The organism is Streptococcus sp. 1621, assembly GCF_013276615.1.
Lineage (GTDB): Bacteria > Bacillota > Bacilli > Lactobacillales > Streptococcaceae > Streptococcus.
This window is the reverse complement of the sequence record NZ_VMLJ01000013.1, coordinates 91585-140986: the sequence shown is the minus strand read 5'-3', so window position 1 is coordinate 140986 and position 49402 is coordinate 91585. Positions and strand designations below refer to the sequence as shown.

Below are 49402 nucleotides of genomic sequence, written 5' to 3'. Positions count from 1 at the left end.
TAAGACTGACGAAGTCAGTTACATATATCTACGGCAAGGCGACGTTGACGCGGTTTGAAGAGATTTTCGAAGAGTATTAGCTTTTCTCCACCCCACTACAGTTGACAATGAGCCAAAAAAAGAAGATGACGAATCATCTTCTTAAAAACTATGAGTTTTTAGTCTTCTTTTTTCTTGAAGAATCCTAATCCTAGACCAGCTAACAAGGTCATGATACCAGCGCTAGCCAAGCTAGCATTAGCTTCTGTACCTGTGTTTGGCAACTCTGCTTTATCAGATGTTTTCGTAGATGTTGCACTATCTACTGTCTTTTCTGATGTAGCTGTAGCCACTGCTTCACCTCTTTGTTCTGAAACTTTAGATGGTGCTGGGCTTGCAGCTTGTTCTGGACTTGGAGTTTGGTCTTTTGGAGCAGGAGTTTGAGCTTGCTTAGTTCTAAACACATGAACTATCAAGTTATCTCCTTCACGGTGACTCTCAACAAATTCATAGCCTGGAACTTCACCTGCTTCTTGCTTATCAACTGATGGCACTTTCAAGTCTTTTCCGTTTTCATCGCGCCATACTGTACGAACCGCTGGAGTTTCAGCTTTGTTTGGTTTTTCTGGCGTTGAAGTTGATGGCGAACTTGATGGAGTCCTTGGATGACTAGTTGAGCTTTCTGGTGAACTTGAAGTTCCATTCGCTACTTTCTCAAATGTATGCGTTAAAATACCTTCTTCTAAGCGACTTGATAGCCACTTGTAGCCTGCAATCTCGCCAGCAGGTTGTTTGCCATCTACTGGTTCCCTAAGCTCCTTACCTGCTGTATCTACCCACAGCGTTACTGGATGCTCTGGATTTGCTGCTTCGATTGATAAAGCAGCGTATACAAACGGAGTATAAGCACTCGTTTTATGCTTGGCTTGAGCTTGGACTTTTTGTTTATTGACAACTGATTCTCGTGGAATGGTTACAGTACCTGTTTTCTTGTCTAATGTAACATTTTCAGGTTGTTTGTCTAAAGTCCATTCACCAGTAGGTTGCTTGGTAAGAGTTAGAACTTCATTACCAGAGCCATCACTCTTAGGATACGTAATTCTCACTGTATCCGCATCTTTCTTAGGTGCTTTGACTTCGATGCTTGCTTTATTCGCTTCTTCCACAATAGCGATAGTCGGCGGAGCTACCTTAAGATTTGGTTGGTCTTCAGGCTCAGATGGTTGACCTGGTTGAGCTGGTGCTTCCTCAGGAGCGGTTGGTTGTTCTGGTTGTGGAGTCTCTGGTGTTTCTACTACTTTCGGTTTTGTTCCAACTGTTATAATTTCTTCTTTTGGTTGTTCTGTAACCGTTGTTGGATTGTTTTCTGTAACTGTACCATTCGTTGTATCCAACGTATAAGTAGTTGTTTTTGTTTCCTTACCCTTAACACCTTGTTGGGTTGTTTCTCGATAATCCTTGTCTTTAGTATTATCTTCTACATAGCGTCTTGTAAATGGTAGTTCTTTTTCTTCTACTTTTGGTTTTGTTCCAACTGTTATAATTTCTTCTTTTGGTTGTTCTGTAACCGTTGTTGGATTGTTTTCTGTAACTGTACCATTCGTTGTATCCAACGTATAAGTAGTTGTTTTTGTTTCCTTACCCTTAACACCTTGTTGGGTTGTTTCTCGATAATCCTTGTCTTTGGTTTTATCTTCTACATAGCGTGTTGTAAATGGTAGTTCTTTTTCCTCTACTTTTGGTTTTGTTCCTACTGTAATAATTTCTTCTTTTGGTTGTTCTGTAACCGTTGTTGGATTGTTTTCTGTAACTGTACCATTCGTTGTATCCAACGTATAAGTAGTTGTTTTTGTTTCCTTACCCTTAACACCTTGTTGAGTTGTTTCTCGATAATCTTTGTCTTTGGTTTTATCTTCTACATAGCGTGTTGTAAATGGTAATTCTTTTTCTTCTACTTTCGGTTTTGTTCCGACTAAAACAACTTTATTAACAGGTTTTTCTGTTTCCTCTGTGGTAGATGGATTTGCGGTACGTACACCTGTCTCTGGATTGACTGTATAGGTAGTTGTCGTTGTAGAAGTACCTTTTTTACCAGCAGTTTTTATTGTTTGATTTCCTGCAACATCTTGATCATTTGGCTCATAAATCGTTTTAAAATCAATCTCATTTATTGTGACTGTTGGTTTTGTTCCGACTTCGTAAACATCGTCTTTTTTATCTATATGATCCCCTTTGTTTACATGGATTCTATATTCAGATGTTAATACTACTGAGCCGTCTTCCTTAACTACGTTTTCATCAGCATTCTCATCAACCTTAATAGGTTTACGAGCAACAACTATAGTGTCTTGCTCATCAATTCGCCCATCACTAGCTTCATATTTTCCATCTGGATTGTATTTCCACACACCTGGTTTGTTTAGACCATCACCAGTTAACCCTGAGTCAACCACATGAGGATATTTAGGATCTATTTCACTTCTATATGGGACAGTTTTGTCGTCAATTGTTTCCCCAGCATGGCTATTATCTACAGGTTCTGGATTTTTGTATTCATCATCAATATTACCATCTCCATCTTTATCGTACAATTTTGTAAACAACTCTGACATTGGTGGATCCATAAGTGAACCTGTCTCTCCCTCTTTAGGTAAAATAAAACTTCGCCCGTTATAACCTGGGTCTATGAGTTTTGGTGTCTGATTGTCACTTTCATCATTTCTAATGTATTTCTTACCTTTTGGAATAATAACTTCATACCCATCATCATTAGATGCGAAATCTTCAATTTTATTCTCTCCGGGGTCCGATTCAGTCTCTGAAGCATAAACTGTAACATTAGGTGCCATTATTGCAACACCACCTAGGGTAATGACAGTAGCCACTACACAGGAACCGAAAACTTTTCCGATTTTGCGTAGAGCATATTTTTTATTCTTAGTTGATTGTCTTGACATATTTCCCTCAATTTTACTTTTATTTTAGTTTCTAGGTTGTTGACTCCGAGCCAAAAGCCAGATAACTCATCCAACTTTTGGCAAGAAGCAACGTTTTCTATATTATTCGGATTCATCTTCTTTTTTCTTGAAGAATCCTAGTCCCAAGCCTGCTAACAAGGTCAACAATCCTGCCCCAGCTAAGCCAGCATTAGCCTCTGTACCTGTGTTTGGCAACTCCTCTCTCTTACCTGTCTCATAAGTCGGAACTTCTGGGTCTGGACTCACTGGAGTTTCAGGTTCAGGAGTTGGCTCTGGTATTGGAGTCTCTTGGTATGGAGTTCCGTTTGGTGTCTTAGGTGTGTATCCTGGTACATACGGAATTACTGGGACGTTTGGTGTATTTGGATCTGTTGGATCACCTGGTTTTGTTGGATCAGTTGGGTGGTTAGGATATGGTAGTGGCGTTGGTGTTTCTACACCTGGGACTTTCGGAATCCACGAACCTAATTTCGTATAGACTACCTTAAGTTCTTGATTTGCAGAGTCTGCTCTTAGATGTTCACTTGCTACTACACTTGCTCCGTTTGCCTCTACTAAACCACCTTGTGTATCTTGGTTGGCCTTTAAGACATAACCTTTAACCATCGGAGATAGTACCGCAGCAAATGTAGTGTCATTATCTACAGCCATCCATTCTCCATAAGTAATGGTTTTGGTCACGACATTGATGGACGCTGTTCTAGTAAAGGTTACTTTATCTGTCACTGCATCTGTCGTTTCTTGACCATTAGCTGTATAGGTGACCTTAGCTCCCTCTTCGTCCACATACGTAATTGTACGTGTCACTTCCTTCTTCGTATCCAACTGTTTCACTAAGTCCTCTGTCCATCGTGGGATGGTTGGATCATTTGGTTTGTCTGGATCAACTGGGGTCGTTGGATCAATTGGTGTTCCAGGTTCGATTGGCTTATCTGGCGTTGGCGGTGTTACTGGCACCACTTTTTCATGAACTTTCAGTGTAAAGACTTGCGTTGGGTCTCCATCATCTGGATCCTTAACATTATCAAATTTTTGATTATCTAATAAGTCTTTGTTTTCTACGACATAGCCACGTTTTTCCAAGTCTGTAATCTTCTTGTTAACGTCACCCTTCGGAATATCCGCATCTGTTGATCCATTACCAATAGCTACCGTATCGTTTGGTAATGGTATTTCTTTTCCTTCTTTAACGTTTACGACTTTAACGACAGCTCTTTGTGGATCAGCAAGATAGCTTATCTCCGTATTTGTATTAGGTTCTGTCGGTACTCTTGGTGGAATATAGCCTTTTGTTGGGTCTCCTGGTACTTTTGGTTCTAACGGTGTTTCCCCAATTTTTGGTGTATATCCTGGGATATACGGAATCACCGGAACATTTGGATCTGTTGGATTACCTGGTTTGGTTGGATCGGTTGGGTGGTTAGGGTAAGGTTTTGGATTCGTATCAGTTCCTTCTGGTGGCACTACACCTTTTGGTATTTTCGGAATCCACGCGCCTAATTTGGTATAAATAACTTTTTCTACTAAATTATTTGAAGTTTCAGAAACTGTTACACTAGCTACGGATAGCTTATCTGCTACATATCCATCTAGTTTTTCTGTTGTTACTTCTGCTAAGTTTTTATCCGTACTTGTCCAGTCTGTATACTCTACAACTTTTCTAGTTGCTACGTTTACTTTTACAGTACGTTTAAAGTGTGCTGTTTGAGTTACAGTTGGTTTAGCGTTTGGAATTTCTTCTCCATTTGGAGTGTCTTTCTTAACATAAGTAATGGTACGTGTAACATCTTTCTTAAGTGACAATTGGTTCACTAACTCTTCTGTCCATTTTGGTCCGTTTGGATTTTCTGGATCAATTGGTGTATTTGGAGTTGGTGGTTCTGTTACTTCTACCACTTTTTCATGAATTTTTAGCGTGAATACTTGGGAAGGGTCTTTCCCTTCTTCGTCTTTTTGCTTATCAAAGCTTGACTTGGTAATCTCAGCGATTACCTCATCCTTATTATCCACAACAAAGCCACGTTTTTCCAAGTCCGCAATCTTGGCAAGCACTTTCTCTGTTGAAATCTTTTCTGCAGTTTTACCTTCAAGATTGACATCTTCTGCTGGTAAGCGCACTTCCACTCCAGTTGTCGTATTGACGACTTTGACCAACGCTTTTTGCGAATCTGGTTCATAGATGACAGCTGTGTTAGACTTAGGATTGCTTGGTTTTGGCGGTGTATAGCCTTGATTTGGATCTCCTGGTACTTTTGGTTCCAACGGTGTTTCCCCAATTTTTGGTGTATATCCTGGCACATATGGAATCACTCCTGGTGTCGGATCATCCGGTTTGGTTGGATCTGTTGGATGGTTTGGATAAGGGATTGGGTCAATTGGAGTTTCTCCTGATGGGAAATTTGGTACCCAAGTCCCAATCTTAGTATAAACCACTTCTTCTTGAATATCTTCAGTTGTAGCTGTTAATTCACGTTCTCCAACTTCCGCTCTATCTGCTATATAGCCTGATAGGACTGGCGATGCGACTTTGTTTAAGGTTTGTGCTTCACTCCATTTACCATAGGTTGTTTCCCCTGTAACAAGGTTGAACTTGACTTCACGGTTAAATGTTGCTGTATCTATAACTGTTGCATGTGCTTCAGATGGAACTTCTACACCATCTACAAGGTCTTTTTTCACGTATGTAATCGTACGTGTTACAGTTTTACTGTCAATGTCTATGCTGATCGGTTCTTTAACAACTATTTTATAAGTCTGAGATGGTTCTCCCGTAGTGGCATCATCTACTCTATCGTACTTGGTAGTTGTCGTGATAGGATTGGTGCTCTCCACAGTATAACCACGTTGTCTCAAGGCTTTTATCTTGTCATCAACTTTAGTTTTATTCTCATCCCCAACTAATTGGTCGGATACACCACTGAATTCCAGCTTTTCTTTTGGCATTTCCACTTCTTTCCCTGTCGTGATATTGACAACTTTTATCAGGATTTTTTGTGGATTTGGCACATACTCTATCTCTTTATTCTTCTTAGGATCACTAGGTATTTCTGGCACCTTGTATCCCTTTTTAGGATCATTTGGATCCAATGGTTCTAATGGTTTTAAAGGATTGGTATCTGGATTTTCTGGTTGTGTTGGATCCGTCGGTACTTTTGGTGTGTAGCCTGGTACATATGGAATGACTGGTGGTGTTGCTGGAGTTTCAGGTGTCCCTGGATCTCCCGGCTGAGGATTTGGTGTCTCTCCTGGAGTCTCAGGTGTTTTTGGATAATCTGGATATTTAGGTTTTGTTGGATCATCTGGGTCATTCGGATATGGAATCGGTGTCGGTACCTCTTTATCCGGAACTTTTGGAACCCAAGACCCGATTTTAGTATATACAACTGTTCTTGTAATATCCGTGACTGCCCCTGCCTCAGTAGGTTTTGTTGCTGTTTCCTCTGTCACCACTTTCGTATCTGCTAGGTAGCCTTTTAATAATGGCGTCTTGACTTCTGGGAAATTCGTTAACGTGTGGCTAGTATCTTTCGTTTCTTTCCAGTCGCTATAGGTAACTTCTTTTGTAACTAGGTTATAGGTAGCAGTCCGTTTGAATAGAACCTTATCTATCTTACTTGCTATTCCACTTGGCTCCTCAGCTCCATCTGGACTTTCTTTCTTAAGGTACGTAATGGTACGTGTTACTTCTTTTGTAAGATCTGACTCTTTTAGTCCTTCTTCTGGCCATTTTGGCCCATCTGGAATATCAGGGTCAATCGGTGTGTCTGGAGTTGGCGGTTCTGTTACTTCTTTTGTTCGCTCTTGTACTGTAATCGTATAAGACTGCGTTGGCTCTTGTCCGTCTACGTCTTCTTGATCATCACCTTTTCTTGATTCAGGTGTTCCGTCTGTAAAGGTATTGCTGACAATCTCATAACCTGCTTTTTTCAAGGCAGAAACTTTATCATTAACCTCTGTTGATGGGAATTCTTCACCTACTTCTGTTTCGAGGTTGATCTTATGTTCTGGTAATTCTGTCACGCTATTATCAGCAGATTGTTTCATCACATAAACAACTGCTTTTGCTTTGGCTGGCTCCCCTTCTTCATAGACAAATTTTACAACCTTATCAGCTGAAGTTACTTCACCTTTGACAGCTGCTGAATTTGTATATAAGCCATCAGTATTATCAAGAGAGCGTTTTAGGCGGTATTTTTTCTCACCTGCGTTAATCCCTCGTAATTTCTTACTTGTTACATCGTAGCTTGACCCAATAAGGGCTTCTTTTTCTACAAGGTAGGTACCATTATCAGATTTTTCTCCAACTTTTTTAGCGTCTTCTTCAGATAGTGGTATATCTTGTCCCTGTTCATCGACATACTTGACCTTTACATTACCAGAGATAGCTTTTCTAACTTCCGATGTTTTCTTACTTTCATCGATTTTTCCTTTGAGTTTTTCCCCTTCTTCTTTCGGGATTTTATTTTCTTTTATCTGTTTATCAATAATCCGTTTGGCTACTTCTTTTGACGGTTCTACCGTATCTTGAATAACTGAGAAATCGGCTAGGATAGGTAAGTTATATTGAAGTCTTGGACTTTGCTTATTAACACCAACACGTTTTTCGTTTTCAGCAAACACCTGTATCTTGTAGGCTACAACATCTTTGTCCAATGGAATATCTCCCGTTGAGAAATAACCCCCTTTACCTAGTTTATTCTCATCTCCACCAATTTCCTCAGTAATTTTTTTGGATAATTCAGCATCAGTTAGTACGTTTGAACGCTTAACTTTGTATTTTTCGACAAAGTAGGCAGTGAATTTTGAAAGACCGTCTTCTTCCTTCGCAGCAAGTTCATTCGTCTTTATTCTATTGTACTTATCTGCTGCTAGTTCACTTGCACTAGGTTGTTCAGTCGCTTCCATTTTTGAGCCAAGGATTTTCGCTTCTTTACTACCGTTTCTTGCTTCTACGTAAGTGTATGAGTTTGTGGATCCAATGGCTGATTTTAAGGCTGAGATTTCTTTCTTAAGTTTAGTTTTATCATCCTCTTTCGTAGTAGTCTCTAAAAGAGCTACTTTTGCCTCTAGTCTCTTTTTTAACTCCGCACGATGAGTCTTCACTTTTTCTGGATCTGTTTGGAGTTCTAATTGATCTGTATCTGCATGATAGATAATTTTTTTCGCAGTCGGCAATACAAAATCTAATATTTTATAAACACGATCTGAGTCTTTAGCTTTTACTGTTCCGTCTAAATTTGTTTCACTGCTAACCAACCATATTGGGGAGTTTTTTCGCACCTCTGTATCCAATTTTTTGCTAAGAATATTATTAAGCTTATTGGCTACAGTTGCATATCCAGCTGTAAAAACACTTCCTTCTTTAAATTTATTAGATGATTTCCCATTTTTTTCTACATCATGCAATTCATCCTTATCTATAGGTAACTCAAATGTAACCTCTCCCTTTTTGGCAAGTTCTTTTTCAGCTTCCTCTTTCAAAGCGGCAAATTTTTCTTTATCTTTTTTAGCTGCTCCATATTTTTCCTTATATTTATCATTTGCAAGAGCATTGACTTTTTTAATGTATTCATCTTTTAATAATCTTTTAATTTCTTTATTAAACTCACTTAAATCTACACCTTGACTGTAACGTTCTTCGTTCTCTACTACTCCGTCAATTCGGTTGATAGTGTGGTCATAGATGGTCTCTTCCACTTCTTTTGAAGGATTATCCTTATCCTTTTTAATAGCTTTAACAACGATACGATAAGTCCCTTTTGACCCTTCATAGTCTGAGATATACCCAGTTACAAAGTCGATTTTCAAACGACTTCCATATTCTGTCGAAAAGGCTTTGAAAGTTTTTTCTATTCCATTGAATCCCTCAATATTTGGAGAATGTTGGAGAATATCTTCCTTCTCTTTTACAGGTGAATTATTAAGCTTCTCTTTATTAGCCTTGTTATTTGCTGTCTTTATATCAAACGGAGAGTTATCTTGTGCTTTATCATCTTTATTGGCGATAGTACGTCCTTTGGCAAGCATTAACATGTAATTAAAACGACGATCTAGGGCTTGCTCGTGAAGGTAGACTCGGTCCAGGGCGTCAGAACCCAGCATTCCACCTTGCTCTTTTTCTGTGGTTGAACCCTTTTTATAGTACCAACCAGTGAAATACCCTTGAGCATTTTTCTTACCGATGGCGAACGTTCCACCGTTTATAGCTTTCCAACCACCGAACTCGTTAATTTCACGAATTTCACCATCTTGTAGTTGTCTGCCGCTTTCATCCTTAGTAACATTACCGTTTTCATCAAATCTAAGAGCATCACCAAGGGTGTTCATATTACGCAAGTATGAACGCTCGTTGTTTTGGAAGTCATCCGGCATATTTTGGATGATTTTGTACATGTACTCAACTGTAGCATTCTCATCAGGAGTATCAAATGTTAAGTTGGCATTCTTATCGTCCGAACCCTCTTCTCCAGCTTTAGGCACATGTACCCCAGGCTGATCGTCTTTTACTGTCTCACCCTTACGATTGGCATCCAGTACAGGTGATTTTTCACCTGTTGGCTGGTTCTCTCCTGATTCAGTTCCTGTAGCTCCATTCGATGGATTACTTGCGTCCCCATCAGGTAGAGCTCTTTTACCACGAGTACGAGGTTTCGTACTTTCTGGAGCTACTAGCGGATTTTCAGCTACGGGAGCATTGTAGGTATTTGCTGCTGCATCAGTATTGCTGAGGTCAGGCTTGTTTCCTGTCTCTCCATTTCCAGACTGTTCTGGATCTGTCGGGTTTGCTGTCCTCTCAGCTTCCCTCGCTGACTCCACGCCCTCAGCATGAGCAATCCCAGCTCCCATCAAAAGATAGAGCGCCCCAATGACAACACTAGCTGCACCGACACTCACTTTCCGAATACTGTATTTTAATTGTTTTTCTGGATGATTCATTCTTACACTCCATATATATATATATATTGTGCCCTATTACTTCCTATATAATAGAATACAATTCATGAATATATTATACACCAGTCGGCTTGAAACTTCAAATTTTTTGAATGGAAAACTAGGAGATAGACGACTCTTTTTACTGAGACCAAGGCTAGGTTAGGAGACCCTCATCAGTAAGCCAACACCAAAGATGAAGCCTCATCATCCTTGCCTTGTCGTGTGCATCTTATGGACTTACTTCCTCCTATCAGCAAGCTTAGCACTGCGCTTTGAGACCTTTCCAGCTTGCTTTTGGATTTCCATTAACTTTTACACTTATTTCTTTAAAAATGAGACAATTTGACATTTTTTCTACTCTTTTTCTACTTTTTCCGAATAAATAGATAGAAGCATCGAATCTAGTGAGCCTAGATTAAAAAATGTGCTATAATGAAAGGAGAGAAAGAATGATTCTCAGACATCCAGGCATCAGCCCAACTAATGACTTGGTTGCTAAGAAGATTTTTAGCAACCCAGAAATCACTTGTCAATTTATTCGCGATATGCTGGACTTGCCAGCTAAAAATGTGACCATTTTGGAGGGAAGTAATATTCATGTCTTGCCTTCTTTACCCTACTCGGCGCAGGATTTCTATACCAGTATAGATGTTTTGGCTGAACTAGATAATGGGACACAGGTTATCATTGAGATTCAGGTACATCATCAGAATTTTTTCATCAATCGCCTGTGGGCTTACTTGTGCAGTCAGGTTAATCAAAATCTTGAAAAAATTCGCCAACAAGAAGGCAATACTCATCAAAGTTACAAACACATCGCACCTGTTTACGCAATCGCTATTGTAGATAGTAATTATTTCCAAGATGACTTGGCTTTTCACAGTTTTAGCATGCGAGAGGATACGACAGGTGAGATCTTAACCATCACAAATAACGGTCAGGAAAACCATCTAGTCAAGATGGCATTCTTAGAACTAAAAAAATATAGAGAAACCAGCAAAGACGAGGTTCGCAAGCCGTGGTTGGAGTTTTTCGGGAACAAGCCCTTTACCCAACACCCCGAGCGAGCCATCAGCCAAGCAGACCAACTGCTGGACTATAAGAGCTGGTCCGAGGAGGACAGGAAAATGTTTAGTCAACTACGTATGCGAGAAGAACAAGCCTTGTTAGCACAGGACTATGCCTTGGAACAAGCTGAGGAAAAAGGTTTAGAGAGAGGTCGTGCAGAGGGGATTGAACAAGGTTTAGAGCGTGGGCGAGCAGAAGGCATTGAAGAGGGATTAAAAGTAGGTTTAGTAAATCTAGTACGTCAAGGTATTCTGACTTCCGAGGTTGCCAGCCAGCAATTGGGAATGACTGTGGCTGAGTTTGAGGCACTGTTGAAAGAACATAAGTGAGAAATCTGTAAATATTACACGATACAAAAACAACTAAAAAGGATAGCTAAATTTCTTGATGTAAAGAGTTTGGCTATCTTTTTTTATCTAAGATATTGTTATTTTCAGGAAAGTTTGAACTTTTCACTCTCTTTTCCGAATAAATAGATATAAGCATCAAATCTAGTAAATTAGATTAAAAAATGTGCTATAATGAAAGGAGAGAAAGGATGATTCTCAGACATCCGGGCATTAGCCCAACTAATGACTTGGTTGCTAAGAAGATTTTTAGCAACCCAGAAATCACTTGTCAATTTATTCGCGATATGCTGGACTTGCCAGCAAAAAATGTAACTATTTTAGAGGGAAGCAATATTCATGTACTACCTTCTCTGCCTTATTCAGCCCAAGATTTCTATACTAGCATAGATGTCTTGGCGGAGTTGGATAATGGAACGCAAGTTATCATTGAGATTCAAGTTCATCATCAGAATTTTTTCATCAATCGCCTATGGGCTTACCTTTGCAGTCAGGTCAATCAAAATCTAGAAAAAATTCGCCAACGAGAAGGTGATACACACCAGAGTTACAAACACATCGCACCAGTATACGCTATCGCTATTGTGGATAGCAATTACTTCTCAGATGACCTGGCTTTCCATAGCTTTAGCATGCGAGAGGATACGACAGGTGAAGTTTTAACCATTACCAATAACGAACAAGAAAACCATCTGGTTAAGATGGCTTTCTTGGAATTAAAAAAATACAGAGAAACCAGCAAAGACGAGGTTCGTAAACCATGGTTGGAGTTTTTCGGAAACAAACCCTTTACCCAAGAACCCGAGCGAGCCATCAGCCAAGCAGACCAACTGCTGGACTACAAGAGCTGGTCCGAGGAGGACAGGAAAATGTTTAGTCAACTACGTATGCGAGAAGAACAAGCCTTGTTAGCACACGACTATGCCTTGGAACAAGCTGAAGAAAAAGGCTTAGAACGGGGACTAGAGCGTGGGCGAGCTGAAGGCGGTTTCGCAATGTTAGCAAATCTAGTTCGCCAACATGTATTAAGCACTGAATTTGCCAGCCAACAGCTGGGTATGACTGTGGCTGAGTTTGAGGCACTGTTGAAAGAACATAAGTGAGAAATCTGTAAATATTACACGATACAAAAACAACTAAAAAGGATAGCTAAATTTCTTGATGTAAAGAGTTTGGCTATCTTTTTTTACTTAATGTATTGCTATTTTCAGGAAAGTTTGAACTTTTCCCTTTCTTTTCCGAATAAATAGATAGAAGCATCGAATCTAGTAAATTAGATTAAAAAATGTGCTATAATGAAAGGAGAAGAAATATGACTGTACGTCATCCGGGCATCAGCCCAACTAACGATTTGGTTGCTAAGAAAATCTTTAGCAATCCAGAAATCACTTGTCAATTTATTCGCGATATGCTGGACTTGCCAACCAAAAATGTAACCATTTTGGAGGGGAGCAATATTCACGTCTTGCCTTCCATGCCCTACTCGGCGCAGGATTTCTATACCAGTATAGACGTTTTAGCTGAACTAGACAATGGCACTCAAGTTATCATTGAGATTCAAGTCCATCATCAGAATTTTTTCATCAATCGCCTGTGGGCTTACCTGTGCAGTCAGGTCAATCAAAATCTTGAAAAAATTCGCCAGCGTGAAGGTGACACACACCAGAGCTATAAACACATCGCACCAGTATACGCTATCGCAATCGTGGACAGCAATTACTTTTCAGATGACCTAGCTTTTCATAGCTTTAGTATGCGAGAGGATACGACAGGTGAAGTTTTAACCATCACCAATAACGGACAAGAAAACCATTTGGTTAAGATGGCGTTCTTAGAACTAAAAAAATACAGAGAAACCAGCAAAGACGAGGTTCGCAAGCCATGGTTGGAGTTTTTTGGTAACAAACCCTTTACCCAAGAACCCGAGCGAGCCATCAGCCAAGCAGACCAACTGCTGGACTATAAAAGCTGGTCCGAGGAGGACAGGAAAATGTTTAGTCAACTACGTATGCGCGAAGAACAAGCCTTGTTAGCACAGGACTATGCCTTGGAAACAGCTAGGGCGGAAGGTGGTTTTGTTATGTTAGCAAATCTAGTTCGCCAAAGTCTTCTGACTTCTGAGGTAGCCAGCCATCAGCTGGGTATGTCAGTATCTGAGTTTGAATCCTTGCTGGAAGATTATCACCAATAACGGTCAAGAAAACCATCTGGTCAAGCTGGTATTCTTAGAACTAAACATCTAGTCACAGATTACTCCAAACACTGTTTTGAGGTTGTGTATAAAGAGGCTGGGTAAAAGTCTTCTCATAATAAAACGTTTGGTATCAATGTTTTATTATGAGAAGACTTACTTTTTTTACTGAAATTCAATTTTTTCTAGCCTCAACATCATATAAACCCAAAATTCAATCTGATCTGGTTTGAAGAGATTTTAGAAGCAGATAAGGTTTTACTAAAACTAAAAAAAATGATATAATCAAACTGATTAAATGTTTTAAAAATAAAGGAGAATGTTAATGTCTTACCAAGAAAATTACCAGAAATGGGTTGATTTTGCGGAGCTTCCTGACTACCTTTGTCAAGATTTAGAAAATATGGACGAAAAAACTAAGGAAGATGCCTTCTATACAAATCTTGAATTTGGTACTGCAGGGATGCGTGGCTTGATTGGTGCTGGTACAAACCGTATCAACATCTACGTTGTTCGCCAAGCTACTGAGGGATTGGCTCGTTTGATTGAGTCAAAAGGTGGAAACGAAAAAGAACGCGGTGTCGCAATCGCCTACGATAGCCGTCACTTCTCACCAGAGTTTGCCTTTGAATCTGCGGCAGTTCTTGCTAAACACGGCATCAAATCTTACGTATTTGAAAGCCTTCGTCCAACTCCAGAACTATCATTTGCGGTTCGTCACCTCAACTGTTTCGCAGGTATCATGGTCACAGCCAGCCACAACCCTGCACCATTTAACGGTTACAAGGTTTACGGTGAAGACGGTGGACAAATGCCTCCACACGACGCAGACGCTTTGACTACTTATATCCGCGCAATCGAAAACCCATTTGCGGTAGAAGTTGCTGATGTGGAAGCCGAAAAAGCTTCTGGCTTGATTGAAGTCATCGGCGAAGCTGTTGACGTAGAATACCTTAAAGAAGTTAAGGACGTAAACATCAACCCAGCCTTGATTGAAGAATTTGGTAAAGACATGAAAATTGTCTACACACCACTTCATGGTACTGGGGAAATGTTGGCTCGTCGTGCTCTTGCCCAAGCAGGATTTGACTCTGTTCAAGTCGTTGAAGCGCAAGCAACTGCTGACCCAGACTTCTCAACTGTAAAATCTCCAAACCCTGAAAGCCAAGCAGCCTTTGCCCTTGCTGAAGAACTTGGTCGTCAAGTTGGTGCAGACGTTCTTGTGGCAACTGACCCTGACGCTGACCGTGTTGGTGTGGAAGTTCTTCAAAAAGATGGTAGCTACCTCAACCTTTCAGGTAACCAAATCGGTGCTATCATGGCTAAATACATCTTGGAAGCCCACAAAAACGCTGGAACTCTTCCTGAAAATGCAGCCCTATGTAAATCTATCGTATCAACTGACTTGGTAACGAAGATTGCTGAAAGCTACGGCGCAACCATGTTCAACGTTCTGACTGGTTTCAAATTCATCGCTGAAAAAATCCAAGAATTCGAAGAAAAACACAACCACACTTACATGATGGGATTTGAAGAAAGCTTCGGTTACTTGATTAAACCATTCGTACGTGATAAAGATGCTATCCAAGCTGTTCTTGTCGTTGCTGAACTTGCTGCCTACTACCGTTCACGTGGTTTGACCCTTGCTGACGGTATCGAAGAAATCTACAAAGAGTACGGCTACTACGCAGAAAAGACAATCTCTGTTACCCTTTCAGGTGTCGATGGTGCAGAACAAATCAAAGCGATTATGGCTAAATTCCGTAACAATGCTCCAAAAGAATGGAACGCAACAGCTATCACTATCGTAGAAGACTTCAAAGCTCAAACAGCTACTGCTGCTGACGGTACTGTTACAAACTTAACAACTCCTCCAAGTGATGTATTGAAATACACACTTGCTGACGGTTCATGGATTGCCGTTCGCCCTTCAGGTACAGAACCAAAAATCAAGTTCTACATTGCAGTTGTAGGGGAAACCAACGAAGAATCACAAGCTAAGATTGCTAACATCGAAGCAGAAATCAATGCATTTGTAAAATAAAGACCTATAAAAGATGAGACCAACCAACCTCATCTTTTTTCGTATCAAATCTAAGCAATTTTAGAAACTTTATGGCATACTAGACTTATCAATGAAAGCGAGGTAATCTCATGGAACAATTTTTAGATAACATCAAAGACCTTGAAATCACTACAGTAGCGCGTGCGCAAGAAGCTCTTGATAAAAAAGAAACTGCAACCTTCTTTATCGGTCGCAAAACTTGCCCTTACTGCCGTAAATTTGCAGGTACATTGTCAGGTGTCGTAGCTGAAACCAAAGCTCACATCTACTTCATCAACAGTGAAGAACCAAGCCAACTCAATGAGTTACAAGCATTCCGCTCACGCTATGGAATCCCAACTGTACCAGGCTTTGTTCACGTTGCAGATGGACAAATCAACGTCCGTTGCGACTCTTCAATGTCAGCACAAGAAATCAAAGATTTCGCAGGATTGTAAAAAATCAGCTAACAAGTCTTAAAATCACAAAAACGCATAATATAAGGTGCCAGAAAACCTTGATATTATGCGTTTTGTTGTTCCTAAAACAGTTGCATCAGCATTTCATTACAGAACATTTTAATTTTGTAAGTCAAATCAATTTTTAACAATGGTTTAGAAATCACAATGGGCTATTCCATATTCAATTATGCAAATTCAATCGCTATTATCGTTTTCCTAGATTACAAAAAACTGCGTTTTGCTAATCAAAACGCAGTCTCAGCCACTATTTTATCTTACTGTCCTTCTTTTACTTCTTTGGTTGCTACATCTTCTCCAAACCATTTTTGGCTGATTTCTTGGAACTTGCCTTCTTGGTAAAGTTGAACAAAGGCTTGATTTAAAGCTTGCAGCAATCTCTTGTCTGCTGGTCTAACTCCGACTGCAAAAGATTCACTTTCAAATCCTGCTGAAAAGACATTGTAGTCATTTAATATACCTTCAGACTGGAGATAGTAATTAGCATACACTCGGTCAATTAACAGAGCATCAATCCGGTCATTTTTCAAATCAATCAAGGCCTCATTAAAACTCTGGTACTGATTAGCCTTCTGGTCTTTGACACGATTTTTCAGTAAATCTGGCTGGGCTTCAAACTCTAAATAACCAGAGGAACCGGCTTGGGCTCCCAAAATCTTATCCTTCATATCCTCTACTGAATGAATTTTCTGGCTTTTCTTCGCAACCAGAACTTGCTGATTTTCCATATATGGAATGCTAAAGGCAACCTTCTCTCGGCGTTCATCAGTGGCAGAATAGCCATTCCAGATGGCATCTATAGTTCCATTTTGCAGTTCCGTCTCCTTCATATCCCAGTCAATTGGCTGAAATTCCACCTTAAAACCTAATTTTTCAGAAACTGCTTGTGCTAAGTCAATATCAAAGCCCGTATATTGGCCATTCTTTTCTTCAAAACCCATGGGTACAAAGGTATTGTCAAAACCAATGGTTATACTGCCTTGCTCTTGATACTTATTCCAGTTATCTTGCTTTGGATCGCTCGCCTTCTGAGTACAAGCTGTTAAAAAGAGAGTCAGGAGAGAAACCAATACTAAAACAACTTTCTTATTAGTCATCTACACCTCCTACTTAGGCTCAACCTTAAGAATCTGATCTGCGATATTTTCCGCAAACTGCAAATCATGGGTTACCACAATCTGGGTCATCCCAAGTTCCCTATTTTGCAAGATCAGTTTTTCTACTTCCAAGCGCAATTCTGGATCCAGAGCAGAAGTTGGTTCATCGTAGCCAATGATTTCTGGGTCAATCATCATAGCACGCGCCAAAGCCACCCGCTGCTTTTGCCCACCAGATAATGAAAATGGATAAGCGTCTGCATGCCCTGCCAGTCCTAACTGTTCCAAGAGTCCACTCGCCTTCTTCTCAGCTTCTTCCTGCTTCATCCCCATGGTCTTCACAGGCGATAAAGTCAAATTGTCCAGAACTGATAAATGAGGGAACAGTTGAAAATCTTGGAAGACAAATCCCAGTAGGTTTCTCTTCTGCAATTCATCCAGCTCTAAAGGTTGTCCATTATAAAAGATTTGCCCTGAATCAATGGTTTCAAGACCCGCAAGCATACGTAAGAGGGTCGTCTTACCTCCACCAGAAGGTCCAACGATAGCCAGGATTTGCTTTTCAGGAATACTTAGACTGAAATTAGACAGGATTTGTTTGTCTCCAAATTTCTTATTGATATTTCGTAATTCTAACATGGCAGCCTCCTATCTATAATAACTGTACTTCTTCTCAACTTTTTTGGAAATAATTGTCACAATCCCAATCAAAATCAAGTAAATGGCTCCTGCCAAGAACATGGGAACCAGACTGGCGTCACGGTTGGCAGCTGTTCGACTAGCCAAGATAAGGTCTGAAATTCCAAGAGCATAGACCAAAGAAGTATCCTTGACCAAACTCATAACTTCATTAAAGACACTAGGAAGAACGATCTTGGTCACTTGGGGCAAGATAATATAGCGCACTGTGGCAAAGGGACTAAACTTCAAGACTTTGGCTGCCTCATACTGTCCTCTTGGAATAGTGTCAATTCCCCCACGGAAAATTTCTGCAAAGTAAGCTGCATAGTTGAGAACAAAGGCAATAATGGCAGCAGGAAGGCGATCTAAACGAATCCCAATACTTGGGAGCACATAATAAATAAAAATCAATTGCAAGAGCAAGGGGGTGCCACGCATAACCCAGATGTAAATGTTAATCAGATAATGGAGGGGCTTCCAATGGACTTGCAAGGCAAAGGCAATCAAAACGCCCAAAGGAATCGAAAATAGCAAGACCAGTGCAAAGACCTGTACAGTCGTGCTCGCACCATTCAGTAAACTCGGTAATATCTCAAATAAATAAGACATACTGCACCTCCTAAAAGTAATTGTTCCTATTATAGCATGAATAAACAAAATAACCAACCATTTTTGCAAAAAAATTCTATCATATACAAATAAAAACCGTAGCTATCAAAAGAGATAAACTACAGTTCTATATGTTTAAATATTCTTACAATCTCTCAAACAGTTCTTGCATTTGCACATCATCTGGAACCAGTTTTAAGTAAGCGTGAGCATGGACTTTGGCTTCTTCAAAATAGCCTAATTCACGCAAGAGATAGATATAGTGTTCCAGAAACTCTGGATTGTCCTTCAAATCTCCTACTAACTCTTGGTAATGCTCATAGGCAGTATCCAAATCGTCCATTTCTTGATAGGAACGAGCAATCATCCATTTGGTCAAGAGATTTTCTAGCTCCTCACTTTGCAAGTCTATAATATCCTCATAACGCTCCTGCTCCAGATAAATAGTGGCTAAACGAAGCAAGATTTCTTCTGTATCCTCAGCGTCTTCTTTTGCAGCAAGAAGATAATTTTCTGCACCACTAGCATCATGCAATTCATAAGAGAATTGCGAAGCAGCTAGCAAGAGGCGAATTTCAAAGGGATTTTTCTCTAAGCCTTGCTTAGCGATACGCAGGGCTTCTTGAACTTGATGTTCCTTATGTAAGGCCTGGCTATAACCATATTCATAGCCTTCAAAGTCAGGAGAAATGGTATCAAGCTGCTTAAAGTAGAGGACGGCCTTTTGGTATTCTTCTCGATCAAAGTAAAGACTAGCCAACTCAAAAGCTGTTAGGTCATCGTATTCTAACTCCAGAGCTTTTTCTAAAAACTCTGTGGCCGTTTCAAATTTCCCTAACTGGGCATAGGCAAAGCCAATCCGTTGATAGGTAGAAATGCCTGTTTGCTCATAAATCGAGCGATTATCTAACTGGGCATAGCCTTGAATGGCCTCTTGGTAATTTTCCAACTCACTATCCAACTCTGCTAAGCCCAATATCAAGAGAGGATCTTCTGAGTAAGTCAAGGCCTCCAATAATTTCTCACGCGCCACATCTGTCAAACCTTCCATCTGGTAAAGGTCTGCCTTCAGAGCCAAAGACGAGACATACCAGTCACTGTCAACTTGGATTTCCTCAAGGTAAGAGAAGGCTTCTTCGATTTGACCATCCTCGCTAGCAATTGCAGCTAGATTAAGATGAACCTCTGGAAAATCCTCTACAATTTTCAGGTAAATTTCCTTGGCCTGAGGATAGAAACCAATCCCTTCAAGATAAGTTGCCAACTCATACAGAAGATCACTTGAATCATTTTCTAAAGCTTCGGCGAAATAATGCTCAGCCTTGGCTAAATCTTGCTCTTCCAAAGCCTGTAACATCTGTTGACTATTGTTCACTTTTGACTTCCTCGCCCTCTACTTCATATAGACCACTGACTACCTTATACCATTCGAAAATGGCTGAAATGACAACCTTAGCAGAGGCATAAACCGGAATACCAAGTAAAACTCCCCAGATACCAAACATAGATCCTGAAGTTAACAAAACAAAGAGAACATTAATGGGATGGATATTTAATTGGCTTCCCAAAATCAGTGGCGAAACAAAACGGCCTTCAATAGTTTGCTCCACGATAAAGACAATCACTACTTTTAAAAGCATGACTGGACCAGCAATCAAGCCCAATACTAGGGCAGGAAGCATGGCTAGGAAGCTACCAAGATAAGGAACCAGATTTAAAATACCAGCAGTAACACCCAGCGTAACCGCATAGCGTAGACCAATAATCTTGAAGAAGATCATAAACATTACTGCTACAATAATAGCCACTGTCACTTGCCCCCGAACATAGTTGGACAACTGTTGATTCACATCTGATAAAACTTGTCCTACAGGTTCTTTCAATTTTCTTGGCATGAATTGGGTCAAATAGTTACGCAGGCCTTTCCCATCACGCAAGAGATAAAAGAGCATGAAAGGAACGATAATCAAGGCAACAATCACTTGAGAAGCTCCGCTAATAAAGGCACTCACCCAGTTGACTGCCTGAGATGAAACTTTACTTGCCCAAACTGTAGCCTGACTAGAGAAGTTTGTCAAAACTTGCTCTAACTGAGGTCTGAAATCATCTGGCAGGTGCTGGGCTACCAATCCATTAACAATCCTATCTATATCTTCTAAGTAAACAGGAACGTTTCTTGCAAAGGTCAAAACCTGACGTTGCAGATTTGGAATGGCGACTGCCAAGCCCCAAATGATAAAGAGAGCGATGATGACAAAGACAATAGTGATAGCTATAACACGATTAACCTTATGCTTCTCCATCCAATCAACAATAGGATTCAGTAAATAGTATAGTAAACCAGACAGAATGACTGGCAACATCACAACTGCTAAAAAGTCTAAAACAGGTGAAAATAGAAAACTAATCTTACTTAAAATAAAAAGATTGAGTCCCAATAATAAGGTTACTAAAAATACCGTAATGGCCTTGTTATCTAAAAACCACTTAAAAAACCAAGATAGGCTAAAATGTTTCTCTTTTGGCTCCATAAATACTTCCTTTCTATCGTTCTCTCATTATACCATTTTTAAATCAAAATAACTCTTTTTTAAAGTGCTTACATGGAGACAGCGACATAAAAAATCTCCTCAAAAGAGGAGATTCAATTATTCTTGAATATGACGGTCTAAGTTCTTCTGATAATCAGCATTTGATTTGGCTTTTTCATCAGCAAATTTCTTGCGGAAATCATCCATTTCTTTAGACGTTACAATCTTGTCTTGTAATTTTTGGTACTTGTAGCTGTTTTCACTTGTCTTATCACCTACCCAACCATCTGCACCGCTACCTGGAACTTTCTTCGTTATTAGCATTTGGGCACCATCTGAGTGTACAGGAATAACCAAGGCACTATCTGTTAACCAAGCTTGTGCTTTAGCATATTTAGAATAACGTTTTTGCAGATCTATTTTCTCACCACTAGCATCCGTAATTAACTCTTTAAACTTATCTAAACCAACAGCTTTGATTGCCGGATTATCTGTACCTGGTGCTACACCAAGTGCTCCTAGAAGAGTTGGACCAGATGTTGGATCAAATACATCTAAATAGGTTGATGGATCTGCATAATCCGGACTCCAACCACTATTTACATTGATATCCCAATCAGTATTGTTAGTCGATGTTGCAAATACTGTCATATTTCCCAATTCATCATCAGAAACTTGTTGAATGTCAATCACTATATTTTCAGAGCCTAAGGCTTCCTCAATGGATTGTTTATAAGATTGGGCTTGACGAATAAAATCTGTCTGAGTAGAGGAAACTGGAAGGTCTAAATGAACGGGGAACTGTACTCCATCGGCTTGAAGTGTTTTCTTAGCAACTTCAAATTTAGCTTTAGCCTTGTCTACATTATGAAGTGAATCCTGGGCATCATCAAGACTGACATCTTTCCATACATCATCTAACTTATCCAGTTCTGCCTTAGCTACTTGCCCAAATGACTGCTCTCCAACTTGGACAAATGTTGGAGGGGTAAAACTTGTACGTAATTTACGAGGTGCCACTTCGTCCCCAAATACTTGAGATACTGCAGCCGTACGATCTGCAGCGAAAGACAAGGATTGACGGAAATCTTTATTCAACAAAGCCTTTTTAGTGGATGATTTTTCCGCATCACTTGTTTTAGCAGTATGGTTATAAGCTACACGATCGATATTAGTTGAGATATAGAAAGTTCCGCCTCTTTGTGGCCCATACACAATATTATCCTTGTATTTTTCTTTTAGACGTTCATAATTGGCAGAATTTTTAAAGAGAGGTGCCGCTGGATAATGTCCTTCATCAAAGCCACGTCCAAGAGAATCGGCATCCTGACCATCAAAGAAAGATAATTTAATATCATCAATAAAGACATTTTGCTTGTCCCAATAGTTTTGATTTTTGGTCATCTCAATAGAAGATTTAGATGTCAAGCCCTTGAGGAGATAGGCACCATTATAAAGAATGCTTGTTACATCAGTCGCCTTCCCAAAGTCATCTCCTTTAGAAGCCAAAAAGTCCTCGCTAATTGGGGCAAGAACGCCCATTGTTGTCTTGGAATTCCAAAAAGATTCTGGATGATTCAAAGTGTAAACAACCGTATAATCATCTATCGCTTTTACACCAACAGTAGAGAAATCTGTTGTTTTCCCATTGACATAATCGTCCAAACCTTGAACTGAGTCTTGAACCAGATAAAGAGCCTGTGATTTCTTATCAGCTGCGTGCTTCAGACCAGTTACAAAGTCCTGAGCTTTGACTTCACCATATTCTTCGCCTTCATTAGTATACCATTTGACACCCTGACGGATTTTATAGGTATAGGTCAAACCATCTTTTGAAACAGTCCAATCTTCTGCAACTGATGGAATTAGATTTCCATATTGATCATTTTCTAGTAAACCATCAATAACATTACCTGTAATTTGTTTGGTGCTAGCAGTTCCAGAAACTGTATAATCCAGAGTCGTAGGATCTGTAGAGAAGACATAGGTATAGGTAACAGGTTTAGTAGCATCTTTACCACCTGTTGAACACGCTGCTAGCATAGCCGTCGAGAGTATAGCTACACCAGCTGCTAGAAAAACTCGTTTTTTCATAGTAAGGACTCCTTTAAACATTTTATGAGTTCATTATAGCACTTTTAAGAAGAAAAGTAAGGAAAACAATCTCAATATTATTATGTTTTTCAAAAAACCAATCAATTATTTTTTAAAGTGCTTACATCTAATTGGATGTCTTTAATTGGCTTGTTTTTGTGATATAATAGTCTTATCTTTATTATAGAGGTAGAGTTATGAAAGAAACTGTTTATTTTGGAACTTATACACGTCGTACTTCCCAAGGGATTTACAAGGCTGACTTTGATACAGAAACTGGTCAGCTTTCAAATCTAGAACTTTTTGCAGCTGAGCCAAGTCCAACCTATCTTGCTTTTGACCAGCACCAACACCTATACACTGTTGGTAGTCAAGACGATAAGGGGGGCATTGCAGCCTATCAAACTGACGGGACTGTGTTAAATCATGTCGTTGAGGAGGGGGCTCCCCACTGTTATGTTGCCGTTGATGAAAAGCGTGATTTGGTTTACGCAGCCAACTATCACAAGGGACAGGTCCTTGTTTATAAACGTCAGGAGGATGGGAGTCTTCTACTTAGTGATATGGATCAACACAGTGGCCAAGGTCCACATAAAAATCAAGCTTTCCCCCATGTTCACTATACAGATTTAACACCTGACCACTATCTAGTGACCTGTGATTTGGGTACTGACCAAGTCGTCACTTATGACCTTGATCAAGAAGGGAAACTGTCTAAACTCTATACCTACAATAGTATTCCTGGAGCTGGTTCTCGTCATATCGTTTTCCATAACCACTATAAAATCGCTTATCTGATTTGTGAACTCAATAGTACTATCGAAGTTTTAATCTACGATGGCGTTGGTGAATTTGAACGCATGCAAGTGATTTCAACTTTACCAGAAGCTTACGAAGGCTTTAATGGAACCGCTGCTATTCGTCTCTCTAAAGACGGTAAATACCTCTACGCTTCTAACCGTGGCCATGATTCTATCGCAGTATATACCATCCTTGCGGACGGTAGCTTAGAGTTGCTAGAAATCGTTCCAACACATGGTAAGACTCCGCGAGATTTTGATTTGACACCCGACCAAAAATTTCTCATTGCTGTCCATCAAGACTCTGACAATGCCACTGTCTTTAAACGTAATTGTGACAATGGTCGTCTAGCAGAACTCTCCAACGACTTCCATGTTCCCGAAGCAGTCTGCATCCGTTTTGCTCCTTAAGAAAACATAAAAAATGAACTTGGAATTTTCAAGTTCATTTTTTCTTATAGTCTATTTCCGACATTAATACGGTTAATAGCACGTTGCAGTGCAATCTTCGCACGACGTTCTTGGTCAATCAAGTGTTTGTCTTGTGCTTCTTCAATTGCACGTTCTGCACGAAGTTTGGCACGTTCTGCACGACTGATATCGATATCACGAGCACGTTCTGCAGAGTCAGCGACGATTGTAATCATATCATTGGCAATTTCAATAACGCCACCATTTACTGCAATCCAGTTCACGTGATCTTCATCATCAATACGTTTTACCTTTACTTCATCAACTGCTAAAACCGCAATCATATTTTCATGTCGTGGCAAGATCCCCATCTCACCATCCAGAGTTCGAACCGATACATAGCTGGCATGGTGATCATAGACGAGACCATCTGGTGTCACGATCTGGACAGTTAACTGAGCCATAGATCACCTCTTAAAATCCCATTTTTTCAGCTTTTGCAATCACATCTTCGATAGAACCTACACCACGGAAGGCATCTTCTGGCAAGTGGTCGTATTTACCATCAAGGATTTCCTTAAAGCCACGTACAGTTTCAGCAACTGGAACATAAGAACCTGGCTGACCAGTAAATTGTTCCGCAACGTTGAAGTTTTGTGACAAGAAGAACTGGATACGACGGGCACGAGCCACCAAGGTCTTTTCTTCATCAGAAAGCTCATCCATACCAAGGATAGCAATGATATCTTGCAATTCATGGTAACGTTGAAGGACACGTTTTACTTCTGCAGCAACTGCATAGTGCTCTTCTCCAACGATTTCAGGTGCCAAGGCACGTGAACTTGAAGCAAGTGGGTCAACGGCTGGGTAGATACCCAATTGTACCAACTTACGTTCCAAGTTTGTTGTTGAATCCAAGTGAGCGAAGGCTGTTGCTGGCGCTGGGTCAGTATAGTCATCCGCTGGCACATAGATAGCCTGGATAGAGGTTACAGACCCCTTCTTAGTTGATGTAATACGTTCTTGCAATTGACCCATTTCCGTAGCAAGTGTTGGTTGGTAACCAACGGCTGATGGCATACGACCCAAAAGGGCAGATACTTCTGAACCAGCCTGAGTGAAACGGAAGATATTATCGATAAAGAGAAGCACGTCTTGGCCTTCTACATCACGGAAGTATTCAGCGATTGTCAAACCAGTAAGGGCAACACGCATACGTGCTCCTGGTGGCTCATTCATCTGACCAAATACCATGGCTGTTTTCTCGATAACGCCTGATTCTTTCATTTCCCAGTAAAGGTCGTTCCCCTCACGAGTACGTTCCCCAACACCGGTAAATACTGAAATACCACCATGTTCTTGGGCAATGTTGTGAATCAATTCTTGGATTAAGACGGTTTTACCAACTCCGGCACCACCGAAGAGTCCAACTTTACCACCTTTAAGGTAAGGGGCAAGAAGGTCGATAACCTTAATCCCTGTTTCAAGGATTTCAGAAGAGGTAGACAACTCATCAAAAGTTGGAGCTTTTTTATGAATTGGCTGACGCTCTGCGTCTTCTGTAAAAGGAGCTTCCAAGTCAATGGTATCTCCCAAAACGTTGAAGACACGTCCCAAAGTTTCTTTACCTACTGGTACAGAGATTGGACGACCTGTGTCCAATACTTCCATTCCACGAGTCAAACCATCTGTTGATTCCATGGCGATAGTACGAACCATACCATCTCCCAACTCTAAGGCTACTTCAAGGACGATTTTTGTTTTTCTTTCGTCATTTTTGTAGACGACAAGTGCATTGTTAATCTCAGGAAGTTTTTCCCCTGCTGCAAACAAGACGTCTACAACGGGACCGATAACCTGAGCAATTTTACCTGAACTCATCTCCTTCTCCTATTCTATATAAGATACTGTCGGTTCCTAGCTAAACTAGGTCCTAAGTTCATTTTCATGCGAGCTGGACTAGACCCTATTCTAAGGCACTAGCTCCTGCTACAATTTCTGTAATTTCTTGTGTAATCGCCGCCTGTCTGGCACGGTTATACTGAATTGTCAAATCATTGATGACTTTCTTAGCATTATCTGTCGCTGTTTGCATTGCTGTCATACCAGCAGCATTTTCAGCTGTCTTAGCATCGATAATAGCACCGTAAATCATACTTTCTGCAAATTGAGGCAACAACTGCTCCAAAATTTCTTCTCGGCTGGTTTCCAATTCAAAAGTCAAGCTATATTCTTCATCCGCTTCATTTGGATCCAAATCCACAATTGGGAGCATTTGTTCCACACGCATCTGGCTTGTCAAGGTATTGACATGGTGGTTGTAACAAACATAAAGCTCATCAAAAAGTTCATTTTGGTACATTTCAACAGTTTTTGAAATAATCTTACGAACTTGATCAAAGCTAGGTTGGTCTGCCAAGCCACGTAGTTCATAAAGTGGTTGAATACCACGAGCCTTAAAGAAATCAGCTCCCATTCCACCAATACAGATCATTTCAAAACCTTTACCGTCTGGATGGTATTCTTCCTTCAACTCCATAACGGCTTTTAGAATAGAGGAATTATACCCTCCAACCAAACCGCGATCTGAAGTGATGACGATATAGGCTGTCTTCTTCACAGGACGGCTAATCAACATGGGATTAGTTGAACCACCAGCTCCATTCCCATGAAGAATATCTGTCAAAAGTTTGCGAACCTTCTGAGCGTAAACTTGAAAGTTGCGAGCAGCTTCTTCAGAGCGACCTAGCTTAGCAGCTGATACCATTTGCATGGCATTAGTGATTTGACTCGTATTTTTTGTTGAGGCGATTTTTGTTTTAATATCATTTAGAGATACTGCCATCTGACACCTCTATTCTTATTGGAAGCTAGATTGATTGAGAAACTCTGTAATCGCAGCATCCAAGACTGCTTCTTCTGGCAAGTCTTTTGTATCACGAATGGTTTCCAAAATCTCTGGATGTTGAGCGTCAAAGAAGGCATGGAACTCTTCCTCGAAACGAACAATATCATCTACTGGAACAGTATCCAAGAAACCATGTGTCAAAGCATAAAGAATGGTTACTTGTTTCTCAACAGGCAATGGTTTGTGAACAGGTTGTTTCAAGACTTCAACTGTACGACGTCCACGGTTCAACTTAGCCTGTGTTGCTGCGTCCAAGTCAGAACCAAACTTAGTGAAGGCTTCCAACTCACGGTATGAAGCAAGGTCGATACGAAGTGTACCAGCAACCTTCTTCATGGCTTTGATTTGCGCAGAACCACCTACACGAGATACAGATGAACCCGCATCAATGGCTGGACGAATACCCGCATTGAAAAGACCATCACCAAGGAAGATTTGTCCATCAGTGATTGAAATCACGTTGGTTGCGATATAGGCAGAGATATCTCCCGCTTGTGTCTCGATAAATGGTAGGGCTGTAATTGATCCACCACCAAGTTCATCAGAAACTTTAGCTGAGCGCTCAAGCAAACGGCTGTGAAGGTAGAAAACATCCCCTGGGAAGGCTTCACGACCTGGAGGACGACGAAGCAAGAGTGACAGTTCACGATAAGCTACCGCTTGTTTTGATAAATCATCATAAACAATCAAAACATGCTTGCCTTGGTACATAAATTCTTCCGCCATGGCAACCCCAGCATAAGGAGCTAGGAAGAGCAATGGAGATGGTTGTGAAGCAGAGGCTGTCACAACGATTGTGTAGTCCAAGGCACCGTACTGACGAAGTGTTTCTACTTGCGTACGAACTGTTGATTCTTTTTGTCCAATCGCTACGTAGATACAGATCATATCTTGACCTTTTTGGTTCAAGATTGTATCAATCGCAATGGTTGTTTTCCCTGTCTGACGGTCACCGATAATCAACTCACGTTGACCACGACCAATCGGTACAAGGGCGTCAATAGCTTTCAAACCAGTTTGCAATGGTTCTGATACAGACTTACGTTGCATAACACCAGGAGCTGGTGCTTCTACTGGACGAGTTTTATCAGTGTGGATTTCTCCAAGACCGTCAACTGGACGACCAAGTGGATCCACAACACGACCAATCAGACTTTCACCTACTGGAACTTCCATGATTTTCCCTGTACGGCGGATTGTATCGCCTTCACGGATATCTGTAAAGTCACCTAGGATGATAATACCAACGTCTGTTGACTCCAAGTTTTGAGCCATACCATAAGAGCCGTTTTCAAAGATCAACAACTCTCCACTCATGGCATTTTCAAGGCCGTGAGCACGCGCGATACCGTCCCCGATATAGGTTACAACACCTGTTTCAGTCACATCAAAATTGGGTTTGAAATTTTCAATTTGTTGCTTAATTAAAGCGCTGATTTCTTGTGCGTTAATTGCCAAAAGAACACCACTTTCTATTTCAAATTTTCTTTAACAACTTTAAGTTGTTGTTTAATACTCACATCAATTGTCTTGTGATTGGCAAAAATGACAAAACCACCAATGAGACTTTCATCGATTTGTTCGTTTACACTCCTTACTTTCAGAGACATTTTCTTCTCAATCAAAGGGAGCAAACGACTCTTTTGTTCATCAGTTAGAGGATGAGCAGCAGTAATCGTCACTTCAAATCGATTTGTTTCTTTTTCAAGTCGGTCCAAGCAATCTACAAGCACATCATAAAAAAGATTTACTCTGTGATTGTAGGCCAGAACCTGGATAAAGTTTTGTAATAAAGGTGACACAGAGTCTTGGAAAAAAGCAATTATTTTTTCCTTATCCGACTCGTCTACTGCCACTTGTTTTAAAAAAGAAGGCAGACCTGTTTCTTCAGCAACTTGCTTGATTTGAGTCAAGTCTGAAAAGATACGGTCTTCTTCTCCTTTTTCAAGTACCAATTGGACAAAAGGCATGCTGTATTTTTCAATTACCTTTACTGTTTTCTTGTCCATTAAGCTTCTCCTAGCTGATCGATATACTGATCAATGAGTTCTTTATGGGCATGACCGTCAAGGTTTTGTGAGATGATTTTACCAGCTAGGCTGATGGTCAAATCTGCTACCTCACCCTTAACGCTTTGTAAAGCTTCAGCTTTGTTTTGAGCAATTTCTTGGTTTGCTTTTTCTTTTAAGCGTCCTGCTTCTAGTTTAGCATCTACTAAAATACTAGCCTTACTTTTCTCAGCTGTTTCCTTTGCATTTTCAATGATTGTCTTGGCTTCTTTACGGCTACCATCCAATTCATCTTCACGTTTCTGAGCTAAGGCTTCTGCTTTTTGACGTGCCTGTTCAGCACTGTCAATATCAGTAGCGATTTTTTCAGCTCTTTCTTCGAAAATGCCTGTAATATTAGACCATGCAAATTTTTTAATCAAGACTAGCAAAAGAATAAAAGAGCCAGTGATTAAAATAAAATTACCAATCAATTCACCTACTGTTACGTGCATCAGTTACTCCTTTCTATTCCTCTTCAATATTAATCTTATTCCCTAAATACACAGATGTCAAAAGAGTAAAGACATAAGCTTGGATGCAGGAAATAAAGACAGAAAATGCAGTCCAAGCCAAATTAGCTCCAAAGGCTACTGGATACCAATAAATAGCTTGGTGGGAAAGAAGAAGTAACAAACTCGTCATGACCTCTCCTGCAAAGATATTCCCAAAAATCCGCAAAGCCAAAGATAAGAAGTTTGTAAATTCTTCCAAGATATTCATCGGTATGACAAAAACAGGACTCATAAAAGATTTTATACTTTTTTTAAATCCACGACGACGAACGCTTTCTATATGTGTCAACAAAATGACAAGAAAAGATAAGGTTAAGTCATACTGTAAATTAGCGGTTGGCGAACTCCACCAGTTAGTCCCATCGATCGTTTGAAGCTTTGTCATTAAGCCAAGGTTATTGGCAATCACCATGAAAAGAAATAAACAAAGGAAAAAGAGTGAGTAATCTTTCATGTAGCGCGAACCAATGTTAGGTTCTGTAAATCCAATAACAAAGTCATAGACATACTCAAGTACATTTTGCTTTCCTTTGGGTTTCAAGGTCATATTGCGGCTTGCCCAATAAATAAAGACAAAAATAACTCCCACAATCAACAAGGTCATGGCTAACATAGTCAGATTGAAGATAACAGGACCAATAGAGATGATTGGATTAATACTTTCTTCCATCTAAAATCCTCCCTTTTCTTCTCGTTCCATGTATTTATTTGATAATAAATGAGAAGACAAGAGTTACAAAGAAAGTTCCTTCAATAAAGGCAACACCTAAAAACATCAAACTACGAAACTCAGAAAGCATATCTGGTTGGCGTGCTACTGATTTAAACAGTCCATTCATCAATAAACCTTCACCGACAGATACGCCCATACAGGCAATACATAAGCCTAAAAATGTTAAATTCATAACGAATTCTCCTTTAAAATAAAATTTACTTACTTAGTGTAGTCCTAAAATTTAAATTTGTCAACTTTTTTTGCACATTGGAAGCGTTTAATGAAAATTACTTCTATTTTCTTTCGGATTTCACTCTATTCTGAAAAACTTGTGTATATTTACTGAAGCTAGCAAGTCTTACCTGTAAATTTAATGAAAGCAACACAAAATCCGAGAGGGGAATCTCGGATTAAGGTCAATTTAAAAAGATAGAGAGTGTTAAGTTTAAATATAGGATTTCAAAATATCGACGGCATCGCTTCTTTTCTTAACCTGATAGGACTTGATTCCCAATTTCTCAGCTGCGATTGCATTGTACTCAATATTGCCTAGAAAGACACAATTTGTAGGATTTAACTGGTATTTATCGAGAATCCCCTTCATACTTATGTCAAGAACCCCTCTTTGCCTTATCCTTTCATATTCTCCTTACAAATCTTTTTGGTAATAAAATCTTTTTCCTGTGTAGGGATAGTCTTGCAAAGCAAAGACTTCCTTGTAGCCATGTTTCTGATAAAAATCTGGCGCCTGAAACTGGTAAGTATTAACAAAAGCAAAACGACAGTTTCGATTCTTAGCTTCAGTCTCTACTTGCTGCAATAGTTTTGAACCGATTCCTTGCCCTCGCAGTTCCTCTTTTACAAATAAATACTCGATTTCTAGCCAATTTCCAAAAGTCTCTGCTATCAAGCCTGCCAGAAGATTGCCCTTTTCATCTTCAACATAAAGATTAAGTGGCTCACTTTCAGCCTCTTCTCTTTTTGAACGATTATAAGCACGAATCAAATTCCCAATTTCTTGTGATTTATGGGATTCCTTATTTTCCAATCTAAAGTACATCTAAACCTCCTCAAACACTGTTACAGCTTGATTATAGTCTTATTTCAATAGACTGTCAAACTAGCAAAAACTCACCAACCTGAGTTGATAAGTCTTTAACCTATTTTCTAAATTTCCACTGGCTATAAATCCCGAAACCGATAATCCAGATAGCTGAGCCGATTGCTCCTACAAATGTAGACTCTTGTAAAAAGAGGGTTACAAAGACAAAGGCAAAGAAGAGCATGGTTAAGGGATTTAGGAAACGATAATGGGGCATGAGATAGCCATCCGCCATAAAGTCTTGTGACTTGCGGTATTTAAGGTGAGCCACCATGATCAAGATATAAATGGCAATATAGACACCAGATGATGAAGCCGTAATCAAGGCAAAGGCATCCGAAACTCCTGGCAAGACGTTGATAAAGGCTGCTAGGGCAATCAAAATCGCTGAGGCAATGATGGCATTTTGTGGTACATTGTGGCGAGAAAGAGTATCTGCTTTAATAGCCTTTAGGAAGCGATTTGGCGAATCATGAGCAATCTGGTACAAATGACGACCTGTTGAATAAAGGGTTGAGTTAAGAGCAGAGGCTGCTGAGGTCAAAACGACGAAGTTAATCAAGGCTGCTGCCCACTTGACACCGGCCAATTCAAATACTGTTACAAAAGGAGAATCAGCAGAAGCCAGTTCACGCCACGGAATGATAGCCATGATGGCTAAGAGGGCACCACCGTAGAAAAAGGCGATACGCAAAGGAATTTCCTTAACGGCTTTTGGCAAGACCTGACGTGGATTTTTGGTTTCAGAAGTTGTGACCCCGATAAACTCAATCATGAGGTAGGCAAAGAACACCATCTGGAAGGCCATGACAAAGTTCACTCCACCATTTGGAAAGAGAGAGAAATTATCAGCAATATTGGCTAAACTTGCTACTCCATGAGGTGTCTTAAAGCCTGTCAAGACCATAAAGACTCCTGTCGCAATCATAGCTAAAATAGCCACAATCTTAACCATCGCAAACCAAAACTCAACTTCCCCAAAGAGCTTCACCGCAATCAGATTAACTAAGGCTAGAATGGTCAAAAATCCAATTTCAATCATCCAACTCGGCCAAGTTGGGAACCAAAATTGCACATAATGTGCGATAGCAGTGATTTCCGCCATACCGATAAAGACAACAGATAGCCAGTAAGACCAAACCGAGAAATAACCCCAGCCCTTACCCAAATGGCGCGTGATAAAGTTGATAAAGGTATGTTGCTCAGGATCTTGGTAAAGCATTTCCCCAACAGCACGCATCATGAGGAACATGAAAGCCCCTGTAATCATATAAATCAGTACAATGGAAGGACCTGTCAGGCTAATAGAGCGACCCGCTCCCAAAAAGAGTCCTGTTCCGATTGTTCCCGCAATGGCCATAACCTGCACATGACGATTGGTCAGACCACGCTCCATCTTATTTTTCTTCTTTGAACTCATATAGTCTCCAATTTCAATTCAATTTAAAATGGAAAAAGGAGTGAGTGAAGCGCATCGCCTCCCCACTCCTTTTTTCTGTTTTTAGGCTGTTTTTTCAACCTTCAAGATTTTTACATCATAGCTACCAACAGGTGTTTCAATGGTTGCTGTGTCACCTGTTTTCTTGCCAATCAAGGCTTGTCCAATTGGGCTTTCATTTGAAACTTTACCTGCAAAGGCATCCGCACCAGCTGAACCTACGATAATATAAACTTCTTCTTCGTCCTCACCAATTTCTTGGATGGTGACTGTTTTACCAATCGCTACTTCGTCTTGGGCAACTGCGTCGCTATTGACGATTTCAGCATAGCGGATTTTTGTTTCCAAGCTAGAGATTTGTCCTTCAACAAAGGCTTGTTCATCCTTAGCTGCTTCGTATTCACTATTTTCAGAAAGGTCACCGTATGAACGGGCAATCTTAATGCGTTCTACTACTTCTGGTCGACGAACTAATTTCAATTCTTCTAATTCTTTTTCAAGTTTTTCCTTTTCCTCAAGGGTCATAGGATATGTTTTTTCTGCCATTTTTCTCAACTTTCTTCTGATGATATTTTCTAAAGAAAATTATGTGAAGCATCACATAATTTTAGTTTGTTTGGTTTAATTTGCTGTTGACATGTTCAGCAACATTGCGATCGTGGTCTTCTTGATTGTTAGCATAGTAGACCTTGCCATCTGTGACATCTGCTACAAAGTAGAGGTTATCGCTCTTAGTTTGATTGATGCTTGACTCAATCGCATCCAGACTTGGACTATCGACTGGACCAGGCATGAGACCTACATTTTTATAAACATTATAAGGTGAATCAATGTTGGTATCAATCGCAACATCCTCAGCTAGGCTGATATTTTGCCCCAGTTTTCCTTGGGCATACAAGATTGCAATATTACTTTGAAGTGGCATATCACGATTCAAACGATTGTAGAATACACCTGCAATGAGCTTACGATCTTCTGTCTTGGCACCTTCTTTTTCGACCAAGGAAGCAATGGTCAACAACTCATTGACAGTCAAGTTTTTAGATTTGATCGTACTATAGTAAGGAGATAGGTTCTTATCCATAGCCGCCAACATCTCATCAATCAAGCTTTCAATAGTTGTGCTTTCCTTGATAGAGTAAGTAGCTGGGAAAAGGTATCCTTCCAAACGATAACGCGCACCGCTGTCTTTTGCAGGCAAACTTTCCAATAAAGTAGGATATTTGGCAACTTCTTGACTGATAAAGTTCTCATCTTGAACTTTTGCTAGGAAAGCCTCCGCTGTCAAAGGCTCTTTGAAGTCACCTTGCAATTGACCTACCGCTTGTGCAATTTGATCAATCGTATAACCTTCTGGAATTGTCAAAGTCGCAAGGACAGGTTCTTGTGGTTCATCTGTTCCACCTTTTTGCAACTCTTTGAGTAAGTCTTCTGTACTCATACTCTTTTGCAAATTGTAGTAACCTGCTTTCAAATCGGTATAATTTTTATACTTGGCATAAAAGCTAAAAATCAGACCATGCTTTACCAAACCAGCTTTTTCAAGCGTCGTACCGATTTCTTGAACGTTTGAACCTTCTGGAATTCCAACCGTCACATATTTCTTAGAATTAGCATCGATAGGTAATAAAGAATCTAGCACGTACTGGTAACCAAAGTAACCACCTGCTGAGAGCAAGGCAAGGAATACAAGGAATGAAATCACAAAAGCTTTCACATGTGACTTCTTCTCTTTCTTAGGCTTAACGGGTTTTGCTCCTTCTCTGCGGCTACGACGTGGTGTATCGCTGATGATATCCACTGTTTCTGTAGCAGGCGTAGGTGTTTCTGAACCTGCTTGTTCTGCTTTTTTCTCTGCCGTCTTATAGGAAACAGCTACCCTTGTTGGGGTTTCATTGTATTCTCTTTCAAGTTTCTTAGGTCTAACAGGACCTGGACCTGGTCTTGATCCACTTTCTTCCGCTGGAGAAGAAGGTACATCTTGACTTGGATGACTTGGAACACCAGGAGTTTCTCTTTGAATCTCATCTGCTGGAGAAGCTGGTACATCTTGACTTGGGTGAGTCGGCACGGTAGGAGCTTTTCTCATAATCTCCTCTACCGTTGACAAGGAATCAGCCATGAGTTCTTCAGCTGAAGGTTCATTTGCAGGAGTGCGAACTACTGCCTCATCTTCTTTCAGAACTTCATCATAGCCTTTTACTTTTTCTAAATCTCTCAGAATCTGCTCTTTAAAGCTTAATTTCTCTTCTTCTCTTGACTTTTCACTCAAAAGTTTTTCCTCCTTGTTGACAATCCATAATATTATATCTTAAAAGTCCAAGAAAAGCAACCTATGATACTTTTCCTAGCTTATTTTTTATATTCAATGAAAATCAAAGAGCAAACTAGCCGCAGGTTGCTCAAAACACTGTTTTGAGGTTGTAGATAAGACTGACGAAGTCAGTCACATATATACGGTAAGGCGACGCTGACGTGGTTTGAATTTGATTTTCGAAGAGTATTAGCTTCCCAGACCATATCATACCAAGTTTCACCTGCAAAGGTTGACTGGGACAGGCCTTCATTGACAAATCCGTGTTTTTCATAGTAGGCGATGAGATAGTCATGACAGGTTAGGTTAATGCCTTCTCTCTTATCCTCAAGAGCAACTTCTTTCAAGGCTGTTAGCAATTTTTGACCCAGTCCTAGTCCCTGTGCCTCCTTGGCAATAGAGAGACAGGTCACAGAGATATAACCACCAGGCTCATGACTATAGTCTTTTATTTCTTCTGTAAAAGACTGATCTTGCAGATAACGATGGGGACCAACTGGCCCTTCAATATAACCCATGATTCTCCCCTCTTTTTCTGCAACCAGAAACGAGGTCTGAATTTCTCGCAAATGCGATTCAAAAACAGAATGAGGAATGGCTTCTTCAACCGAGAAATTTTCTAGTTCAATCTCAACGATACGATCTAAATCTTCTAATCTTGCTTTCCTAATTTCCATTGTGCCTCCAGATAAAAGGGATTAAACCAAATCATACTAAAACCTTGACTAGCTACATAAAGCGAAGTTTCTTCATCAATAAAACCGTTCATTTCAAAATAGGAAAGCAGCTCATCAGGATTCTCCAAACGAATCCCTTTGTAATCCAGCTCAACTGCCATCTCTTTCAAGGCTGCAAGAAGAAGTGTTCCCAAGCCCTGTCTCTGATGGTCAGCCTCGATGACCAAAGAATGTATTTTTAGACATTGCGGATTGTCTGACTGGGGACTTGATAGAATATAGCCTAAAAGTTGGTTTTCATCCCTAGCTAGAAGAAAGGTATCCGCACACTTACGGATACTTTCTTCTAAAATATGGGAAGGTTGCTGCTTTTCAGCTGGAAAAGACGAGGCCTGAAGTGCCTCTATCTCAGCCAAATCAGACTTGCTTGCCTGAATAATCTTAATTGGAATTTCCATAAGAATATCCTACTGAACATTGCTTGTCAAGTTTGACAAGAGACGCTCAAATGAGTATTCATAGGTTTGGATATCTCCTGCTCCCATAAAGACATAGACAGCATTGTCGTGATCTAGGAGGGGAGAAACATTTTCAACAGTGATCACTTGGTGTTTCTTATTGATTTTATTGGCTAGGTCTTCTACCTTAACATCACCATGGTCTACTTCACGCGCAGATCCATAGATTTGCGCTAGGTAAACAGCATCTGCTTGGTTTAAAGCATGAGCAAAGTCATCTAACAAGGCAATGGTTCTTGTAAAGGTATGCGGTTGGAAGACCGCTACAATTTCCTTGCTTGGGTATTTCTGACGAGCCGCATCCAAGGTCGCAATAATTTCTGTTGGATGGTGGGCAAAGTCATCGATAATCACTGTGTCATTGACAATTTTCTCAGTGAAACGACGCTTAACACCGGCAAATGTTTTCAAGTGCTCACGCACCAAGTTCAAATCAAATCCTGCTGTGTAAAGAAGACCAATAACGGCTGTCGCATTCATGATATTGTGACGACCAAAGGTTGGAATGTGGAATTGCCCCAAGTCTTGTCCACGGAAATGAACTGTGAAGGTTGAACCAGTTGTTGAACGAAGAAGATCACTAGCTACAAAGTCATTACCTTCTGCTTCAAAACCATAATAATAAATTGGTGCATCAGACGTAATCTTACGCAATTCAGCATCTTCACCATAGACAAAAAGACCCTTGGTAATTTGTTTGGCATAGTCGTTAAAGGCATTGAAAACATCCTCGAGACTTGTGAAATAGTCTGGATGGTCAAAGTCAATGTTGGTGATAATAGAGTATTCTGGGTGGTAAGGCATGAAGTGACGCTCATATTCGTCAGATTCAAAGACAAAATATTTGGCATTGGCCGAACCACGACCTGTTCCATCTCCAATCAAAAAGCTGGTGTCTGTGATGTGAGACAAGACGTGAGACAACATACCTGTCGTTGAAGTTTTTCCGTGCGCTCCAGCTACTCCCATGCTGACAAAGTCACGCATAAAGCTACCTAGAAATTCATGATAACGTTTGTAGCTGATACCATTTTGGTCTGCATAGGCAATTTCGACGTTGTTATCTGGACGAAAGGCATTTCCAGCGATAATTTCCATATCACCGTCTAGATTCTTTTCATCAAAAGGAAGAATGGTGATGCCTGCCTGCTCAAGACCACGTTGAGTAAAGTAGTACTTTTCAACATCTGATCCTTGAACCTTGTGCCCCATTTGGTGCAACATCAAGGCCAAGGCACTCATCCCTGATCCCTTAATTCCGATAAAATGATATGTCTTTGGCATGTTTTCTCCCCTATTCTGTAATTCTGGTCAGATTCAACTCTTGGGCAACCCGACGTTCTTGTTCTGTTTGTTTACTTTTTTTATTGTAGATTTGGCTCTTCTTTAGAAAATCATAGTTGTTTTTCTTTGGAGCAGGTGCTACCACTTCTTCATTCTTGGTAGGGATAGAATGAACTTCTTCCGCCAAGATATAATGAGACTGGGTCAATTTTTGGCTATATTTGACAAATTCACCAGGGTTTTCCTTTTGGAAAGGAGCTGTCGGTTGGTTACCCTGTCTAAGAAGGCCTGATTTAGAATGACGTCTCGCACGGCTGAAATCCTGAGTTAGATAGTTAGCAGAGCGTTTCTTTTTCAAGTCTGCACGCGCTTCTTCACGCGCCACCTCTGCATAGCTCTTTCCTTCTTTTTTAACCCCTAAAGGAGCCTTTTTAGGTTTCTCTACTTGCTTTTCAATCGTTTTTACTGGTGCCTCTTCAGTAATAGGAGCCCATTCTAAATAATTTTTATCCCGATACTCACCTTTGATATTACTGATCAGATCAGACTCATCGTACAAGTTCATGACTGGCATTTCAGTCAGCATGACCTCGTCATCTGACACCAATGGAAATCGTTCTTGTTTCATTTTCTATTTCCTTTCAACACTTCATTATAGCGTATTGTCTTGATTTTTCAAGTGCTGGCTTCAGAAATTCCCAAAATTTCTCTAATTTCTGCTAGGGTCAGACTGCCACGTGACTCTGTGCCATCCAATACTTGTGACACCAGATGTTTCTTTTGTTCTTGGAGTTCCTGAATTTTTTCTTCAATGGTTCCCTTGGTTACCAAGCGATAGACCTCAACCGTTTCTTCCTGACCCATCCGATGGGCACGGCCAATAGCTTGCGCTTCCACCGCAGGATTCCACCAAAGGTCAACCAAGATAACCGTATCAGCACCTGTCAGATTCAGACCGACACCACCAGCCTTGAGGGAAATCAGAAAGGCATCTCTTTCCCCTTGGTTAAAGGCTTTGGTCATGTCTTGTCTTTCCTTGGCTGGGGTTGAACCCGTAATTTTAAAGGAAGTCAAGCCCAAGTCTGGCAATTCTTGTTCAATTTTCTCCAACATTCCCTTGAACTGTGAGAAAATCAAGACACGGTGTCCACCGTCTGCCACCTGTACCAGCAGGTCTCGAAGACTATCCAGTTTGCCACTGGCTCCCTGATAATCTCCCATAAAGAGGGCAGGAGTGTCACAAATTTGACGCAAGCGCATCAGACCAGACAAGATTTCCACCCGACTTCGCTGAAATTCCTGATCTGACACTTGAGCCAATCTATCTCTCATCTGTTGCAACTGGGCTAGATAGATAGCCTTTTGCTGGTCTTCAAGTTCATTCTTATAAACCACTTCAATCAAGTCTGGTAATTCAGTCAGCACTTCTTCTTTCTTGCGTCGCATCACGAAAGGCTTGATAAACTGAGCCACTCGCTCTGCTGGCAATTTCATAAATTCTTTCTTGCTTGGCAAGAGTCCTGGCATGACGATTTGGAAAATAGACCACAGCTCACCTAGATGGTTTTCAATCGGAGTCCCTGACAAGGCAAAAACTGACGGCACCACAAATTGTCTCAAGGTCTGGGCAATCTTAGTCTGGGCATTTTTCATAACCTGAGCTTCATCTAAGAAAAGGAAATCAAAGGCCATCCCCTGATAAAGCTCACTGTCCTGACGGAAGGTAGCATAGCTCGTCACATAGATTTGATGGCTTTCAGCAAGAATCTCTTCACGACTAGCTTTCAAGCCATGAACAACAGCTACATCCAACTGTGGGGCAAATTTCTGAAATTCATCTGCCCAGTTGTAAATCAAACCAGATGGAGCGAGAATCAAAACCCGACTTTCTTTTGTCACTTGACTGGTCAAAAAAGCAATGGTCTGAAGGGTTTTCCCCAATCCCATATCATCAGCCAAAATCCCACCAAAACCATAATGATGGAGCATTTGCAGCCAGCCGATTCCCTTTTCCTGATAATCACGCAAATCAGCCTGAACCTGAGTTGCTTGTCGAGGGAAGTCCTCTGGATGCGTCAAATCATGGGCCAAATTCTGGAATTCCTGTGAAAAAGAAACACGGTCTCGTCCTTCAAAGAGATGAGCTAAACTATAAGCCAAAGATTTTCGAGCCTGCAAGGAGCCATCTTTTAGTTCAAACTGCCCCAGCTCCTGTAGATTTTGGCGAATTTTCTTGGTTTCTTCATCGAAAAAGTAGACTTGATTAGACGAATCAATGTAAAAATCTTGATTAGCAACCAAGGCCTGCATGGCTTGGTCAATTTCCTCTTGGGCAATATCTTGAAAATCAAACTGGATTTCCAAGAGACCTCCCTTGGAAGCAATCTGTACTTGAGGGCTTGCTAGGTTATAGAGTTCTTCTAACTTGTCTGATAAATCAACATTCCCGAGTTTTTCAAAGACTGGAATGATTTCGTGGAAAAAATGATAGACAGACTCGGCTTTTAAGGCCTGACGCCAAGATTGAAAATCTGCTTCAAAGCCAGCTACCAAACAGGCTTGGAAAACTCTTTCTTCTAAGTCAGCGTCACTCGAAAATGGCAATTCTTCTAGCTCTTGTCGGCTTGATACCTGCCTATCCCCATAATCAAACTGAATCTCTAAACGAATCCGATTATCTTCTTCCCTGTCAAAGTAAAAAGAGGGCGCAAAAGTTTTGATTTGTAACCGTTCTGGAGCTGAAACCGTCCCCATCTGGCTAAAGAACGTTAGACAGGAAGCTAACTTATCTCGGTCACTGCTATCAAATTGCAGGTGTTTTTTCCCATGTTGATCCACAGGCAGCGCTTTAATTTCCTTTAGAAGTTGCATCTGCTGGTCTGTTAGAAAATAAACCCGTCCTTTATGGAACAGCACAGCTCCCTGATAAAAGGCATTAACTCTTGGACTCTCTCTGATTTCCATTTCAAAATAATCCGAGTATTCTGTTACTGTAAAGGCAAATAGATTGGCATCAGCATGCATATCCTGAAAAAGCAGAGTCTGGTAACTATCCACTTGATGGTCAAATTGAAAATGCGGCAAGGTCATCAGTAAATTCACACCCTGCTCAAAAAAAGTCAGAGGGAAAAAGAGGTGCCGACCTTGGTTTTGGAAAAAGAGGTCTGGAGCCTGTCCTTCCTCCATTAGTCCGCGCAAGAAAGTCAGAAGTTCTTGACTAGCCTCATCAAAGGCTTCCCAAGACAAGGATTCCTCATAAGTTTTGCCAATCATATAAGACTTTCTCTGCTCGACAATCCTTAAAAAGAGTGGAATATCTCGAATGACATAGTATTTTTGGCTATTGATTTGGCCGATTCTCAGAGTCCACAAGATATGATTGGTTCCTGCTTCCACCTGCCCCACAGCCGATAATTCATAGGCTCGGTCTGATTTTGGAGACAAGATTCGATCCAAAAATTTGCCACCCAAGGTCACCTTGGTTTCAACGGCCTCTTTTTCTTCATGACCTTCTTCCAGACTCTGCAAGATTTCCTGACCACGATCATCATTTTTCAGAAAATGCTCCAGCGCTGCCAAGTGGACACAGTAGCCCCTCTTTTGGAAAAAATCGCAGGCACAAAAAACCAAATCATCCTCTAAACTATAGCGCAGTTCTTCTTCTGCCACGCGAGCATAGAGCCGATTGTTCTTTTCCTTGATGATGTCAACCTTACCAGTTTCATAAAGGGCAACGCCTTCGATACGGACTTTCCCCGGAATCAATTTAGCCATATTTTCACCTTTACCTTATCTTTTTATTATACCATATTTTCCCCTATGAAAATAGCCTTCTAGGAAGACTTTTCTCCTAGAAGGCTGGATTTTTAACGTTTGGCAAAAGTCGTCACAATTCGCTGACAAACTTCTTGCAGCAGAGATTTAGGCATGGCTACATTGAGACGGGCATGGAGACTTCCTTCCTCCCCAAAATCCAAACCACGATTGAGGATAACCTTAGCTTCATTTCTCAACAGCTCTTGCAATGCTTCATCAGTCAGGTCATAGGCTGAAAAATCAAGCCAAATCAAGTAGGTTCCTTGCGGTTTCATAACCTTGATTTTAGTCTCTTTTCCAAATAAATCCACCACGTAATTGATGTGGTCTTCAAAGACTTGCTTGAGTTCCTCTAGCCAACCCTTCCCATAGCGATAAGCAGCTTCTGTCGCCAAATAGCCCAAGCCTGAAATTTCATGCTGATTATTGGTCAACTGGCGTTTCTGGAAAGCCAGTCTCAACTTAGGATTTTCAATAACTGCATAGGAATTTTTTGTCCCAGCAATATTAAAGGTTTTAGTAGCACTGCTCAAGACAATCGCAAATTCTTTAAAGTCAGGGTTGACAGTATTGAAAGACTGGTGTTTGTGACCAAAGAGGGCCAAATCTTGGTGAATCTCATCTGAAACCAAGAAAACACCATATTTTTGACAGAGTTGACCAATCTTCTCCAACACTTCTTTTTCCCAAACACGTCCACCAGGATTGTGAGGATTGCAGAGAATATAAAGTTTGACATCCTCTTCCACCAAATCCTTTTCAAGTTGGTCAAAGTCAATCTCAAACAGACCATCCTTTTCCACCAAAGAATTGGTAATCAATCTACGATTATTCAACTTGACACTGCGAGCAAAAGGTGGGTAGACAGGTGTGTTAATCAGAACTGCCTCGCCTTCTTTTGTAAAGGCTTGAATAGCTGTTGAGATAGCTGGTACCACACCCTCGATAAAGACAAGAGCCTCTTTGTCAAAGTGGTAACCGTGTTGTGTGGCTTCCCACTTTTGAACTTCCTTAATTAACTCATCACTGGCATAGGTATAGCCATAAACCAGTTGATCCGCATAAGTCTGCACGGCTTGGCGGATTTCAGGCAAGACTACAAAGTCCATATCCGCTATCCAAGCTGGTAGAACTTCACTATCCGTTTCTGTTTCTTTCCATTTATAGGTATGGTGCCCTAAACGGTTGGGCAGGCTTGTAAAATCATATTTTCCCATCTTTGTCTTATCCTTCCAAGGCTTGGTGCAAATCTGCAATCAAATCTCTAGCATCCTCAATCCCAATCGACAAACGCAAGAGGTCATCTGTCAAACCATAGGAATGGCGCACTTCTGCTGGAATATCAGCATGGGTTTGAGTCGTTGGATAAGTAATGAGACTTTCTACCCCACCCAAACTTTCCGCAAAAGAGAAGACCTTGAGACTGTTCAAAATATGTGGAATGCGCGTTTCATCGGCTACTTTAAAGGAAATCATGCCCCCACGACCAGTATAGAGAACTTCCTTAACTGCTGGAGAATCCTTCAAAAAGGCAACCACTTCTTGGGCATTAGCTGTTGAGCGCTCCATACGAAGAGACAAGGTCTTGAGACCACGAATCAATTGATAGCTGTCAAATGGTGACAAGACTGCCCCTGTCGTATTGAGATTGTAGAAAAGCTTCTCGTATAGTTCTAAACTATTGGTCACAACCACTCCAGCCAAGACATCATTGTGGCCTGCTAGATACTTGGTTGCTGAATGAAGAACGATATCTGCTCCATCTTCAACCGGACGTTGGTAGATAGGGCTGTAGAAGGTATTGTCCACCACCACTTTGGCACCCTTAGCATGAGCCAATTTTGCTAGTTTTTCGATATCAAATTCCAACATCAAGGGATTGGTTGGCGTTTCGATATAGAGAACATCCACGTCCTTTTCTAACTCGGCAATCAACTCTTCTTCTGTATTGGCATAGGTAAAATGGAAACGGCCTTCCTGCTCCACTTGATTGAACCAGCGGAAAGAACCACCGTAAAGGTCACGGACAGCCAAGACCTTACTTCCTACTGGGAAGACACTAAAGGCCAATACAATTGCTGACATTCCTGAGCTAGTAGCTAGGGCATAGTCTGCGGACTCAATAGCTGCCAAGACTTCTTCTGCCTTACTGCGAGTTGGGTTTTTGGTGCGCGTATAGTCAAATCCAGTAGATTGACCAAACTCTGGATGCTGATAGGTCGTTGAAAAATGAAGCGGTGTCACCAATGCACCTGTCGCTTCATCTGACTTAATACCCGCCTGGGCCAAAATTGTGTTAATGTGTAATTCCTTGCTCATACAATTCCTCCAAATCTATAGTAACTATTGTACCACTTATTTTCACCAACTCATTTTCTTCTTTTCAAGAGCTAGTTATAGTTTCAAACTATAGACTTATCGAGTAAAGCTAAAAAGAATCCAGAAAACACTCCAGATTCTTTTGTGAAAATGATTGCTAGGGCTTACTTAGACTGAAAGAAATCCTGTTGGGATAAATAGTCATAATGGTCTTTGTTAAATTGATACTGTCCCATATGCCGACTAACCTGACCGACATCCACAGAAAAAATATAGTCTTCATTTTGATAGTTCCAGTTCAGCCTAACTGTATTCAAGACTGACTTATAAGTAAAATCTTTGACTTGATTCCAAGGCATCTCTACGACGTGATTAGAACGATTTTCTGTTACATCACTGATGTCCATCAAGTAAATCCCCTTGGTTGTGAAGGCCAGAATCTTAGGCTTCACACTCGACTGAACATAGTAGGAACCACCTATTATGAAAAAATCAATAAAGGATTTGAACCATGTCTTTTTCTTGAAAGCCATCAGAAAATTCTTTTGCCCTTCAATGTGGCAAGTTGAGAGAAATGATTCAATCTGTTTTTCTGTTGCAAACTCCATAATAGCGCCCATGATGTTACCTCCATAAAAATCACTAAATAGACAGTTAAGAATTCTTCACTTAAAGAAGAACTTATCATTTGTTGCATTTTATCTTACTTTTCCAGCAGATGGCATCCCTCCTATAACATTACCCTAGCATATGCATACTTCAGTTAACACTGGAAGAGACTTTCGAAAATAGTTTCTCACGTTTTTGTTATATTCATTATAACATAAATTCAAGAAACAAAGAAAAAAATGTGAGATTTTTCTTCCAAATTTACCATCATTCTATTAAAAAACGACAGTTTCCTTCGAAACCATCGTTTTTCTTGAAAAATTCTTATTTGACATGTTTTGCCAACTCTTCTTGAGCTTTTTTATTAGATTCTTCTTTTTCTTTCAACCATTTTTCTTTAGCTTTTTCATATTCGTCTTTTGTAACTGTCTTATCTTGTAATTTGAGGTATTTATAGGATTCGACCCCTTTATTACCAGCCAATGAATATGGTGTTGAGAAAGGAACAATTTTTCTCAATGTTGGTGTTCCGCCTAGTGAAACATTTGGAATTGCTAGAGAGCTATCTACTAACCAAGCTTGGGCATCTGCATATTTTTCATAACGTTTAGCTGGATCTTGCTCCTTATTGGCTTCTTCCAACATTTGAGTGTAGACATCCAATCCAACAGCCTTGGCCTTGTCATTGGCTTCACCTGGCTCTATACCTAGATTTTGCATCAAACCACCAGAATTAACATTAAAGACATCAAGATAGGTTGAAGGGTCTTGATAGTCTGCACTCCAACCACCGTTGTAAAGATCATAATCTTTCTGAGCTGCAGTTTGAGCTAGATAACCTGAACTATCATAGTCCTCTGTAGAAAGTAGGTGGACATCAATCACAACATTTTCTGCACCTAAGACAGACTCAATTGATTGCTTCATGGAATTGATTCCTTGAATTTCAGCCTTATTAGCCAAATCTATAGTTTTATCTAAGTGTATAGGGAATTGAACTCCTTTGGCTTGGAGTTCTTTCTTAGCTTCAGCAAATTTAGCTTTAGCTTTTTCTGGATTGTAGTATGGATCCTGGGCATCTGCAAAGTTGATTCCTTGCCATTCCTTACCATAATTGACCATCTTAGAGGCTACTACTTCACCAAAGTCTTTTCCCTTGATACTTACGAAATTTGGAGGAACAACCAAGTTACGCAAAATCTTAGTTGCCCCCTCTTCTCCTTGAGATTGAGCCCCGTAAGCTGTACGATCATAGGCAAAGTTAATGGCTTGACGGAAGTTTTTGTTAAGAACTGCTTCTTGAGTCGATTTCTTTTCAGCATCACTTGTCTTAGAAGTGAATTTATAAGATTTTCTATCCAAGTTAAAGTTTAAGAAGTAAGAAGTGGCATCTTGCAAGCTATAGATGATATTATCCTTATTCTTCTCTTTAATCCCTTCAAAACTTGAACTATTTGGATAGAGACGAGCATAGCTATAGGCACCCTCCACAAAGTTACGAGCCAGTGCATCTTGGTCACTACCATCATAATAAGCCAATTTCACATCATCTACAAAGACATTTTTAGCATCCCAGTAGTTAGGATTTTTCTTGAATTCGATGACCGATTTTGAAACAAAGGATTTCATCAAGAAAGGTCCATTGTACAAAATGCTAGATGGATCTACCTTCCCGAAATCATCCCCTTTTGATTTCAAGAAATCTGCATTGACTGGAAAGAGAATCGTTGAGGTTGTTTTTGAGTTCCAATAAGATTCTGGTCGTGTCAAGGTATATTGAACGGTTTGATCATCAAGAGCCTTAACTCCGACAGTTGAAAAGTCGCTTGTTTTACCAGTGATATAGTCATCTAAACCAGCAACGGATTCTTGTACTAAGTACAAGGCTTCTGATTTTTTATCAGCCGCATATTTCAAACCAGTGACAAAATCTTGGGCAGTTACAGGAGCATATTCTTCTCCATCTGCAGTATACCACTTAGCATCTTTACGCAGTTTGTAGGTATAGGTCAAACCGTCCTTAGAAACACTCCAATCCTCTGCCAAAGATGGAATATAGTTTCCATACTGGTCATTTTCCATGAGCCCATCTACCAAATTGACCACGATATCATTGGTCGTTGCACGGTTTTCTGCTAGATAATTCAAACTTGATGGGTCACTTACGTAAACATAGTTATATGTTTTTGATGCTGTGCTAGAATTTCCACAGGCACTTAACAAAATACCTGCACTTAACACGACACCTGCAAGTGCTGCATACTTGGCCTTAGACTTTTTCATCTCCAGAACCTCCTGATTTAAATATTTGTTTTATTATACAACATTTAGTTTGTTTAGTCAATGATTTTTTCCAAAAAAATCGAAAAAGACCTCATCTTCTACTTTCAAAAGATAATTTTAGCTATTTTGACGCTAAAAAAGGAATAAGTTTCAAGTTCTCCTAAAAGATTGTTCAACTTATTCCTTTTATTTATAAATGCTATCTTACGAAAGATTAAATTTTGCTCGCAGGCGATCTGCTTGGGCTTTTCCAATCACCTTATCCAATAAACGAGTACGGAGACTCATGACTCCGTATACTCCTCCACCCATGGCACCGACAAGAGCTACATAAAGGAAGCTCCACAAACGTCCACTCGGTTGGAAGAAAAATCCTAACAGCCACTGGATGGTTCCTATTAACAGAAACATGACTAGGGTCAGCAAACTGATTAAAATGGTTCGCTTCAAAATCACCTTGCGCTTGACACCCGTTACCTTACAAATATCCCGATACATCAAGACATTAGGAATGATGAGAGCAATGGTTGTGGAAATCAAAGGTCCGTAACTGTGGAAGAGAGCGATGGTAGGTAGTTGCAAGACTAGCTTGGCAATAGAACCATAGATAAAATAGAGAACGGCCTTGCGGTTGCGGAACATGGCCTGAAGCATTGGAGACAAGACCATGTACAAGCCTAAAATAATAGACTGCAAAACTGCAAAGACAAATAAGCCCAGAGCCAAACTATCTGGCTTACCATAGAAGACCGTATAAAGAGGTCCCCCTACCATGACCACTCCAACCGTTGCTGGTAGCAGGAACATAAAGAGTAAGGTGAGACTATCCTGAACGAGACGAGAAGCTGCTTTCAAGTCCCCCTTGACATAGTTTTCAGTCAAAAGTGGCAAACCGACACCCCCAATTGAAACTCCAACAGAAATCAAAATCATCGTGATTTTATTAGGATTGGCTGAGAAATAAGAAAACATGACAACCAAGTCCTCGTTGCTGTAGTTGGTAAACCAGCTCATACTATTGATAAAGGTCAGCTGGTCCAAAATCTGGAAGAGCTGGATGGCAGACCCTGTCAAGATAAAAGGAATGGCTTCCTTAATGGTATCGATCAAAAGATGCTTGCTGTTAATCTTATCCCCTGTTTCAAGGACTCTTTTGAGTAAGCCTTCTTGAGCAAGGAAATAAATCAAAACTGCAAAACTAGCTACCATGCCGACAAAGGCAGCAAAGGTGGATTGGGTAACCGCTACTAGGTAATCTCCTGAACCAAGTTTCATAATGATAAAGGTTGCTAGGAGCATCCAGATAACACGAATGACCTGCTCAGCAATTTGGCTCATGGCATAAGGTTTGAGATTATTCATCCCTTGGAAAAATCCTCGGATAACACTCATAGACGGGAAAATCAAGACTCCCCAAGCCAAGCTTTGCATGATTGGGATCAAGTCTTTGCCCACGCCAGACAAGTCTGCTAGCCAAGGAGCAAAGAGATACAAGACTAAAGCAAAAACCAGGCCTAGTCCTGTCATAAAGCCTAAAAAGCTCCGAATCAGGGCAAAGCTATGCTCCTCTTCTCGCATGGTATTATACTTGGCAACTTGCTTGGCTACCGCAACTGGAATCCCTGCTGTTGAAACCAGCAAGAACCAAGCATAGATATTATAGCCCATGGTGAAGAGACCATTGGCCGTAGCCGCATAAGACCCCATCCAGATATACCAAGGTATAATGTAAATAGCCCCAAGCAGGCGACTGATAAAGTTACTAGCCGTTAGCCAAGCAGTCCCCCGTAACATCTGGGCCTGCTGGTGATTGTTTTCGTGCGACATAGATTCCTCATTCAATTTTGATAACTAGGAAAAACTCCTTATCTTCCATTATAAACTTTTCCTTGTCACTTGTAAATTTGCGACTTTCGGTTTACAATAGAAAGTATGATTAAGATTGAAACCGTATTAGATATTTTAAAGAAAGATGGCCTTTTTCGCGAAATTATTGACCAAGGTCATTACCACTACAACTACAGCCATGTCGTCTTTGACACCATCTGCTATGACAGCCGAAAAGTAAAAGAAGACACTCTTTTTTTTGCAAAAGGCGCTGCCTTTAAAAAAGAATACCTTCTTTCTGCTATAACACAAGGCTTAGCTTGGTATGTAGCTGAAAAGGACTACGAAGTCGGTATCCCTGTCATCATTGTGAACGACATTAAGAAAGCCATGAGTCTGATTGCTATGGAATTTTATGGAAATCCACAGGAAAAACTCAAACTCCTCGCCTTTACTGGAACCAAGGGTAAGACAACAGCAGCCTATTTCGCTTATAACATCTTATCTCAAGGGCATCGACCTGCTATGTTGTCGACCATGAATACAACTCTTGATGGCAAGACTTTCTTCAAGTCAGCGTTGACAACCCCCGAGAGTATTGATCTATTTGACATGATGCATCAAGCTGTGCAAAATGACCGTACCCACCTCATCATGGAAGTCTCCAGTCAAGCCTATCTGGTCAAACGTGTCTATGGCCTAACCTTTGATGTGGGAGTTTTCCTCAATATCAGCCCCGACCATATCGGCCCGATTGAACACCCTAACTTTGAAGACTACTTCT

Annotated in this window: 38 protein-coding genes (1 of these 38 cut by a window edge); 7 read left to right on the top strand and 31 right to left on the bottom strand. The window is 40.5% G+C overall.

Going from position 1 to position 49402, the window contains the following annotated elements; all coding sequences use genetic code 11:
• Nucleotides 1-158: 158 nt before the first annotated feature.
• Nucleotides 159-2936, bottom strand: coding sequence for a G5 domain-containing protein (locus HT697_RS03800; RefSeq protein ID WP_173262200.1), 2778 nt, complete (start codon nt 2934-2936; stop codon nt 159-161).
• Between the two features lie 102 nt (nt 2937-3038).
• Nucleotides 3039-9893, bottom strand: a complete 6855-nt coding sequence (locus HT697_RS10275; RefSeq protein ID WP_275689833.1) for a YSIRK-type signal peptide-containing protein — start codon at nt 9891-9893, stop codon at nt 3039-3041.
• 449 nt (nt 9894-10342) lie between these two features.
• Here HT697_RS10275 and HT697_RS03765 point away from each other — a divergent pair, with 449 nt between their 5' ends.
• The 5 genes from HT697_RS03765 to HT697_RS03745 all read left to right on the top strand — a co-directional run bounded on the left by HT697_RS03765 (nt 10343) and on the right by HT697_RS03745 (nt 16001).
• Nucleotides 10343-11290, top strand: coding sequence for an Rpn family recombination-promoting nuclease/putative transposase (locus HT697_RS03765; protein ID WP_173262197.1), 948 nt, complete (start codon nt 10343-10345; stop codon nt 11288-11290).
• A gap of 209 nt (nt 11291-11499) precedes the next feature.
• Nucleotides 11500-12411 carry an Rpn family recombination-promoting nuclease/putative transposase gene (locus HT697_RS03760; RefSeq protein WP_173262194.1) on the top strand — a complete coding sequence of 304 codons (912 nt, stop codon included), beginning with the start codon at nt 11500-11502 and terminating at the stop codon, nt 12409-12411.
• Between the two features lie 209 nt (nt 12412-12620).
• Complete coding sequence (locus tag HT697_RS03755; protein WP_173262190.1) at nt 12621-13499, top strand: Rpn family recombination-promoting nuclease/putative transposase; 879 nt, start codon at nt 12621-12623, stop codon at nt 13497-13499.
• Between the two features lie 325 nt (nt 13500-13824).
• On the top strand, nt 13825-15543 hold the full coding sequence (locus tag HT697_RS03750) for a phospho-sugar mutase (protein WP_173262187.1): 1719 nt from the start codon (nt 13825-13827) through the stop codon (nt 15541-15543).
• A 110-nt stretch (nt 15544-15653) separates the two neighbouring features.
• Complete coding sequence (locus HT697_RS03745; protein WP_173262184.1) at nt 15654-16001, top strand: thioredoxin; 348 nt, start codon at nt 15654-15656, stop codon at nt 15999-16001.
• A 278-nt stretch (nt 16002-16279) separates the two neighbouring features.
• Here HT697_RS03745 and HT697_RS03740 read toward each other — a convergent pair whose 3' ends face one another.
• From HT697_RS03740 to HT697_RS03715, 6 genes are all read right to left on the bottom strand, one after another.
• Nucleotides 16280-17119: an amino acid ABC transporter substrate-binding protein gene (locus HT697_RS03740; protein ID WP_112444231.1), complete on the bottom strand. Its 840-nt coding sequence runs from the start codon at nt 17117-17119 to the stop codon at nt 16280-16282.
• Nucleotides 17120-17128: 9 nt separating this feature from the next.
• Nucleotides 17129-17758 (bottom strand): amino acid ABC transporter ATP-binding protein, encoded by a 630-nt coding sequence (locus tag HT697_RS03735; protein ID WP_173262181.1) that lies wholly within the window; start codon nt 17756-17758, stop codon nt 17129-17131.
• Nucleotides 17759-17767: 9 nt separating this feature from the next.
• Complete coding sequence (locus tag HT697_RS03730; protein ID WP_031222863.1) at nt 17768-18409, bottom strand: amino acid ABC transporter permease; 642 nt, start codon at nt 18407-18409, stop codon at nt 17768-17770.
• 145 nt (nt 18410-18554) lie between these two features.
• The gene (locus HT697_RS03725) at nt 18555-19784 is read right to left on the bottom strand and encodes a tetratricopeptide repeat protein (RefSeq protein WP_173262178.1); all 1230 of its coding nucleotides are present in this window, start codon (nt 19782-19784) and stop codon (nt 18555-18557) included.
• On the bottom strand, nt 19774-20940 hold the full coding sequence (locus HT697_RS03720; protein WP_173262175.1) for an AI-2E family transporter: 1167 nt from the start codon (nt 20938-20940) through the stop codon (nt 19774-19776). Before HT697_RS03720 ends, HT697_RS03725 begins: the two co-directional genes overlap by 11 nt.
• A 117-nt stretch (nt 20941-21057) precedes the next feature.
• Nucleotides 21058-23034, bottom strand: coding sequence for a peptide ABC transporter substrate-binding protein (locus HT697_RS03715; RefSeq protein ID WP_173262172.1), 1977 nt, complete (start codon nt 23032-23034; stop codon nt 21058-21060).
• A 197-nt stretch (nt 23035-23231) separates the two neighbouring features.
• Between HT697_RS03715 and HT697_RS03710 the strand changes: the two genes are divergently transcribed.
• On the top strand, nt 23232-24245 hold the full coding sequence (locus HT697_RS03710; RefSeq protein ID WP_173262169.1) for a lactonase family protein: 1014 nt from the start codon (nt 23232-23234) through the stop codon (nt 24243-24245).
• 44 nt (nt 24246-24289) lie between these two features.
• Here the strand turns inward: HT697_RS03710 and HT697_RS03705 are convergent, their stop codons facing one another.
• The 23 genes from HT697_RS03705 to HT697_RS03595 form a co-directional block, all read right to left on the bottom strand.
• On the bottom strand, nt 24290-24709 hold the full coding sequence (locus HT697_RS03705; RefSeq protein ID WP_000068041.1) for a F0F1 ATP synthase subunit epsilon: 420 nt from the start codon (nt 24707-24709) through the stop codon (nt 24290-24292).
• 10 nt (nt 24710-24719) lie between these two features.
• Complete coding sequence (atpD, locus tag HT697_RS03700) at nt 24720-26126, bottom strand: F0F1 ATP synthase subunit beta (RefSeq protein WP_000094360.1); 1407 nt, start codon at nt 26124-26126, stop codon at nt 24720-24722.
• Nucleotides 26127-26211: 85 nt separating this feature from the next.
• The gene (locus tag HT697_RS03695; protein ID WP_173213549.1) at nt 26212-27090 is read right to left on the bottom strand and encodes a F0F1 ATP synthase subunit gamma; all 879 of its coding nucleotides are present in this window, start codon (nt 27088-27090) and stop codon (nt 26212-26214) included.
• A gap of 15 nt (nt 27091-27105) precedes the next feature.
• Nucleotides 27106-28611 (bottom strand): F0F1 ATP synthase subunit alpha, encoded by a 1506-nt coding sequence (gene atpA, locus HT697_RS03690; protein WP_023942963.1) that lies wholly within the window; start codon nt 28609-28611, stop codon nt 27106-27108.
• A 14-nt stretch (nt 28612-28625) separates the two neighbouring features.
• Nucleotides 28626-29162, bottom strand: coding sequence for a F0F1 ATP synthase subunit delta (locus HT697_RS03685; protein ID WP_173213547.1), 537 nt, complete (start codon nt 29160-29162; stop codon nt 28626-28628).
• Nucleotides 29162-29656 (bottom strand): F0F1 ATP synthase subunit B, encoded by a 495-nt coding sequence (atpF, locus tag HT697_RS03680; RefSeq protein WP_173218088.1) that lies wholly within the window; start codon nt 29654-29656, stop codon nt 29162-29164. The genes HT697_RS03685 and atpF overlap by 1 nt, the downstream gene beginning before the upstream one ends.
• A 13-nt stretch (nt 29657-29669) precedes the next feature.
• Entirely contained in the window at nt 29670-30386 is a 717-nt protein-coding gene (atpB, locus tag HT697_RS03675) for a F0F1 ATP synthase subunit A (RefSeq protein ID WP_000392851.1), read from the bottom strand.
• A gap of 34 nt (nt 30387-30420) precedes the next feature.
• Nucleotides 30421-30621, bottom strand: a complete 201-nt coding sequence (locus HT697_RS03670; protein WP_001054562.1) for a F0F1 ATP synthase subunit C — start codon at nt 30619-30621, stop codon at nt 30421-30423.
• Between the two features lie 255 nt (nt 30622-30876).
• Nucleotides 30877-31035, bottom strand: coding sequence for a hypothetical protein (locus tag HT697_RS03665; protein ID WP_173218090.1), 159 nt, complete (start codon nt 31033-31035; stop codon nt 30877-30879).
• 45 nt (nt 31036-31080) lie between these two features.
• Nucleotides 31081-31491, bottom strand: a complete 411-nt coding sequence (locus HT697_RS03660; protein WP_173218092.1) for a GNAT family N-acetyltransferase — start codon at nt 31489-31491, stop codon at nt 31081-31083.
• Nucleotides 31492-31591: 100 nt separating this feature from the next.
• A complete protein-coding gene (locus HT697_RS03655; RefSeq protein WP_173262165.1) occupies nt 31592-32953 on the bottom strand; it encodes an amino acid permease in 1362 nt (453 codons plus the stop codon).
• A gap of 81 nt (nt 32954-33034) precedes the next feature.
• Entirely contained in the window at nt 33035-33517 is a 483-nt protein-coding gene (greA, locus tag HT697_RS03650) for a transcription elongation factor GreA (protein WP_000818760.1), read from the bottom strand.
• Nucleotides 33518-33578: 61 nt separating this feature from the next.
• Complete coding sequence (mltG, locus tag HT697_RS03645; protein WP_173262163.1) at nt 33579-35243, bottom strand: endolytic transglycosylase MltG; 1665 nt, start codon at nt 35241-35243, stop codon at nt 33579-33581.
• A gap of 170 nt (nt 35244-35413) precedes the next feature.
• Nucleotides 35414-35962, bottom strand: coding sequence for an N-acetyltransferase (locus tag HT697_RS03640; RefSeq protein ID WP_240149832.1), 549 nt, complete (start codon nt 35960-35962; stop codon nt 35414-35416).
• Complete coding sequence (locus HT697_RS03635; protein WP_173262161.1) at nt 35938-36420, bottom strand: GNAT family N-acetyltransferase; 483 nt, start codon at nt 36418-36420, stop codon at nt 35938-35940. The genes HT697_RS03640 and HT697_RS03635 overlap by 25 nt, the downstream gene beginning before the upstream one ends.
• A gap of 9 nt (nt 36421-36429) precedes the next feature.
• Entirely contained in the window at nt 36430-37764 is a 1335-nt protein-coding gene (gene murC, locus HT697_RS03630) for a UDP-N-acetylmuramate--L-alanine ligase (protein ID WP_173262159.1), read from the bottom strand.
• A gap of 10 nt (nt 37765-37774) precedes the next feature.
• A complete protein-coding gene (locus HT697_RS03625; RefSeq protein ID WP_173262157.1) occupies nt 37775-38392 on the bottom strand; it encodes a cystathionine gamma-synthase in 618 nt (205 codons plus the stop codon).
• A gap of 47 nt (nt 38393-38439) precedes the next feature.
• Nucleotides 38440-41538: a DEAD/DEAH box helicase gene (locus HT697_RS03620; protein WP_173262155.1), complete on the bottom strand. Its 3099-nt coding sequence runs from the start codon at nt 41536-41538 to the stop codon at nt 38440-38442.
• A 92-nt stretch (nt 41539-41630) separates the two neighbouring features.
• A complete protein-coding gene (locus HT697_RS03615; RefSeq protein WP_173262153.1) occupies nt 41631-42797 on the bottom strand; it encodes a MalY/PatB family protein in 1167 nt (388 codons plus the stop codon).
• Between the two features lie 7 nt (nt 42798-42804).
• On the bottom strand, nt 42805-43899 hold the full coding sequence (locus HT697_RS03610) for a cystathionine gamma-synthase (RefSeq protein ID WP_173262151.1): 1095 nt from the start codon (nt 43897-43899) through the stop codon (nt 42805-42807).
• A 164-nt stretch (nt 43900-44063) separates the two neighbouring features.
• Nucleotides 44064-44519 (bottom strand): hypothetical protein, encoded by a 456-nt coding sequence (locus HT697_RS03605; protein ID WP_173262149.1) that lies wholly within the window; start codon nt 44517-44519, stop codon nt 44064-44066.
• Nucleotides 44520-44832: 313 nt separating this feature from the next.
• A complete protein-coding gene (locus HT697_RS03600; RefSeq protein ID WP_173262146.1) occupies nt 44833-46791 on the bottom strand; it encodes a peptide ABC transporter substrate-binding protein in 1959 nt (652 codons plus the stop codon).
• Between the two features lie 204 nt (nt 46792-46995).
• A complete protein-coding gene (locus tag HT697_RS03595; RefSeq protein WP_173262143.1) occupies nt 46996-48618 on the bottom strand; it encodes a polysaccharide biosynthesis protein in 1623 nt (540 codons plus the stop codon).
• A gap of 105 nt (nt 48619-48723) precedes the next feature.
• Between HT697_RS03595 and HT697_RS03590 the strand changes: the two genes are divergently transcribed.
• Nucleotides 48724-49402, top strand: partial view of a UDP-N-acetylmuramoyl-L-alanyl-D-glutamate--L-lysine ligase gene (locus tag HT697_RS03590; protein WP_173262141.1) — the 5' end (the start) only. The gene runs 767 nt beyond the window's last position; 679 of the gene's 1446 nt are visible here — the first part of the coding sequence; it begins with the start codon at nt 48724-48726; its stop codon lies beyond the right edge, outside the window.

Excerpts from the sequence above, each read along its gene's own strand:
- HT697_RS03800 (WP_173262200.1), bottom strand. The coding sequence starts at position 2,936 with ATGTCAAGACAATCAACTAAGAATAAAAAATATGCTCTACGCAAAATC.
- HT697_RS10275 (WP_275689833.1), bottom strand. The coding sequence starts at position 9,893 with ATGAATCATCCAGAAAAACAATTAAAATACAGTATTCGGAAAGTGAGT.
- HT697_RS03765 (WP_173262197.1), top strand. The coding sequence starts at position 10,343 with ATGATTCTCAGACATCCAGGCATCAGCCCAACTAATGACTTGGTTGCT.
- HT697_RS03760 (WP_173262194.1), top strand. The coding sequence starts at position 11,500 with ATGATTCTCAGACATCCGGGCATTAGCCCAACTAATGACTTGGTTGCT.
- HT697_RS03755 (WP_173262190.1), top strand. The coding sequence starts at position 12,621 with ATGACTGTACGTCATCCGGGCATCAGCCCAACTAACGATTTGGTTGCT.
- HT697_RS03750 (WP_173262187.1), top strand. The coding sequence starts at position 13,825 with ATGTCTTACCAAGAAAATTACCAGAAATGGGTTGATTTTGCGGAGCTT.
- HT697_RS03745 (WP_173262184.1), top strand. The coding sequence starts at position 15,654 with ATGGAACAATTTTTAGATAACATCAAAGACCTTGAAATCACTACAGTA.
- HT697_RS03740 (WP_112444231.1), bottom strand. The coding sequence starts at position 17,119 with ATGACTAATAAGAAAGTTGTTTTAGTATTGGTTTCTCTCCTGACTCTC.
- HT697_RS03735 (WP_173262181.1), bottom strand. The coding sequence starts at position 17,758 with ATGTTAGAATTACGAAATATCAATAAGAAATTTGGAGACAAACAAATC.
- HT697_RS03730 (WP_031222863.1), bottom strand. The coding sequence starts at position 18,409 with ATGTCTTATTTATTTGAGATATTACCGAGTTTACTGAATGGTGCGAGC.
- HT697_RS03720 (WP_173262175.1), bottom strand. The coding sequence starts at position 20,940 with ATGGAGCCAAAAGAGAAACATTTTAGCCTATCTTGGTTTTTTAAGTGG.
- HT697_RS03715 (WP_173262172.1), bottom strand. The coding sequence starts at position 23,034 with ATGAAAAAACGAGTTTTTCTAGCAGCTGGTGTAGCTATACTCTCGACG.
- HT697_RS03710 (WP_173262169.1), top strand. The coding sequence starts at position 23,232 with ATGAAAGAAACTGTTTATTTTGGAACTTATACACGTCGTACTTCCCAA.
- HT697_RS03705 (WP_000068041.1), bottom strand. The coding sequence starts at position 24,709 with ATGGCTCAGTTAACTGTCCAGATCGTGACACCAGATGGTCTCGTCTAT.
- atpD (WP_000094360.1), bottom strand. The coding sequence starts at position 26,126 with ATGAGTTCAGGTAAAATTGCTCAGGTTATCGGTCCCGTTGTAGACGTC.
- HT697_RS03695 (WP_173213549.1), bottom strand. The coding sequence starts at position 27,090 with ATGGCAGTATCTCTAAATGATATTAAAACAAAAATCGCCTCAACAAAA.
- HT697_RS03685 (WP_173213547.1), bottom strand. The coding sequence starts at position 29,162 with ATGGACAAGAAAACAGTAAAGGTAATTGAAAAATACAGCATGCCTTTT.
- atpF (WP_173218088.1), bottom strand. The coding sequence starts at position 29,656 with ATGCACGTAACAGTAGGTGAATTGATTGGTAATTTTATTTTAATCACT.
- atpB (WP_000392851.1), bottom strand. The coding sequence starts at position 30,386 with ATGGAAGAAAGTATTAATCCAATCATCTCTATTGGTCCTGTTATCTTC.
- HT697_RS03670 (WP_001054562.1), bottom strand. The coding sequence starts at position 30,621 with ATGAATTTAACATTTTTAGGCTTATGTATTGCCTGTATGGGCGTATCT.
- HT697_RS03665 (WP_173218090.1), bottom strand. The coding sequence starts at position 31,035 with ATGAAGGGGATTCTCGATAAATACCAGTTAAATCCTACAAATTGTGTC.
- HT697_RS03660 (WP_173218092.1), bottom strand. The coding sequence starts at position 31,491 with ATGTACTTTAGATTGGAAAATAAGGAATCCCATAAATCACAAGAAATT.
- HT697_RS03655 (WP_173262165.1), bottom strand. The coding sequence starts at position 32,953 with ATGAGTTCAAAGAAGAAAAATAAGATGGAGCGTGGTCTGACCAATCGT.
- greA (WP_000818760.1), bottom strand. The coding sequence starts at position 33,517 with ATGGCAGAAAAAACATATCCTATGACCCTTGAGGAAAAGGAAAAACTT.
- HT697_RS03640 (WP_240149832.1), bottom strand. The coding sequence starts at position 35,962 with ATGGAAATTAGGAAAGCAAGATTAGAAGATTTAGATCGTATCGTTGAG.
- HT697_RS03635 (WP_173262161.1), bottom strand. The coding sequence starts at position 36,420 with ATGGAAATTCCAATTAAGATTATTCAGGCAAGCAAGTCTGATTTGGCT.
- murC (WP_173262159.1), bottom strand. The coding sequence starts at position 37,764 with ATGCCAAAGACATATCATTTTATCGGAATTAAGGGATCAGGGATGAGT.
- HT697_RS03625 (WP_173262157.1), bottom strand. The coding sequence starts at position 38,392 with ATGAAACAAGAACGATTTCCATTGGTGTCAGATGACGAGGTCATGCTG.
- HT697_RS03620 (WP_173262155.1), bottom strand. The coding sequence starts at position 41,538 with ATGGCTAAATTGATTCCGGGGAAAGTCCGTATCGAAGGCGTTGCCCTT.
- HT697_RS03615 (WP_173262153.1), bottom strand. The coding sequence starts at position 42,797 with ATGGGAAAATATGATTTTACAAGCCTGCCCAACCGTTTAGGGCACCAT.
- HT697_RS03610 (WP_173262151.1), bottom strand. The coding sequence starts at position 43,899 with ATGAGCAAGGAATTACACATTAACACAATTTTGGCCCAGGCGGGTATT.
- HT697_RS03605 (WP_173262149.1), bottom strand. The coding sequence starts at position 44,519 with ATGGGCGCTATTATGGAGTTTGCAACAGAAAAACAGATTGAATCATTT.
- HT697_RS03600 (WP_173262146.1), bottom strand. The coding sequence starts at position 46,791 with ATGAAAAAGTCTAAGGCCAAGTATGCAGCACTTGCAGGTGTCGTGTTA.
- HT697_RS03595 (WP_173262143.1), bottom strand. The coding sequence starts at position 48,618 with ATGTCGCACGAAAACAATCACCAGCAGGCCCAGATGTTACGGGGGACT.